This window comes from Streptomyces sp. NPDC093111 (assembly GCF_040683955.1).
Classification (GTDB): Bacteria; Actinomycetota; Actinomycetes; order Streptomycetales; family Streptomycetaceae; genus Streptomyces.
Genome location: NZ_JBFBNW010000021.1, coordinates 1 through 56,803 on the forward strand (window position 1 = coordinate 1; position 56,803 = coordinate 56,803).

At 73.8% G+C, this 56,803-nt stretch carries 49 protein-coding genes (1 of these 49 cut by a window edge); 28 read left to right on the plus strand and 21 right to left on the minus strand.

The annotated features are described in order from the left end of the window. From AB0Q96_RS30885 to AB0Q96_RS30895, 3 genes are all read left to right on the plus strand, one after another. Positions 1-279: acyl-CoA dehydrogenase family protein (locus AB0Q96_RS30885; protein ID WP_365331193.1), on the plus strand; the 279-nt coding region annotated here is incomplete at its 5' end. Between the two features lie 28 nt (positions 280-307). Beyond that, a complete protein-coding gene (locus AB0Q96_RS30890; protein ID WP_365331195.1) occupies positions 308-1,093 on the plus strand; it encodes an electron transfer flavoprotein subunit beta/FixA family protein in 786 nt (261 codons plus the stop codon). A gap of 33 nt (positions 1,094-1,126) precedes the next feature. Next, on the plus strand, positions 1,127-2,083 hold the full coding sequence (locus AB0Q96_RS30895; protein ID WP_365331197.1) for an electron transfer flavoprotein subunit alpha/FixB family protein: 957 nt from the start codon (positions 1,127-1,129) through the stop codon (positions 2,081-2,083). 87 nt (positions 2,084-2,170) lie between these two features. Here AB0Q96_RS30895 and AB0Q96_RS30900 read toward each other — a convergent pair whose 3' ends face one another. The 6 genes from AB0Q96_RS30900 to AB0Q96_RS30925 form a co-directional block, all read right to left on the minus strand. Next, complete coding sequence (locus tag AB0Q96_RS30900; protein ID WP_365331199.1) at positions 2,171-2,566, minus strand: zinc ribbon domain-containing protein; 396 nt, start codon at positions 2,564-2,566, stop codon at positions 2,171-2,173. Between the two features lie 117 nt (positions 2,567-2,683). Next, positions 2,684-3,376, minus strand: a complete 693-nt coding sequence (locus tag AB0Q96_RS30905; RefSeq protein WP_365331201.1) for a TetR family transcriptional regulator — start codon at positions 3,374-3,376, stop codon at positions 2,684-2,686. A 58-nt stretch (positions 3,377-3,434) separates the two neighbouring features. Then, complete coding sequence (locus tag AB0Q96_RS30910; RefSeq protein WP_365331203.1) at positions 3,435-4,196, minus strand: SDR family NAD(P)-dependent oxidoreductase; 762 nt, start codon at positions 4,194-4,196, stop codon at positions 3,435-3,437. Positions 4,197-4,235: 39 nt separating this feature from the next. Further along, positions 4,236-4,667 (minus strand): GNAT family N-acetyltransferase, encoded by a 432-nt coding sequence (locus AB0Q96_RS30915; protein ID WP_365331205.1) that lies wholly within the window; start codon positions 4,665-4,667, stop codon positions 4,236-4,238. A gap of 109 nt (positions 4,668-4,776) precedes the next feature. Beyond that, a complete protein-coding gene (locus AB0Q96_RS30920) occupies positions 4,777-5,181 on the minus strand; it encodes a hypothetical protein (protein ID WP_365331207.1) in 405 nt (134 codons plus the stop codon). Positions 5,182-5,263: 82 nt separating this feature from the next. After that, positions 5,264-6,409 carry an acyl-CoA dehydrogenase family protein gene (locus AB0Q96_RS30925; RefSeq protein ID WP_365331209.1) on the minus strand — a complete coding sequence of 382 codons (1,146 nt, stop codon included), beginning with the start codon at positions 6,407-6,409 and terminating at the stop codon, positions 5,264-5,266. 130 nt (positions 6,410-6,539) lie between these two features. On the opposite strand from AB0Q96_RS30925, the gene AB0Q96_RS30930 reads away from it, so the two are divergent. Then, on the plus strand, positions 6,540-7,145 hold the full coding sequence (locus tag AB0Q96_RS30930) for a TetR/AcrR family transcriptional regulator (RefSeq protein WP_365331211.1): 606 nt from the start codon (positions 6,540-6,542) through the stop codon (positions 7,143-7,145). A gap of 19 nt (positions 7,146-7,164) precedes the next feature. On the opposite strand, the gene AB0Q96_RS30935 is transcribed toward AB0Q96_RS30930, so the two are convergent. The 5 genes from AB0Q96_RS30935 to AB0Q96_RS30955 all read right to left on the minus strand — a co-directional run bounded on the left by AB0Q96_RS30935 (position 7,165) and on the right by AB0Q96_RS30955 (position 13,916). After that, on the minus strand, positions 7,165-8,301 hold the full coding sequence (locus AB0Q96_RS30935; protein WP_365331213.1) for an XdhC/CoxI family protein: 1,137 nt from the start codon (positions 8,299-8,301) through the stop codon (positions 7,165-7,167). Between the two features lie 47 nt (positions 8,302-8,348). Next, entirely contained in the window at positions 8,349-9,815 is a 1,467-nt protein-coding gene (locus AB0Q96_RS30940; RefSeq protein ID WP_365331215.1) for an NCS2 family permease, read from the minus strand. Between the two features lie 212 nt (positions 9,816-10,027). Next, a complete protein-coding gene (gene pucD, locus AB0Q96_RS30945) occupies positions 10,028-12,433 on the minus strand; it encodes a xanthine dehydrogenase subunit D (RefSeq protein WP_365331217.1) in 2,406 nt (801 codons plus the stop codon). A 2-nt stretch (positions 12,434-12,435) separates the two neighbouring features. Beyond that, positions 12,436-13,023, minus strand: coding sequence for a (2Fe-2S)-binding protein (locus tag AB0Q96_RS30950; protein ID WP_365331219.1), 588 nt, complete (start codon positions 13,021-13,023; stop codon positions 12,436-12,438). Between the two features lie 2 nt (positions 13,024-13,025). Continuing rightward, positions 13,026-13,916: a xanthine dehydrogenase family protein subunit M gene (locus AB0Q96_RS30955; protein ID WP_365331221.1), complete on the minus strand. Its 891-nt coding sequence runs from the start codon at positions 13,914-13,916 to the stop codon at positions 13,026-13,028. Positions 13,917-14,214: 298 nt separating this feature from the next. Here AB0Q96_RS30955 and AB0Q96_RS30960 point away from each other — a divergent pair, with 298 nt between their 5' ends. Beyond that, positions 14,215-15,909: a PucR family transcriptional regulator ligand-binding domain-containing protein gene (locus AB0Q96_RS30960; RefSeq protein ID WP_365331223.1), complete on the plus strand. Its 1,695-nt coding sequence runs from the start codon at positions 14,215-14,217 to the stop codon at positions 15,907-15,909. A gap of 146 nt (positions 15,910-16,055) precedes the next feature. Then, complete coding sequence (locus AB0Q96_RS30965) at positions 16,056-16,850, plus strand: hypothetical protein (protein ID WP_365331225.1); 795 nt, start codon at positions 16,056-16,058, stop codon at positions 16,848-16,850. Between the two features lie 354 nt (positions 16,851-17,204). Here the strand turns inward: AB0Q96_RS30965 and AB0Q96_RS30970 are convergent, their stop codons facing one another. Continuing rightward, entirely contained in the window at positions 17,205-18,773 is a 1,569-nt protein-coding gene (locus AB0Q96_RS30970; protein WP_365331227.1) for a hypothetical protein, read from the minus strand. A 79-nt stretch (positions 18,774-18,852) separates the two neighbouring features. Next, positions 18,853-19,629 carry a GntR family transcriptional regulator gene (locus AB0Q96_RS30975; protein WP_365331229.1) on the minus strand — a complete coding sequence of 259 codons (777 nt, stop codon included), beginning with the start codon at positions 19,627-19,629 and terminating at the stop codon, positions 18,853-18,855. A gap of 148 nt (positions 19,630-19,777) precedes the next feature. Between AB0Q96_RS30975 and AB0Q96_RS30980 the strand changes: the two genes are divergently transcribed. Both AB0Q96_RS30980 and AB0Q96_RS30985 read left to right on the plus strand, forming a co-directional pair. Next, positions 19,778-20,635 carry a (2Fe-2S)-binding protein gene (locus AB0Q96_RS30980; protein ID WP_365331231.1) on the plus strand — a complete coding sequence of 286 codons (858 nt, stop codon included), beginning with the start codon at positions 19,778-19,780 and terminating at the stop codon, positions 20,633-20,635. A gap of 220 nt (positions 20,636-20,855) precedes the next feature. Continuing rightward, positions 20,856-21,929: a DUF2637 domain-containing protein gene (locus tag AB0Q96_RS30985; protein WP_365331233.1), complete on the plus strand. Its 1,074-nt coding sequence runs from the start codon at positions 20,856-20,858 to the stop codon at positions 21,927-21,929. A 51-nt stretch (positions 21,930-21,980) separates the two neighbouring features. Here the strand turns inward: AB0Q96_RS30985 and AB0Q96_RS30990 are convergent, their stop codons facing one another. The 4 genes from AB0Q96_RS30990 to AB0Q96_RS31005 all read right to left on the minus strand — a co-directional run bounded on the left by AB0Q96_RS30990 (position 21,981) and on the right by AB0Q96_RS31005 (position 29,548). Continuing rightward, positions 21,981-22,319 (minus strand): ATP-binding protein, encoded by a 339-nt coding sequence (locus AB0Q96_RS30990; RefSeq protein ID WP_365331235.1) that lies wholly within the window; start codon positions 22,317-22,319, stop codon positions 21,981-21,983. A 149-nt stretch (positions 22,320-22,468) separates the two neighbouring features. Further along, positions 22,469-24,211 (minus strand): pyruvate dehydrogenase, encoded by a 1,743-nt coding sequence (locus tag AB0Q96_RS30995; RefSeq protein WP_365331237.1) that lies wholly within the window; start codon positions 24,209-24,211, stop codon positions 22,469-22,471. A gap of 27 nt (positions 24,212-24,238) precedes the next feature. After that, complete coding sequence (locus tag AB0Q96_RS31000) at positions 24,239-25,627, minus strand: protein phosphatase 2C domain-containing protein (protein ID WP_365331239.1); 1,389 nt, start codon at positions 25,625-25,627, stop codon at positions 24,239-24,241. Between the two features lie 147 nt (positions 25,628-25,774). Next, entirely contained in the window at positions 25,775-29,548 is a 3,774-nt protein-coding gene (locus AB0Q96_RS31005; RefSeq protein ID WP_365331241.1) for a S8 family serine peptidase, read from the minus strand. Positions 29,549-29,790: 242 nt separating this feature from the next. Here AB0Q96_RS31005 and AB0Q96_RS31010 point away from each other — a divergent pair, with 242 nt between their 5' ends. The 3 genes from AB0Q96_RS31010 (at position 29,791) to AB0Q96_RS31020 (ending at position 31,924) form a co-directional block, all read left to right on the plus strand. Further along, on the plus strand, positions 29,791-30,774 hold the full coding sequence (locus AB0Q96_RS31010) for a helix-turn-helix domain-containing protein (protein ID WP_365331243.1): 984 nt from the start codon (positions 29,791-29,793) through the stop codon (positions 30,772-30,774). 178 nt (positions 30,775-30,952) lie between these two features. Beyond that, entirely contained in the window at positions 30,953-31,387 is a 435-nt protein-coding gene (locus AB0Q96_RS31015; protein ID WP_365331245.1) for a hypothetical protein, read from the plus strand. 54 nt (positions 31,388-31,441) lie between these two features. After that, complete coding sequence (locus AB0Q96_RS31020; RefSeq protein WP_365331247.1) at positions 31,442-31,924, plus strand: DUF456 domain-containing protein; 483 nt, start codon at positions 31,442-31,444, stop codon at positions 31,922-31,924. Between the two features lie 19 nt (positions 31,925-31,943). Here AB0Q96_RS31020 and AB0Q96_RS31025 read toward each other — a convergent pair whose 3' ends face one another. Beyond that, a complete protein-coding gene (locus tag AB0Q96_RS31025; protein ID WP_365331249.1) occupies positions 31,944-33,323 on the minus strand; it encodes an AlkA N-terminal domain-containing protein in 1,380 nt (459 codons plus the stop codon). 112 nt (positions 33,324-33,435) lie between these two features. Further along, positions 33,436-34,506, minus strand: coding sequence for a ribosome small subunit-dependent GTPase A (gene rsgA / locus AB0Q96_RS31030; protein ID WP_365331431.1), 1,071 nt, complete (start codon positions 34,504-34,506; stop codon positions 33,436-33,438). Between the two features lie 443 nt (positions 34,507-34,949). Here rsgA and AB0Q96_RS31035 point away from each other — a divergent pair, with 443 nt between their 5' ends. Continuing rightward, a complete protein-coding gene (locus AB0Q96_RS31035) occupies positions 34,950-37,271 on the plus strand; it encodes a peptidoglycan recognition protein (RefSeq protein ID WP_365331251.1) in 2,322 nt (773 codons plus the stop codon). An 87-nt stretch (positions 37,272-37,358) separates the two neighbouring features. Beyond that, the gene (locus AB0Q96_RS31040; protein ID WP_365331253.1) at positions 37,359-37,796 is read left to right on the plus strand and encodes a VOC family protein; all 438 of its coding nucleotides are present in this window, start codon (positions 37,359-37,361) and stop codon (positions 37,794-37,796) included. Here AB0Q96_RS31040 and AB0Q96_RS31045 read toward each other — a convergent pair. Then, complete coding sequence (locus AB0Q96_RS31045) at positions 37,748-38,470, minus strand: helix-turn-helix domain-containing protein (RefSeq protein ID WP_365331255.1); 723 nt, start codon at positions 38,468-38,470, stop codon at positions 37,748-37,750. The genes AB0Q96_RS31040 and AB0Q96_RS31045 overlap by 49 nt on opposite strands. A gap of 106 nt (positions 38,471-38,576) precedes the next feature. On the opposite strand from AB0Q96_RS31045, the gene AB0Q96_RS31050 reads away from it, so the two are divergent. From AB0Q96_RS31050 to AB0Q96_RS31065, 4 genes are read left to right on the plus strand one after another with little or no spacing between them, the layout of a single operon-like run. After that, on the plus strand, positions 38,577-39,029 hold the full coding sequence (locus tag AB0Q96_RS31050) for a CU044_2847 family protein (protein WP_365331257.1): 453 nt from the start codon (positions 38,577-38,579) through the stop codon (positions 39,027-39,029). After that, complete coding sequence (locus AB0Q96_RS31055) at positions 39,029-40,858, plus strand: trypsin-like peptidase domain-containing protein (RefSeq protein ID WP_365331259.1); 1,830 nt, start codon at positions 39,029-39,031, stop codon at positions 40,856-40,858. Before AB0Q96_RS31050 ends, AB0Q96_RS31055 begins: the two co-directional genes overlap by 1 nt. 36 nt (positions 40,859-40,894) lie before the next feature. Beyond that, complete coding sequence (locus tag AB0Q96_RS31060) at positions 40,895-41,917, plus strand: MoxR family ATPase (RefSeq protein ID WP_365331261.1); 1,023 nt, start codon at positions 40,895-40,897, stop codon at positions 41,915-41,917. After that, positions 41,907-45,347 (plus strand): SAV_2336 N-terminal domain-related protein, encoded by a 3,441-nt coding sequence (locus tag AB0Q96_RS31065; RefSeq protein WP_365331263.1) that lies wholly within the window; start codon positions 41,907-41,909, stop codon positions 45,345-45,347. Before AB0Q96_RS31060 ends, AB0Q96_RS31065 begins: the two co-directional genes overlap by 11 nt. Positions 45,348-45,387: 40 nt before the next feature. Here AB0Q96_RS31065 and AB0Q96_RS31070 read toward each other — a convergent pair whose 3' ends face one another. Then, positions 45,388-46,518, minus strand: a complete 1,131-nt coding sequence (locus AB0Q96_RS31070; protein ID WP_365331265.1) for a YihY/virulence factor BrkB family protein — start codon at positions 46,516-46,518, stop codon at positions 45,388-45,390. 17 nt (positions 46,519-46,535) lie between these two features. On the opposite strand from AB0Q96_RS31070, the gene AB0Q96_RS31075 reads away from it, so the two are divergent. From AB0Q96_RS31075 to AB0Q96_RS31125, 11 genes are all read left to right on the plus strand, one after another. Beyond that, positions 46,536-48,173 (plus strand): acyl-CoA dehydrogenase family protein, encoded by a 1,638-nt coding sequence (locus AB0Q96_RS31075; protein ID WP_365331267.1) that lies wholly within the window; start codon positions 46,536-46,538, stop codon positions 48,171-48,173. Between the two features lie 331 nt (positions 48,174-48,504). Beyond that, on the plus strand, positions 48,505-49,812 hold the full coding sequence (locus AB0Q96_RS31080) for a GAF domain-containing protein (protein WP_365331269.1): 1,308 nt from the start codon (positions 48,505-48,507) through the stop codon (positions 49,810-49,812). 226 nt (positions 49,813-50,038) lie between these two features. Further along, the gene (locus tag AB0Q96_RS31085) at positions 50,039-50,608 is read left to right on the plus strand and encodes a GNAT family N-acetyltransferase (protein ID WP_365331271.1); all 570 of its coding nucleotides are present in this window, start codon (positions 50,039-50,041) and stop codon (positions 50,606-50,608) included. 156 nt (positions 50,609-50,764) lie between these two features. Then, the gene (locus tag AB0Q96_RS31090) at positions 50,765-50,848 is read left to right on the plus strand and encodes a putative leader peptide (RefSeq protein ID WP_351188065.1); all 84 of its coding nucleotides are present in this window, start codon (positions 50,765-50,767) and stop codon (positions 50,846-50,848) included. A gap of 126 nt (positions 50,849-50,974) precedes the next feature. Further along, entirely contained in the window at positions 50,975-52,672 is a 1,698-nt protein-coding gene (locus AB0Q96_RS31095; RefSeq protein WP_365331273.1) for a nitrite/sulfite reductase, read from the plus strand. Further along, positions 52,669-52,848, plus strand: a complete 180-nt coding sequence (locus tag AB0Q96_RS31100) for a hypothetical protein (RefSeq protein WP_365331275.1) — start codon at positions 52,669-52,671, stop codon at positions 52,846-52,848. Before AB0Q96_RS31095 ends, AB0Q96_RS31100 begins: the two co-directional genes overlap by 4 nt. After that, on the plus strand, positions 52,845-53,561 hold the full coding sequence (locus AB0Q96_RS31105; protein ID WP_365331277.1) for a phosphoadenylyl-sulfate reductase: 717 nt from the start codon (positions 52,845-52,847) through the stop codon (positions 53,559-53,561). The genes AB0Q96_RS31100 and AB0Q96_RS31105 overlap by 4 nt, the downstream gene beginning before the upstream one ends. Beyond that, a complete protein-coding gene (cysC, locus tag AB0Q96_RS31110) occupies positions 53,561-54,139 on the plus strand; it encodes an adenylyl-sulfate kinase (RefSeq protein ID WP_365331279.1) in 579 nt (192 codons plus the stop codon). Before AB0Q96_RS31105 ends, cysC begins: the two co-directional genes overlap by 1 nt. Further along, positions 54,136-55,071, plus strand: coding sequence for a sulfate adenylyltransferase subunit CysD (gene cysD / locus AB0Q96_RS31115; protein WP_365331281.1), 936 nt, complete (start codon positions 54,136-54,138; stop codon positions 55,069-55,071). The genes cysC and cysD overlap by 4 nt, the downstream gene beginning before the upstream one ends. Beyond that, positions 55,071-56,423, plus strand: coding sequence for a GTP-binding protein (locus tag AB0Q96_RS31120; RefSeq protein WP_365331283.1), 1,353 nt, complete (start codon positions 55,071-55,073; stop codon positions 56,421-56,423). Before cysD ends, AB0Q96_RS31120 begins: the two co-directional genes overlap by 1 nt. 212 nt (positions 56,424-56,635) lie before the next feature. Beyond that, positions 56,636-56,803, plus strand: partial view of an aliphatic sulfonate ABC transporter substrate-binding protein gene (locus AB0Q96_RS31125; RefSeq protein ID WP_365331285.1) — the 5' end (the start) only. 945 nt of this gene lie beyond the right edge of the window; the window shows 168 of its 1,113 coding nt (coding positions 1-168); its start codon is at positions 56,636-56,638; its stop codon lies off the right edge, out of view.

Below are 56,803 nucleotides of genomic sequence, written 5' to 3' on the forward strand. Positions count from 1 at the left end.
ATGGCCATGAAGCTCGAAGCCGCCCGCCAGCTCACCTACGCCGCCGCCGCCAAGTCCGAACGCCTCGACGGCGACCTCACCTTCTTCGGCGCCGCAGCCAAGTGCTTCGCCTCCGACGTCGCCATGGAGGTCACCACCGACGCCGTCCAGCTCCTCGGCGGCTACGGCTACACCCGCGACTACCCCGTCGAACGCATGATGCGCGACGCCAAGATCACCCAGATCTACGAAGGCACCAACCAGGTCCAGCGCATCGTCATGGCCCGCAACCTCCCGTAACCACCCGCCCGTTGAAAGGAGACAGGCCGTGACACTGAAGATCGCTGTCTGTGTGAAGTACGTTCCCGACGCCACCGGCGACCGCGGTTTCGCCGACGACCTGACCGTCGACCGTGACGAGGTGGACGGGCTGCTCTCGGAGCTCGACGAGTACGCGGTCGAGCAGGCCCTGCGGATCGCCGAGGAGGCCGACGACGCCGAGGTCACCGTGGTCACGGTCGGCCCGAACGACGCCAAGGACGCGCTGCGCAAGGCACTGTCGATGGGCGCCGACAAGGGCGTGCACGTCGACGACGAGGACATCCACGGCTCGGACGTCATCGGCACCTCCGCGATCCTCGCCAAGGCCCTGGAGCGGACCGGCTTCGACCTGATCGTCTGCGGCATGGCCTCGACCGACGGCACCATGGGCGTGCTGCCCGCGCTGCTCGCCGAGCGGCTGAACGTGCCCCAGGCGACCCTGCTGTCCGAGGTGACCGTCGAGGACGGGACCGTGAAGGGCCGCCGCGACGGCGACGCCGCGAGCGAGGTCCTGGAGGCCCCGCTGCCGGCCGTCGTCTCGGTCACCGACCAGTCGGGCGAGGCGCGTTACCCCTCCTTCAAGGGGATCATGGCCGCCAAGAAGAAGCCGATCGAGAAGCTGGACCTGGACGCCCTCGGCATCGACGCCGACGAGGTCGGCCTCGCGGGCTCCTGGACGCTGGTCGACTCGGCCGAGGCCCGCCCGGCCCGTACCCAGGGCACGATCGTCACGGACGAGGGCGACGGCGGCAAGCAGCTCGCCGCCTTCCTCGCCACCCAGAAGTTCATCTGACCCACCGTCACCATCCCTCAGGAGCAAGGAATCATGGCTGAGATCCTGGTTCTCGTGGACCACGCCGACGGTGCGGTCCGCAAGCCGGCCCTCGAACTGCTGACCCTGGCCCGCCGCATCGGCGAGCCCTCGGCCGTCGTGCTCGGCGCCGGCGAGGCCGCGGCCTCCGTCGCCGCCAAGGCCGGCGAGTACGGCGCGGCGACCGTGTACGTCGTCGACGGCCCCGAGTTCGACGAGCGGCTCGTCGTCCCGAAGGTCGACGCGCTCACCCAGATCGCCCGGGACAAGGGCGTCGCCGCCGTCCTGGTGACCTCTTCCGGCGAGGGCAAGGAGGTCGCGGCGCGCGTGGCGCTGCGGCTGGGCTCGGGCCTGATCACCGACGCGGTGGAGCTGGAGGCCGGCGCGAACGGCCCGGTCGCCACCCAGTCGGTCTTCGCCGCCTCGTACCAGGTGAAGTCGGCCGTCTCGCACGGCGTTCCGGTCATCACCGTCAAGCCGAACTCCGCCGCCCCGGAGGCCGCCCCGGCCGCCGGCGCGGTCGAGAACGTCTCCGTCGCCTTCTCCGGCAACGCGGCCAGGATCGTCTCGCGCACCCCGCGGGTCTCCACCGGCCGTCCGGAGCTGACCGAGTCGGCGATCGTGGTCTCCGGCGGCCGCGGTGTCGGCGCGGCCGAGGGCTTCGGGGTCGTGGAGAAGCTGGCCGACTCGCTCGGCGCGGCCGTCGGCGCCTCGCGCGCCGCGGTGGACGCGGGCTGGTACCCGCACTCCAACCAGGTGGGCCAGACCGGCAAGCAGGTCTCCCCGCAGCTGTACATCGCGGCGGGCATCTCCGGCGCGATCCAGCACCGGGCCGGCATGCAGACCTCGAAGACGATCGTCGCGGTCAACAAGGACGCCGAGGCGCCGATCTTCGACCTGGTCGACTACGGCGTGGTGGGCGACCTGTTCGAGGTGCTGCCGCAGCTCACGGACGAGATCGGCGCGCGCTGACGCCGAGGCCGTACGGAAAGGGGGGCGGGTGGCACTCTGTGCCACCCGCCCCCCTTTCGTGATGCCCGGGGACGTGCGCCGTCCGCTTCAGAACCAGCCGTCCAGCACGGCCTCCTCGCAGAGCCGGACGACCGGCCTGCGCCCGGCGCAGAGGGTTCCGGGGGCGAGCCTGACCCGGACGCCGGGGCGCACGGCGTGCAGCGGTCCGTCGACCCGGCAGCGCACCACGAAGCCCTCGGCCATGTGCACCGGCCAGAGGTCGGCCTCGGCGGCGGTGAAGCCCCGCCGTACCGATATCACGCCCTCCCCCGCGCTGAGTTCGGGGGCGAGGTCGGTCGACCCGCAGGTGGGGCAGAGCAGGCGCTGGAAGGTGGTGGTGTGGCACCAGCGGCAGCGCTGGAAGTGGAGTTCGGGCTCGGCGGCCGATTCCTCGACGAGGACGGCGGTCCCGCTGCGCAGACCCGTGGATCCGGTGTGGAACACGATGCTTCTCCTAGCACTCGGCGGCTCGACCGTGCATGGAGTAAAGATATGGCACTCAGTGCCAGCAATAAAGACCTGAGTTCCCTCATTTGACGATACTGAGATCCCCGCGTGCCTCTAGCTCTCCCCGAGGCTCGACTCCACCTCGCGCACCACGCGCCACATCGGGGTGGAGCGCTTGGTGATCACCACGACCACGTCGTCGTCGCCCTCGACGGGGGCCGCCGCCTCCGGGCTCCAGGTCTCCCGGACGAACTCCAGGGCCCGGTCCACCTCGGCCAGCGGGTCGCCCTCGCCGCCCGAGCGCAGCCAGTGGCGCAGCGCGTGGTTGTGCGCGGCGACGACGGCCGCCGCGACGACGTTGGCCCGCAGGGTGCCGTCGCGGCGGTCGGCGAAGCGGGTGCGGAGGTAGTCGCCGAGGGTCTTCTCGTACCGCCAGACCACCGACAGCTCGTACGTCCGCAGGCCGGTCACCTCGCGGGTGAGGCGGTAGCGCTGGACGGAGAAGGTGGGGTTCTCGGCGTACATCCGCATGACGAGCCGGGTGGCCTCGCAGACCCGGACCAGCGGGTCGTCGGTGTCCTCGCTCGCGGCGAGGAACTCGGTCATGTCGGCCAGGCTCTGCTCGTGGTCGGGGAAGACCACGTCCTCCTTGGACGGGAAGTACCGGAAGAAGGACCGCCGGCCCACCCCGGCCGTCTTCACGATGTCGTCGACCGTGGTCTGCTCGTAGCCGCGCTCCAGGAAGAGCTGGAAGGCCGCCGCGACGAGGGAGTCACGCATCGAGGGCTTGGCGGGGTGGGTGCTCATACCCCGAAATTTAGCACTCGGATCCCTCGTGCGGCGGCACTTGGTGCCACGGTGGTGATCAGCGGGCGGCCATGCGCAGGGCGCCGTCCATCCGGATGGTCTCGCCGTTGAGGTAGTCGTGCTCGGCGATCATGGTGACCAGGCGGGCGTACTCCTCGGGGCGGGCGAGCCGCTGGGGGAAGGTGACGCTCGCGGCGAGCCCGGCCCGGACCTCCTCGCTGAAGCCGGCCATCATCGGGGTGTCGACGATGCCGGGGGCGACCGTGACGACGCGGATGCCGTACTGGGCGAGGTCCCGGGCGGCGGTGACCGTCATCCCGGCGACGCCGGCCTTGGAGGCCGCGTACGCGATCTGGCCGATCTGCCCCTCGAAGGCGGCGATGGAGGCGGTGTTGACGACGAGTCCGCGCTGCCCGTGCTCGTCGGGCTCCCGGCGGGCGATCGACTCGGCGGCGAGGCGCAGCACGTTGAAGGTGCCGACCAGGTTGACGTCCAGGACGGTCCGGAAGAGCGCCAGGTCGTGCGGGCCCTTGCGGCCGAGGAGCCGTGCCGAGGGGGCGATGCCCGCGCAGTTGACCGCGAGCCGCAGTTCGGCGCCGTCCTCGTCGATCCGCGCGAGCGCCGCCCGGACCTGGTCCTCGTCGGTGACGTCGGCGGCGATCAGGGTGACCCCGTCCACCGCGCCCGCGGCGCCGGCGACGGCCTTGTCGAGGTCGAGGCCGTAGACGGTGGCCCCCTTCGCGGCGAGCGCGGCGGCGGTGGCGGCCCCGAGCCCCGAGGCGGCACCGGTGACGAGTGCGGCGGAACCGGCGATGTCCATGGATCTCCTTGTGTTCGCGTGCTTCTGCTGACAGCGGCCCTACAGCGGCCTGCTCATGAAGAGGGCGGTCTCGCCCTCGCTCGCCGTCCCCCGGTAGAGGGTGGTGTCGAGCCCGCAGAGCTCGAACCCCATCCGGCGGTAGGCGCGGACGGCGGGCGCGTTCACGTTCGTCACCTCCAGCCACGCGGTGCGCGCGCCGAGGCTCCGCCCGTACGCGCAGGCCCGTTCCATCAGGGCCCGCCCGACGCCGGCGCCGCGGTGCGCGGGCGCCACGGCCAGGGTGTCGACGACCAGGCGCCGGTTCCACTCCTCCACGCCGGCGGCGACGAAACCGCGCACGAGGCCGCCGTCGACGGCGACCTCGACGTGCAGGCCGTCGAACCCGCCGTCGCCGTCGTCGGGGAAGACCTTGACGAGCGGCGGGTCGACCGGCGTCTCCCGCAGCGTGAAGCCGTCCGCGCCGGCCAGCACCTCGTAGACCCGGTCCGTGCTGAAGGAGTCGTCGATCGCCTCGATCGCCGCCCGGTCGGCCGGCTCCGCCGGGCGGCAGACGACCGGCGGAGCGGACTTCGGGGCGGGGCTACTTCCATTCCCAGAGCTTCGCAGTGGCCTTACCGCTTTCTTCCGTCTCGAACTCGAACACGGCGGCCGTCCCGTTGAGCCGGCCGAACGCCGCGGCGGCCGTCTCGAAGAAGAGCGCGCCGCGCCAGTGCACGGTGCCCGCCTCGTCGAAGTGGCCGACGCCGGAGCCGTGCCAGGTCACGGTGGCGCCGCCCTGGGCCATGATGACGCCCTGGCCTTCCCCGTAGAGCGTGCCGTCGGCGCCCACGGCCGATTCGTACGTACCCATGTCCTTGATCCCGACGCCCAGCAGTGTGCCGGTCGCCGCGAACGAGGCTTCGAGGACGGGATGGCCGCCGTCGGTGGACAGCACCCGGATTCCCGTGGTCTCGCCCTGTTCCTCGCCGATCAGGTCGCCCAGCATGATGGGACTCCTCTCCGGTCACGACGGATCGGTTCCCCTCTTCCGGCCTACGCCCGTACGGGTGGCCGGGCAACCGGAGGGGTCAGACCTTCAGCTGCCTGCTGATGACCAGCCGCTGGATCTGGTTGGTGCCCTCGAAGATCTGCATGATCTTGGCCTCGCGCATGTACCGCTCGACCGGGAAGTCCCGGGTGTAGCCGTAGCCCCCGAGCACCTGGACGGCGTCCGTGGTGACCTTCATCGCGGTGTCCGTGGCGATCAGCTTGGCCGCGCTGGCCTGCCGGCTGAAGGGGCGGCCGAGGTCGCGGCGGCGGGCCGCGTCGAGGTAGGTGGCGCGGGCCGCGTCGACGCCGGCGGCCATGTCGGCGAGGAGGAAGCCCAGGCCCTGGTGGTCGACGATCTTGCGGCCGAAGGTGCTGCGCTCGTTGGCGTACGCGACGGCGGCGGACAGCGCGGCCTGGGCGAGGCCGGTGGCGCAGGCGGCGATGCCGAGGCGGCCCGAGTCGAGGGCGCTGAACGCGATCTGGAGGCCCTGCCCCTCGTCGCCGATGCGCCGGTCGGCGTCGACGAGGGCGCCGTCCCAGTGGGCGGAGGTGGTGGGGACGGCCTGGAGGCCCATCTTGCGCTCGGGCTTGCCGAAGGTGAGGCCCTCGGTCTCGCCGGGGGCGAGGAAGCAGGAGATGCCGTGGCTGCCCGGCGCGGTGCGGGCGAAGAGGGTGTAGAAGCCGGCCTTGCCGCCGTGGGTGATCCACGCCTTGTTGCCGGTGACGCGGTACGCGGCCCCGTCCTCGGTGAGCTCCGCCTTGCAGGAGAGCGCGGCGGCGTCGGAGCCGGCCTGCGGCTCGGAGAGGCTGTAGCCGCCGATGCGGCGCCCTTCGAGCATCTCGGGCAGCCAGCGCTCCTTCTGCCCGGGCGTGCCGAAGGTGTGCAGCGGGTGGCAGGCGAGGGTGTGGACGCTGGTGGCGACGGCGACGGCGGCCCAGCGGGCGGCGAGCTCCTCCAGGACCTGGAGGTACACCTCGTAGGGCTGGCCTCCGCCGCCGAACTCCTCGGGGTACGCCAGACCGAGCAGCCCGGCCTTGCCGAGGGTCGCGAACAGGCCCTCCGGGTACGTCTCGGCGGCCTCGTGCTCGTCGACTCGGGGCGCGAGCTCCCGGTCGGCGATCTCCCGCGTGAGGGCGATGAGGTCCGCGGCTTCGGGGGTGGGAAGCAGGCGGTCGACATCCATGGCGACTCCAGTCAGGACACGAGCTGGTACCGCGAAACGGTACTGCAAGGGGTACGGCAGTACCGGTGAGAGTAGCGCAGATGGGTGCGGGAGTAACCCCCCGAACGAGTCGACCCGGCATACTGTTCGGGTGATCGAGACCTCAGCCGCCGACGCACCCAAGCTCACGGGCCGGGGCGCCGCCCGCCGCTCCGAGCTCTTCGAGAAGCTGGTGACGCTGCTCGTCGGCGAGGGGTTCGCCCAGCTGACCCTGGACGATCTCGCGGCCCGGCTGCACTGCTCCAAGCGCACCCTGTACGGCCTGGCCGGCAGCAAGGAGCAGCTGGTCAGGGCCGCCGTCGTGCACTTCTTCCGGCGCGCGACCTTCCGCGTCGAGGCGGTCCTGGCCGCGGCGACCGGCCCGGCCGAGCGCCTGGCCGCCTATCTGCGGGCGGTCTCCGCGGAGCTGGCCCCGGTCTCCCCGCGCTTCTTCGACGACGTGGCCGCCTTCGAGCCCGCCGCCGAGGTGTACGAGCGCAACACGCGCGCGGCGGCCGGCCGGGTCCAGGAACTCATCGAGGAGGGCGTGACGGCCGGCGTCTTCCGCGAGGTGCACGTGACCTTCGCCGCCGACGTCATCTCCTCGGTCATGGTCCGCATCCAGCGCCGCCAGGTCGCCACCGCCACCGGCCTCGCCGACGCCGAGGCGTACGACCAGCTGGCGGAACTCCTGCTCAACGGCCTGCGCCGGGGCTGACCGACCGCACCGGCGGCGGTCAGGCCACCGAGCCGAGCCGGCCGACCGGTTCGCGGGGGCCGTCGTGGTGGATGGGGGTGTGCGCGCCGGTGAGCGCGGCGCCGCTGCCGCCGCGCCGGTTGGCGACGATCTCGGCGCCGATGGACAGCGCGGTCTCCTCCGGCGTACGGGCGCCGAGGTCGAGGCCGATCGGGGAGCGCAGCCTGGCGAGTTCGAGTTCGGTGACGCCGACCTCGCGCAGGCGCTTGTTGCGGTCCTCGTGGGTGCGGCGGGAGCCCATGGCGCCGACGTAGGCGACGGGCAGCTTGAGCGCGGCCTGGAGGAGCGGGACGTCGAACTTGGCGTCGTGGGTGAGGACGCAGAGCACGGTGCGGGCGTCGACGTCGGTGGTGGCGAGGTAGCGGTGGGGCCAGGCGACGACGATCTCGTCGGCGTCGGGGAAGCGCAGTGGGGTGGCGAAGACCGGGCGGGCGTCGCAGACGGTGACGTGGTAGCCGAGGAACTTGCCGATCCGGACCAGCGCGGAGGCGAAGTCGATGGCGCCGAAGACGATCATGCGCGGGGCGGGGACGGAGGATTCCACGAGAAGGGTCAGCGGCTGTCCGCAGCGGCTGCCGTCCTCGCCTATCTCCACGGTCCCGGTGCGGCCGGCGTCCAGCATCGCGCGGGCCTCGGCGGCGGCGGTGCGGTCGAGCTCGGGGTGGCCGCCGAGCACACCCTCGTACGAGCCGTCGGGGTGGACCAGGAGCGCCCGGCCCCTCAGGTCCTCGGGGCCCTCGACGATCCGGGCCAGGGCGGCCGCCTCACCGGAGACGGCGGCCGCGAGGGCGGCGGGGTAGACCCCGCCGCGTACCGGGGTGACGAGGATGTCGATGATCCCGCCGCAGGTCAGGCCCACGGCGAAGGCGTCCTCGTCGCTGTAGCCGAAGCGCTCGACGACCGTGCGGCCGTCCTCCAGCGCCTGTTGGCACAGCTCGTAGACGGCGCCCTCCACACAACCGCCGGAGACCGATCCGATCGCCGTGCCCTCGCTGTCGACGGCGAGGGCGGCGCCCGGCTGCCGGGGCGCGCTCCCGCCGACCGCCACCACGGTGGCGACGGCGAACTCGCGTCCCTGCTCGACCCACCGGTGCAGCTCTTCGGCGATGTCCAGCATCTCGAACTCCTCGGAATGTTGTGTGGAGGGCGACGTTACGGGTGTCGTCAGCCGACGCCCAGCCAGCTCTCGATCGGATGGATCGCGAAGTAGATGACGAAGACGCCGGTCAGCGCCCACATGAAGCCGCCGACCTCCCTCGCCTTGCCCTGCGCGCTCTTGATGACCACGTAGGAGATGACGCCGGCCGCGACACCGGTGGTGATGGTGTACGTGAAGGGCATCAGGACCACGGTGAGGAACACCGGGATCGCGACGGAGCGGTCGCTCCAGTCGACGTGCTTGGCGTTCTGCATCATCATCGAGCCGATGACGACCAGGGCCGCGGCGGCGACCTCCTGCGGGACGATCGCGGTGAGCGGCGTGAAGAACAGGCACAGGGCGAAGAACGCGCCGGTGACCACGGAGGCCAGGCCGGTACGGGCGCCCTCGCCGACGCCGGTGGCGGACTCGACGAAGACCGTCTGGCCCGAGGCGCCGCCCGCACCGCCCAGGATGCCGCCGGCGCCGTCGATGAACAGCGCCTTGGACAGGCCCGGCATGCGGCCCTTGTCGTCGGCCAGCTTGGCCTCGGTGCCGACGCCCAGGATGGTCGCCATGGCGTCGAAGAAGCCGGCCAGCACCAGGGTGAAGACGATCATGGTGATGGTGATGTAGCCGACGTCGCCCCAGCCGCTGAAGGACACGTCCCCGATGAGGGAGAAGTCCGGGGCGGAGACGGCGCTGCCGTGCAGCTCCGGGGCGCCGGAGAACCAGGCCTTGGCCGGGATGTCGACGACCGCGTTGAGCAGGGCGGCGACGCCCGTGCCCGCGACGATGCCGATGAGGATGGCGCCGGGGATGTTGCGGGACTGCAGGGCGAAGATCAGCAGCAGGGTGAAGGCGAAGATCAGGACGGGCCAGCCCTGGAGCTCACCGGCCGGGCCGAGGGTCACGGGACCGCCGCCGGGGGCGGGGTTCTCGTGGACGAAGCCGGCCTTCACGAAGCCGATGATCGCGATGAAGAGACCGATGCCGATGGTGATCGCATGCTTGAGCGCGAGGGGTATCGCGTTCATGATCATCTCGCGGAGGCCGGTGACCACCAGGAGACAGATCACCGCACCGTACGCGACCGACATGCCCATGGCCTGCGGCCAGGTCATGACCGGCACGACCTGCGAGGCCATCACGCCGGAGACGCTGAGACCCGCGGCGAGGGCGAGCGGGACCTTGCCCCAGAAGCCCATCAGGAGCGTGGTCGCGGCGGCGCAGAGCGCCGTGGCGGTGATCAGAGCGGGCTGGCTCAGGATGTTTCCGTCGACATCCTTGCCGCTGAGGATCAGGGGGTTGAGCAGGAGAATGTACGCCATCGCCATGAAGGTGGTGACGCCGCCGCGGATCTCCGTCGCGACGGTGGATCCTCTCTCCGAGATGTGAAAGTACCGGTCGAGCCAAGACCTGCCGGCGGGGTTGCGCGAGCCGTTGCCCGCGTCCTCTGCCGTGGTCTTGGGCTCCACTGACGACTGGGTCATGGGGCCTACTCCCAAGGTTCAAAGGGGCACCCGCATCAGACTTCGAAGGTGTTCTGATCTGTGAAGCTGCGGGATTTGGGAAATCAAGTCGGCTGCACGACCCGGGGGACGGCCCGAGACGAACGGCGAAATGCCGAGTACTGCGAGTCCCCGGACGGTACGGGCGGGGGAAGTGTGACGTTCCCGGGAGGCACGCACCGTCCGGAGAGGTCCTACAGGGTGCCGGTGAGCGCCTCGGGGCGGACCGGCGTCTTGTTGAGCTCCAGGCCCGTCGCGTTCCGGATCGCCGCGAGGACGGCCGGGGTGGACGACAGGGTCGGGGCCTCGCCGAGTCCCCGCAGGCCGTACGGCGCGTTGGGGTCGGCCAGTTCGAGGACGTCGACCGGGATGGTCGGCGTGTCGAGGATCGTCGGGATCAGGTAGTCCGTGAAGGAGGGGTTGCGCACCTTCGCGGTCTTCGGGTCCACGATGATCTCTTCCATCACCGCGACGCCCAGGCCCTGGGTGGTGCCACCCTGGATCTGGCCGACGACGGAGAGCATGTTGAGCGCCTTGCCGACGTCCTGGGCGGTGGCGAGCTCGATGACCTTGACCAGGCCGAGCTCGGTGTCCACCTCCACCACCGCGCGGTGCGCGGCGAAGGTGTACTGGACGTGACCGTCGCCCTGGCCGGTGACCAGGTCGAACGGCACGGTCGGACGGTGCCGGAACTCGAGTTCGAGGTCGATCGGCTCCTCGCCCTCCAGGATGTCCGCGAGGGTCGCGAGCACCTCGCCGCCGTCGGTGACGACCTTGCCGCCCTCCAGGAGCAGCTCGGCGGTCGCCCACGCGGGGTGGTAGGAGCCGTTCTTGCGGCGGCCGATCTCCAGGACCTTCTCGCGGACGGCCTCGCAGGTGTTCTTCACCGCGCCACCGGTCATGTACGTCTGCCGGGAGGCGGACGTCGAACCGGCGGAGCCGACCTGGGTGTCGGCGGGGTGGATCGTCACCTGCGTGACGCCGAGCTCCGTGCGGGCGATCTGGGCGTGCACGGTGACACCGCCCTGGCCGACCTCGGCCATGGCCGTGTGGACCATCGCGACGGGCTCGCCGTTGATGACCTGGAGCACCACGCGGGCGGTCGAGTAGTCGTCGAAGCCCTCGGAGAAGCCGACGTTCTTGATGCCGACGGCGTAGCCGACACCGCGGACGACACCCTCGCCGTGCGTGGTGTTGGACAGGCCGCCGGGCAGCGCGCGGACGTCCGCGCCCTCGCCGGCGGTCTCCCACTGGCGCTCCATCGGCAGCGGGCGGGCCTTGACCCGGCGCAGCAGCTCGGCGACCGGGGCCGGCGAGTCCACGACCTGGCCCGTCGGCATGAGCGTGCCCTGCTCCATGGCGTTCAGCTGACGGAACTCGACCGGGTCCATGCCCAGCTTCGCCGCCAGCTTGTCCATCTGCGCCTCGTACGCGAAGCACGCCTGGACCGCGCCGAAGCCGCGCATCGCGCCACAGGGCGGGTTGTTGGTGTAGAGCGCGACCGCCTCGATCTCCACGTCGTCGACCACGTACGGGCCGGCGCCGAGCGAGGAGGCGTTGCCGACGACCGCCGGGGAGGCCGAGGCGTAGGCGCCGCCGTCGAGGACGATCCGGGCCTTCAGGTGGGTGAGCTTGCCGTCCTTGGTGGCGCCGTGCTCGTAGTGCAGCTTCGCCGGGTGGCGGTGCACGTGCCCGAAGAAGGACTCGAAGCGGTTGTAGACGATCTTGACCGGCTTGCCGGTGCGCAGCGCCAGCAGGCAGGCGTGGATCTGCATCGAGATGTCCTCGCGGCCGCCGAAGGCACCGCCGACGCCGGAGAGCGTCATGCGGACCTTGTCCTCGGGCAGGCCGAGGACGGGGGCGATCTGCTTGAGGTCCGAGTGCAGCCACTGGGTGGCGACGTAGAGGTCGACGCCGCCGTCCTCGGCGGGCACGGCCAGGCCGGACTCCGGGCCGAGGAAGGCCTGGTCCTGCATGCCGAAGACGTACTCGCCCTCGACGATCACGTCGGCCCGCTCGCGGGCCGCCGCCACGTCGCCGCGGACGATCGGCTGGCGGTGCACGATGTTCGGGTGCGGGACGTGACCGGAGTGGTGGTCGTCGCGGCCCTCGTGGATCAGCGGCGCGTCGGGAGCGAGCGCGGAGGCCTCGTCGGTGACGACCGGCAGCTCCTTGTACTCGATCCTGATCTTGGCGGCGGCGCGGCGGGCGGTCTCCGGGTGGTCGGCGGCGACCAGCGCCACCGGCTCGCCGTGGTGCCGTACCTTGCCGTGGGCCAGGACGGGGGTGTCCTGGATCTCCAGGCCGTAGTGCTTCATCTCGGCCGGCAGGTCGTCGTAGGTCAGCACGGCGTAGACGCCGGACATCGCGACGGCCTCGGAGATGTCGATGGAGACGATCTCGGCGTGGGCGACGGTCGAGCGCAGGGTCTGGCCCCACAGCATGTCCTCGTGCCACATGTCCGAGGAGTACGCGAACTCGCCGGTCACCTTGAGGGTGCCGTCGGGGCGGAGCGTGGACTCGCCGATGCCGCCCTTGGTGTGGTTCTGCGTGACGTTCGTCGGCGTGCCCGCCGGAACGGTGCGCGTGTTCTGCGCCATGGTCAGACCGCCTCTCCCTGACGGGCGGCCGCCAGGCGGACCGCGTCGAGGATCTTCTCGTAGCCCGTGCAGCGGCAGAGGTTGCCGGACAGGGCCTCGCGGATGTCCTGGTCGGACGGGTCGCCCTGGCGCTCCAGGAGCTCGTCGGCCGCGATCAGCAGACCCGGGGTGCAGAAACCGCACTGGACGGCGCCGGCGTCGATGAACGCCTGCTGGATGGGGCTCAGTTCGACGCCCTCGCCGGTCTGCGAGTCCTGGCCCGGGCGGGCCTGCCAGCGCTTGGCCTCGTCGAGCGAGGTGCCGCAGGCGCCGGAGGAGCAACCCGCGTGCTCGGAACGCTCCTTGGCGAACTCGGCGAGACCCTCGACGGTGACGACCTCGCGGCCCTCGACCTGGCCGGCGGCGACGAGGCAGGAACAGACCGGCACGCCGTCGAGGCGGACCGTGCACGAACCGCACTCGCCCTGCTCGCAGGCGTTCTTGGAGCCGGGCAGGCCCATCCGCTCACGCAGGACGTAGAGGAGGGACTCGCCCTCCCAGACGTCGTCGGCTTCCTGCGGACGTCCGTTGACCGTGAAATTGACGCGCATGGTTATGCAGCTCCCTCAAGCGTGCGGCCGTTGCCGCGGTACTGCTCCCAGGTCCAGCCGAGCTGGCGGCGAGCCATGATGCCGACGGCGTGGCGGCGGTACTTGGCGGTGCCTCGGACGTCGTCGATCGGGTTGGCGGCACCCGAGCACAGGTCGGCGAACTGCTTCGCGATCGACGGGGTGATGATCTTGCCGCTGTCCCAGAAGCCGCCCTCCTCCAGAGCCGCGTTCAGGAAGGACTCGGCCTCCTTGGCGCGGATCGGGGTGGGCGCGGCGGAGCCGATGCCGGTCCGTACGGTCCGGGTCTCCGGGTGCAGCGCGAGGCCGAAGGCGCACACGGCGATGACCATCGCGTTGCGGGTGCCGACCTTGGAGTACTGCTGGGGACCGTCCGCCTTCTTCACGTGGACGGTCTTGATGAGCTCGTCGGGCTCCAGCGCGTTGCGCTTCACGCCCGTGTAGAACGAGTCGATCGGGATGAAGCGGGTGCCGCGCACCGACTCGACCTCGACCTCGGCACCGGCCGCGAGGAGCGCCGGGTGGGCGTCACCGGCGGGCGACGCGGTGCCCAGGTTGCCGCCGACGCCGCCACGGTTGCGGATCTGCGGGGAGGCCACCGTGTGCGAGGCGAGCGCCAGACCGGGCAGCTCGGCCCGGAGGTTCTCCATGATCTGCGTGTACGGGACGGAGGCGCCGAGACGCACGTTCTCCTCGCCGACCTCCCACTCGCGCAGCAGCTCGATACGGTTCAGGTCCAGGAGGTACTCGGGACGCCGGTGATCGAAGTTGATCTCGACCATGATGTCGGTACCACCCGCGATGGGCACGGCCGTGGGGTGCTCGGCCTTGGCGGCGAGCGCCTCCTCCCAGCTGGCGGGGCGAAGGAAGTCCATGGTGGCTCTCTTCTTGTGCTTCTAGTGAACGGGGGGGTCGTCCGTACGGGCCCGGGGGGACGGCCGGCCCTCGACGATCTCTTCATGTGCTGTTAACGCGGTGTGTGGCCTAGTACACAAGCCCGTGTCGCCCGGGTGCAGTCACCGAAAACATGAAGGAGTTGGCTGGCTGCCATCCTCGTCTTGTAGATTCGAACGAAAGGCGGGAAACAGCAACCTCTCCGTTTTCCCCCGGAAACGGTGGCACCACGCCACCGGCGACAACGCGACACCCACGAGAAGGAACGGCGGCGACACCATGCGGCTGCGCGCACTGCTGGAGAACGACGCGCTCGGGCTGCGCCTGCTGGGCGGCGAGGAAGAGCTCGACCGCACCGTCCGTGGCGTGATGACGACGGACCTCAAGGACCCGAGCCGCTATCTGTCGGGGGGCGAGCTGGTCCTCACCGGCCTCGCCTGGCTGCGGGAACCGGCCGACGCCGAGCCCTTCGCACGGATCCTGGCCTCGGCCGGGGTGGCCGCGCTGGCCGCCGGCGAGGCCGAGCTCGGGGACATCCCCGCCGACCTCGTACAGGCGTGTTCACGCCACCGGCTTCCCCTGTTCGCAGTAAACGAGTCCGTTGCTTTCGCGACGATCACCGAACATGTTGTTCGACAGGTCTCCGGCGAGCGGGCGGGCGACCTGGCGGCCGTCGTCGACCGCCACAGACGCCTGATGACCTCCGGCCCGGCCGGCGGCGGACCCGAGGTCGTCCTCGACCTCCTCGGCTCCGACCTGGACCTCCGGGCCTGGGTACTCTCCCCCACCGGCCGCCAGATCGCCGGCGCCGGAGAGCCCCTGGAACCCTCCCTCGCCGCCACCCTCGCGGGCGAACACCTGGCCGCCACCCGCACCGGGCGACGCGGCCCGCACCGCCTGAACCTCGGCGGAAACACCTACTCGCTCTTCCCGATCCGCAACACCGGCCGCGGCGCGGCCCCCGCCGCGCGGGACGTCCGCGAGACCGTCCTCTCCGACTGGCTGCTCGCCGTCGAGGCCGACGCGAGCGACTGGCCGGCCGCCCGGCTCGACCTGCTCCAGGGCGTGACCCAGCTGATCGCCGTCGAACGCGACCGCCGCGACGCGTCCCGCACCGTACGGCGCCGGCTCGCCCAGGAGGTCCTGGAGCTGGTCCAGACGGGCGCCGCCCCCGCCGAGATCGCCGCCCGCCTGCGGGTGGCCGCCCCGGTGCTGCTCCCCGGCCTCGGCAGCGCCCCGCACTGGCAGGTCGTGGTCGCCCGGGTCGAATGGGACGAGACCGCGCAGACCCCGGCCGTCGACAGCGGCCCGGTCGCCCAGGCCCTCCTGGAGGAGATCCTGGTCGACCCGGCGAGCGCCGGCGCCGAGTCCTCCGACCGGATCGCCGTCGCCCACAGCGGCGACGAGGCCATCGCCCTGGTCCCGCTGGCCGCCGCGCCGCTGCCCGACAGCGAGGACGAGCCGCCCGCCGTCGCCCTCGGCCTGCACGCCGACACGCTGCTCGCCGCCGTACGGGCCCCGCTCTCCTCCGGGCTCGCCGACGACGGCCGGCTCACCCTCGGCGTCAGCGCCGCCGTGCACTCCGCCGAGGGCCTGCGCGGCGCCCTGGAGGAGGCCCGGCACGCCCGCCGGGTCGCCGCCGCCCGCCCCGGCCGGGTCTGCGCCGCCGGACACCACGAGCTCGCCTCCCACGTCCTGCTGCTGCCCTTCGTCCCGGACGACGTGCGGCGCGCCTTCACCGCCCGCCTGCTCGACCCGCTGCGCGACTACGACCGCCGGCACCGCGCGGAGCTCATCCCGACCCTGGAGGCGTTCCTCGACTGCGACGGCTCCTGGACGCGCTGCGCGACCCGCCTGCACCTGCACGTGAACACGCTGCGGTACCGGGTCGGCCGGATCGAGCAGCTCACCGGCCGGGACCTGTCCCGCCTGGAGGACAAGCTGGACTTCTTCCTCGCCCTGCGGATGAGCTGACGGTTCATCTCTTCGAGTGATCAAGTGAACTGACGGGGCGGCAGGTAACTGCCGCCCCTTTCCTTGCTCCGCGCGCCCTCCGCGCCCCCACTCCTTGTGAATTCTTTCACCCGACCCCTATGCCCCGCCCCCGCGTCCGTGCTGAGATGCCGTCCTACTCACAGCTCGATGGCGCGCTCGGGGAGGGCAATGTGGCGTACGGCCGGGGAACCCCACTGGAGACCGCGGTCTGGAGACTTCGCTCCCGCGGCTGCTGGACGGACGCGGCCGAACTGCTCGCCCCCCGCGCGACGGAGCCCGCCGCGGCCCTGGAGCGGGCGGCGCTGCTGATCGAGCGCTGTCTCTACACCGAACAGGGCTGGGGCGACGCCGAGGAGGCCCTGCGGGCCGCCGAGGCGGTGGCCAGGACCGACGAGGAGCGCGGGGCGGCGGCGTGCGAGCGCGGCTACCTGGCGTACGCCTCGACGCTGCTCGGGGTGCGGGACCGGGCCGACGAGGCCCGCGCGGCGCTCGGCCGCGCGGCGGCCCTCATCCACCCCGAGACCTCCGGGCGGGCCCTGCTCGACTTCCGGCGCGGCCTGATCGCCCAGAACCTCGGGGAGTCACCGCAGGCGGCCCGCGCCGCGTACCGCCGGGCCCACGCGGGGGCCACGGCGCACGGCGACACCCTGCTGCTCTCCTTCACCTGGCGGCACCTCGCCGGACTCGCCCTGCGCGAGGGCGAGTTGGCGGAGGCCCGGCGCGGCTTCACCGAATCGCTGCGGATCCGGGAGGAGTTGGGCTACCTGGTGGGCACCGCCCCGGCCCTGGCCTCGCTCGCCGAGGCGGAGACGGAGCCCGAGGCGGGGCGACTGCGGGCGGAGGCGGAACGGCTGTTCCGGCTGCTGGGGGGTGTGCCCACCTGGCTGGCGGCGCAGTTGACGCCTCGGCCGGCGATCTGAGGGACGGGCGGGGCGTCGGGGGTGGGTGGCGCGGGGGCCGTTCCGGGGTCCGCATTCGGGACTGCATGATTTACGGCGCGGAGCCGTATCGGGAGGGCGTGACGCGGTTGTTCCGCGCCACAAATCACGCTTTACGTCCCGAACGCGGACCCCTCCACGTCCCCCGCTCCCGTCCGTGCGCCTCAGCAGGCCGGACGTACCCGAGGTCGGGGTCGCCGGTGGTGGGACCGGAGCGGGGGTGGGGGTGTCCGGACGTGGCGGCGCCCGGAACGAGCGAAGCGAAGTGGAGGTCGCAGTCCGGACACCCCCACCCCCGTGGAGGTCCCGCCACCGGCGACCCCGACCGCCCCCGCCTCAGGCGCGTTCCAGGCACATCACGGCCTCGTCCAGGCCGACGACCAGGGCGCCGTCCGGGGTCACCGCCACCGCGCGTACGGGCGGGCCCGGGCGGAAGGTGTGGTGGGTGTGCGACTCGATGTCGTGGAGCTCCACCGAGCCGTCGGCCCAGGCCACGGCGGCGAAGGGGCCGTGCGGTGTCTCCGTCGCGTGGAGCGCGACGACCGGCGAGGGGTGCTCGGCCAGGGGCGTGGGCTCCGGGTCCCGGCCGGGGGTCCACAGGCGAACCGTTCCGTCACTGCCGCCGCTGCACACGAACGGCGTCTCCGACTCCACCGCGCCGACCGCCGTGACCCGTCCGCTGTGCAGGGACGCCTGGTGCAGCCCGGTCAGGCCGAAGGCGTGGACGGAGCCGAGCCGGTCGCCGACGACCACGGAGCCGGAGATGGCGCCGAGCGCCGTGCCGGGATGCCGGGTCAGGGTGGCGGTGACGGCCTCGGTGAGGCGCTGGAGGTAGGGAGGGCGGGGCTCCCGGCCCCGTACGGTGTGCAGCCGGCCCCGCTCGTCGAGGAGCAGGACCGTTCCGTCGGGCGCGGGCGCCAGGGCCATGACGCGCCCGGTGACGGGGTGGTCCAGCCGCCCCAGCGGACGCGCGTCGGCCGCGGCGAGCAGCCGTACGGTGCCGCCCAGGTCGGCGGCGAGCAGGGTGCCGCCCTGGACGGCCAGCGCGGCGACCGGGCCGGGCCAGGGCGGGGCGACGTCCCCCACCACCCGGCTCCAGCGCAGCCGCCGGCGCGCCGGCGCGGCCGCCTCCTCCAGCGCGGGCCTCAGTCGCGGGTCGGCGCCGTCGCCGAGGACGGCGAGCAGGGCGAGGGCCCGTTCGGCGGGGGTACGGGCCGTGCAGAGCGCCTGCCCCGCGCGCAGCCAGGCCGGGCGGAGGCCGCCGTGCTGGTCGTCGGTGTCCCGGACGTATCCGGCGGTGACGGCGAAGGGGTCGGCGGCGCAGACGGCCAGGGGGTCGGAGAGGTCCGGGAGGGGGGCCGGCGCGGCTGCGGCGGGCGTTTGCCCCGTGGCGCCGGAGGGGGCCCCGCCATCGGCCCGCTCCCCGCCGTCCTCGTCCTCCGCCGCCACCACCGCGACCCGGCCCTCGGCGAGGACCGCGTGTTCGGGGGTGCCCTCCCGGGTCTCGACGACCACCCGGACGCGCCCGAGGGCGGCGAGGTCCCGGAGCAGTTCGGCGATCGGGACGGGTTCGGCGGCGGCGTGCAGGGCGGGCAGGAGCAGGACGGTGCGGGGCACGCGGCCGGTCTCGGTGGTGGCGAGGACCCGGACGAGGTCGGCGGGCGAGGTGGCGACGACGCCGAGCCGGCCGGCGACGGCCCAGGCGGTGCCGAGGGCGGTCTGGCCGGTCAGCGGGACGAGCGCGCGGGCGGTCCGGCGGCGCCCGGCGCCCCGGGTCCCGTGGCCCGCGAACCAGTCGAGCAGGCCGGGCGCTTCGGTGACGAGGCAGAGGCGGGGAGCCTCGGGGTCGGTGAGCCAGCCGAGCAGGGCCGGGGCCCCGGGGAGCTCCGCGCGGACGGACGGCATGGGCACCTCTCGGTCGGCGCGTTCGCGACGGGTGTCGTGCTGACGCTGTCGACTTTAGTCGCCCGTGGCGCCGCGGTCGTCAGTCCTGCGCTCCGGTGAAGTGCTCCCGTACGAGTGAGGAGACGACCGGCAGGTCCTGGGCGACGAGGGCGTCGAGCAGGGCGCTGTGTTCGGCGGCGTCGGCGACGAGGTCGCCGTGCCGGGTGGCGGGGGCGCTCACCAGCGGCCACTGGGAGCGGCGGTGCAGGGCGTCGGCGATGACGAGGAGCTGTTCGTTGCCGGCGAGGGCGAGGACGGCACGGTGGAAGGCGCGGTCGGCGTCGGCGTAGTGGGCGCGGTCGCCGCGGGCGGCGGCGGCTCCGGTGGCCTCGGCGAGCGGGCGGAGCTCGGCCCAGCGGGCGGCGGGGACGGTGCGGGCGAGGCGGAGCATGACGGGGACCTCGATGAGCGCGCGGACCTCGGCGAGCTCGGCGAGCTCGCGGGGGGTGCGTTCGGTGACCCGGAAGCCCCGGTTGGGGACGACCTCGACGGCGCCTTCGGTGGCGAGCTGCTGCATGGCCTCGCGCACGGGGGTGGCGGAGACGCCGAAGCGTTCGCCGAGGGCGGGGGCGGAGTAGACCTCGCCGGGCACGAGTTCGCCGCCGACCAGGGCGGTGCGGAGCGCTTCGAGGATCTGGCCGCGGACGGAGTGGCGGCGGACGGCGCGCGGCGCGAGGCCGGGGGCCGGGGGTTCGCCGTGGGTGTGCTCGCCGCGGGCTTCGTCGGCGCGGGCCTGCTCGGGGACCCGTGCCGCGTCACCGTACGGCGAAGCGGCCGAGCGGTCCGTGGTCCGCTCGCGCGTGCTGCCCTGCTCCACCCGGGTCCTCCTGCGCTTTGGTGCCGGGCCCGGCTCGCGGTGCCGGGGTCCCCCGTGCACGATAGGCGGACGGCGTCGCAGTTCAAACACCATGCGTATCGGGTAAGGTAAGGCTAACCTGCTAACGATCGCGATTCGGTGGTCCCGTATGGCCGTCCCCGTTCTGCTGCCGTCTCCCCCCGCCTCGCCCGTCGCGGCCTCCTACGCCCGGCTCGGCGAGGTCTTCTCCGGTCTGCGCGTCGACGAACTCGCCCGGGACGAACAGCTGCCGCGCGGCACCGGCTGGGTCGGCGCGGACGAGCTCGGTGCCGGCGGCGACGCCCTGGACGCCTTCCTCGCCTGGGACGAGACGCAGGTGCGGCGCGACTACGGGCGCTCGGCCCGGCCCGACGTGGTGGCGAGCTTCGGGCTGCACCGGTACGCCTGGCCCGCCTGCCTGCTCGTGACGATCCCCTGGTTCCTGCACCGCAGGGTCCCCCGGCTGCCCGCGCGGAACGTGGCCTTCCAGCGCGCCCTCGGGCGGCTCGCGGTCCGGGTCGAGGAGTTCGCCTGCCTGCCCGGCGACCCCGCCGCCGCGCTGCCCGGCGCCCGGGTGGTCCCGGACGAGGAGGCGCTGCGGGCCGAGGTGCGGGCCTCGCTGGGCGAGCACTTCGAGGAGCTGCTGGCCGGCTTCGGTCCCCGGATGCGCCGCGGCCGGCGGGCGCTGTGGGGCATGGTGACGGACGAGATCGTCGAGGGGCTCTGGTACGTCGGGGAGCTGCTCGACGAGGAGGACCGGGCCATGGCGGAGCTGGAGCTGCTGATGCCCGGCACGGACAAGCCCTTCGTGGGCGCCGCGGGCTTCCGCGCGCTGGAGGGCTCGGCGGAGGTCTGCGGAGCGGCCCGTTCCACCCGCGACCGGGCGACCTGCTGCTTCTTCTACACGCTGCGCCCCGAGGACACCTGCCTGACCTGCCCGCGCACGGCCGACCCGGAGCGGGTCCGCAGGCTCGCCGTCACCGCCTGACCCACTCCTGCCGTTACGCCACCCCCAGGAGTGGCGCGATTCGAACACAACTCCCCTTCCTCGTGTGTGAGTTCGACCAGATGGCACCTATTCGTATGCCGTCCGGCCCCGATGGCGTGCTCTTGTCCCGAAACCGCGTGGCCGCCCCGTCGGGTCGGCCAGTATGGGCGGCCGTATCGCCCTAACTGCGAGGCACCACTGCGAGGCAAGGGACACCGCCATGAGACTGACCGACATATCGCTGGACTGGCTGCTCCCGGGCGGCGTGATGGTCGCGGGAGTCCTGACGGCGGTGGCGGTGCTCGCGCGCGGGAAGCGCGCCGGTGACCAGGCCGCGGCCGACGACTCCTGGGAACGCAGCGAGGAACGCCGCAGACGCAAGGAGGCGGTCTACGGCACCGCCTCCTACGTCCTGCTCTTCTGCTGCGCCGCGGTCGCGGCGGCGCTCTCGTTCCACGGCCTCGTCGGCTTCGGCCGGCAGAACCTCAACCTCACCGGGGGCTGGGAGTACCTGGTCCCGTTCGGCCTCGACGGTGCGGCGATGTTCTGCTCGGTGCTCGCGGTCCGCGAGGCCAGCCACGGCGACGCGGCCCTCGGCTCGCGCCTCCTGGTGTGGACCTTCGCGGGGGCGGCGGCCTGGTTCAACTGGGTGCACGCCCCGCGCGGTCTGGGCCACGCGGGGGCCCCGCAGTTCTTCGCGGGCATGTCCCTGTCGGCGGCGGTCCTCTTCGACCGGGCGCTGAAGCAGACCAGGCGGGCGGCGCTGCGCGAGCAGGGCCTGATCCCGAGGCCGCTGCCGCAGATCCGGATGGTCCGCTGGCTGCGGGCGCCCCGGGAGACCTTCGGCGCCTGGTCGCTGATGCTCCTGGAAGGCGTACGGACCCTGGACGAGGCCGTCGACGAGGTGCGCGAGGACCGCAAGGAGAAGGAGGCCAACCGGATCCGCAGGCGGGAGCAGGCGAAGCTGGACCGGGCGCGGCTGAAGGCGCTCAACCGGCAGCACCGCGCCTTCGGGCGCGGCGGCGGCCGTCAGGTGGAGGTGTCGGCCCTGGGGACCGGCACGGGTGCGGGCTCCGCGACGCCGGTGCAGGCCGCCGTCGCGGAGCCCGCCATAGCGGACCCCGGACAGTTGCCGCTTCGACACCGGCCCTCCCTCCAAGCCGTGAAGGGCGCTGAGCCGCACCCGGGCGAGTCCCGGACGGTGGACCTCACCGCCGAGGACGACACCCAGACGCTGCCCCGGCTCGACTCCCTGGAGCGCAAGCTGGCGGACCTGGAGCAGCAGTTCGGCTGAGCTCCGGGACGCGGGTACGCGCACGCCCCACACTGAACGGCGGGGCCGCCCTCAGGCGGCCCCGCCGTTCAGTTCGAACCAGACCACCTTGCCCACCCCGTGGTTCTCGACCCCCCAGGAGTCGGCGAGCGCCTGCACCAGGACCAGTCCCCTGCCGTGCGTGCCCTCCTCGGCGCGCGGCGCCCGCGACCGGTGCAGTCCGGAGACGAAGTCCCTGACCTCGACCCGCAGCTGCTCGGGGGCGACGGTGGCGGTGACGACCGCCCCGTTGTCCGTGTGGATCAGGGCGTTGGTCACCAGCTCGCTGGTGAGCAGTTCCGCGACGTCGCCGGCGCCGGGCGCGCCCCACGTCGCGAGCATCGCCCGCAAGGCGTGGCGCACCTCGGGCACCGCGGTGAGATCCGCGCACCCCACCTTTCTGAGCAGTTGAGTCGGCTGTCGCGCCTCCCCGGCCATATCCCCCACCCTGCGTCGGATCGAACAGGTTCACGGGGATGCATGCCCCCTGGGGAGGCCCGCATTCACGGCGCGCCGGACCGTCAGGGGCGGGGCACGTTGCGCAGGTTGGATCGGGCCATCTGGAGCATCCGGCCCACTCCGCCGTCGAGGACGATCTTGCTGGCGGAGAGGGCGAAGCCGGTGACCATGTCGGCGCTGATCTTCGGGGGGATGGAGAGGGCGTTGGGGTCGGTGACGACGTCGACGAGGGCCGGGCCCTTGTGCTTGAAGGCTTCCCTGAGGGCGCCCGTGAGCTGTTTCGGCTTCTCCACGCGGACGCCGTAGGCTCCGGCGGCGCGGGCGATGGCGGCGAAGTCGGGGTTCTTGTTGGTGGTTCCGTACGAGGGCAGTCCGGAGACGAGCATCTCCAGCTCGACCATGCCGAGCGAGGAGTTGTTGAAGACGATCACCTTCACCGGCAGGTCGTACTGGACCAGGGTGAGGAAGTCGCCCATCAGCATGGAGAAGCCGCCGTCGCCGGACATCGAGATCACCTGGCGGTTCCGGTCGGTGAACTGGGCGCCGATCGCCTGCGGCAGGGCGTTGGCCATGGAGCCGTGGCTGAAGGAGCCGATGATGCGGCGGCGCCCGTTGGGCGAGACGTAGCGGGCCGCCCAGACGTTGCACATGCCGGTGTCGACGGTGAACACGGCGTCCTCGTCGGCGAGTTCGTCGATGACGGAGGCGACGTACTCGGGGTGGACGGGGACGTGCTTCTCCACCTTGCGGGTGTACGCCTTGACCACGCCCTCCAGCGCGGCGGCGTGCTTCTTCAGCATCTTGTCCAGGAACCGGCGGTCCGTCTTGGTCCGGACGCGCGGGATGACGCAGCGCAGGGTCTCGCGGACGTCGCCCCAGACCGCGAGGTCGAGCCGGGAGCGCCGGCCGAGCCGCTCGGGCCGCACGTCCACCTGGACGATCTTGACGTCGTCGGGCAGGAAGGCGTTGTACGGGAAGTCGGTGCCGAGCAGGATCAGCAGGTCGCACTCGTGGGTGGCCTCGTAGGCGGCGCCGTAGCCGAGCAGTCCGCTCATGCCGACGTCGTACGGGTTGTCGTACTGGATCCATTCCTTGCCGCGCAGCGCGTGTCCGACGGGCGCCTTCACGCGCTCGGCGAACCGCATGACCTCGGCGTGCGCGCCCGCGGTGCCGCTGCCGCAGAACAGCGTCACCCGTTCGGCTGCGTCGATCATCCGGACGAGTGCGTCGATCTCGGTGTCGCCGGGGCGGACGGTGGGCCGGGAGGTGACGAGGGCGATCTCGGGGGCCTTCTCCGGCGCGGGCTCGGAGGCGACGTCGCCGGGCAGCGACACGACGCTGACGCCGCTCTGGCCGACCGCGTGCTGGATCGCGGTGTGGAGCAGCCGGGGCATCTGCTTCGGGGTGGAGATCAGCTCGCTGTAGTGGCTGCATTCGCGGAACAGCTGGTCCGGGTGGGTCTCCTGGAAGTAGCTCAGGCCGATCTCGGCGGACGGGATGTGGGAGGCCAGCGCGAGGACCGGGGCCATGGAGCGGTGGGCGTCGTAGAGGCCGTTGATGAGGTGCAGGTTGCCCGGGCCGCAGGAGCCGGCGCAGGCGGCCAGTCTGCCGGTGATCTGGGCCTCGGCGCCGGCCGCGAAGGCGGCGACCTCCTCGTGCCGCACCTGGATCCAGTCCATGGCCGCGTTCCGGCGGATCGCGTCGACGACGGGGTTCAGGCTGTCGCCGACCACGCCGTAGAGGCGCCGGACGCCCGCGCGGACGAGGATGTCGACGAACTGTTCTGCGACATTCTGTTTGGCCATGGGTCCATCAACCCATGGCCGGGCAGGTTACGCCTCCCAGACGGCCACCCCCGTGCGGTCGTCGGCGTAGCCGGTCACGCGCAGCTGGGTGTCGGCGAGGAAGGCGGCGAGGCCGGGTGGTTCGGCGCCCGCCCAGCGGGTGGCGAGCTCGCGGGCGAGGGCGGGTTCGCCGCGCAGCGGCTCGGCGAGGCCGTGGGAGGCGAGCAGCAGGGTGTCGCCCGGGCGGGCGACGGAGGCGCGGAAGCGGAAGGGTTCGGCGGGCGGCGGCACGGGCCGTTCGATGAGCGCGGGGGCGGTGGTGACGCCGAGGTCCATGGTGAGGCGGTCGCCCTCCTCGGTGGCCTCCGGCGCGTCGGGGGTGGGGGCGGGCGGCGAGCCGTAGCCGACGACGGGCGCGCCGACGGCGGGTTCGGGGAGGAGCGGTTCGATGTCCTGCCAGGAGCCGTCGCGCAGTCGGAAGAGGCCGCCGGTGCCGATGCCGAAGAAGACCCGGGTGCGGCAGCCGGGGTCGGCGGAGAGCAGCAGGCAGCGCAGGCCCGCCGTGTACTCCTCGGGGTCGAGGCCGCGTTCGGCGGCGCGGGTGCGGAGGCGGCCGTAGGTGCGGTCGGTGAGCCGGTGGAGGCCGGACTTGAGGTCGCCGCGGCGGCCGGAGCGGATGTCGTCGGAGAGCCGGGCGTGGCTGCGGCCGACGGCTTCGGCGATCCAGCGGCAGACGTCTGCGGCGGCGAGGTGGGCGTGCTCGGCGGCGCGCCGTCCGGCGGCGACGGCGACGAGTACGAGGGCGGTCTCGTCCTGGCCGAAGCGGCAGGTGAGGAGCGCGTCGCGGCGGGGTTCGCCGCGGAAGCGGGCGGAGTCGCCGCGGACGGAGGCGGCGCGCAGGGTGTAGGCGCCGTAGCGGGCTCCGTCGAGGACGGTGTCGGCGACGAGCTCGTCGAGCTCCCCGGGCCGGGCGGCGGGCAGGGCGGTGGGCTCTGCCTCGTAGGTGGGCGGCCGGCTGCCGACGTGTCCGGTACGGGGGCGGGGCGCGGGGAGGTGGAGGGTGGGGGCCGCCACCGGGGCCTCCGCCGGGGCCGGGGCCGTCACCCTGTTCGGCACCGGGGCCGTCACCCTGTTCGGCACCGGGGCCGTCACCCGATCCGGCACCCGATCCGGCACCGGGGCCGGTGGCGGCTCCGGCGCGGGTTCCGCCGTGGCTGCCCCGGGGGGTGACCCGGTGGGGTCCCCGGTGGCTGACCGGGTGGGGTACTCGGCGGGCGGGCGGTCCGGGGGCGCCTCTTCAGGAGGTGTCTCCAGGGCCGTGGTCCTGGACGCGGAGTCGAAGCGGTCGTCGAGGCTGTCGGGCGTCGGGACGGGCCCGGTGTCCGGGGCCGAGGCGTCGTAGAGCTCGTCCCACCAGTTGTCCCCCTGCTGCGTCATGCCCTTATTGTCCACCGCACAGGCCGTCAGAAAACGGGACATCCGGAAAAGTGTCGCGGAAAGCCCGTGCGAACGGGCGGGGGGAGAGAAGTGGTCCGCCGGGCGACCCCACCCCCCACGGGAAGGACGCCCGGCGGACCGGCGTGATCAGCGCACGTCGTAAGCGCGGACCACGGTCTGGGTGACGGAGTTGCCGTTGGCGTCCGTCAGTTCGGTCTTCAGGGTGACCTGCTTGCCGGTCGCGCCCGCGTGGTTCACGGTCGCGATCCAGCCGTCACCCTGCTGGGAGACCCGGGCCGAGGTCCAGGTCTCGCCCCCGTCGTAGGAGTACGAGAGCCTGGCCGAGGTGAGTGCCGCGGAGGTGTAGCCCGCGTGACCCGTCGCGCCGAGGCCGATCCGCTGCCCGTCCGTCGCGGCGAGGGTCTTGAGTCCGTCCTCCGGAAGGTCGTACCGGGGGAAGAGAATCGGGATGCCCTGAGAATAGACGCTCGGGTCGGACTTGGAGGTGAATTCCCACACCGACTTGACGGACGTGGAGCGGGCCCACACCTTGCTGCCGATCTTCATGGTGTTCTGCTCGAGCGCGTACCGGCCGGGCTCGGCCGGGACCTCGAAGACGCCGGACGGCCAGCCGGTCTCGCCGATGATCTCGCCGTCCCTGCTCAGGCGCAGGTTGCCGATGTCTCCGAAGGAGCCGGGCTCGGCGTGGTGGGTGGTGTCGCCCCACATGGCGTCGGCGAAGCCGATGAGGTCGCCCTGGCGCTCGGCGGCGAGGACCGGCTTTCCGGCCGCGTCGCGCGGGGCGGTGGGGGCTATGACTCCGTCGTACCAGCGCTCGGTGCGCCGCTCGCCGGGGCGGTAGGTGTGCGTGGCGCCGACCATGAGCTCGCCGAACGGGAAGCTGCTGCCGATCAGTTGGCGCCAGGCCGTGTCGCCCGCGGTGTAGTAGTCGGTGCGGGTGCCGGGCGCCGGGACGGTCTCCAGCGAGCCGAAGGAGACGGCGGTGCCGTCGGGCCGGTAGGCGGCCGGGAACTCGACGAAGTCGGTGGCGGTGCCGGAGGAGCCGTAGCGGGCCTCCGTGCGGCCGAGGTCGCGGTCCTCGACGCGGTAGTTCCGGGCGTCGCGGATCGGGCGGGTCTCGGGGAAGGCGAGGTTGTAGAGGTAGGGGCTCTTCGCGGTGGCCTTCCAGGAGAGGGTGACCTCGCCGGCGGTGAGCTTCCCGAGCAGCGCGGCGGCCTCGTCGGCGGGGACGGAGAGGACCGGCAGCCCGAGGCCGGTGAACCCGCCGCCGGGGTACCAGCGGCCGGCGGCCTGGTGGTACGTGACGACGGCGACGGCTCCGGCCGCCTTGGCGTTGCGGGCCAGGGTGCCCGCGTTCGTGCTGTCGTCGGGCAGCCGGACCAGGGCGATCCGGCCCTGCACGCCGGCGGCCTTGAGCTCGTCGGGGGTGCCGGTGCCCGCGTCGACGAGGCGGGCGGAGCCGGTGCCGTCGAGGTTGTCGGAGGCGATGGACGCGGTCAGCGGGTGCAGTCGCGTGCCGTCGCCGGTCGCGAGGCGCTCGATCTGGGGGGCGGCGGCGCGCCAGTAGCTGCCGAACTCGAAGTCGCCGTCGTCGGCGCGGCCTTCGACGGAGGCGTAGTAGCCGCGGACGGTGCGCGGTCCGGTGGCGGTGCCGGCGTGCAGCCAGGTGCCGTCCCAGGAGCGGGCGAACGCGAGGGTGGCGCCGCGGAGTTCGGACGGCTTGTCGGTGCGGACCGAGAGGCGGTGGGCCTGCCGGGCGTCGAGGACGACGGTGGTGTCCTTCTTCAACTCCAGCTGCGGGCGGCCCAGGTAGCTGATCGAGTCGGTCAGCGTGGCGCCCTCGCCGGGGTCGGCGGTGGTGACGAAGGAGGAGAGGAAGTAGCGGCCGGCGCGCAGCCGGTAGACCTGGTCGGCGGAGCCCTCGTTGAAGCGGCGGGAGCCGGTGGCGTCGTCGGTGCCGATGACGTCGACGGAGGAGGCGCCGTCGGCCGCCTTGCCCTGCCGGTCGATCAGCTTGACGCGCAGGGTGAGGGTCTCGGGCTCGACGTACAGCGCGAAGGGGGTGGAGACGTGCACGCCGCGGGCGCCGGTGGCGACCACGCGGCCGGTGACGTCGCCGTACTGGGCGCGCTCCAGGTGGGCGGCGGGGTCGAGGCGGAGCGGGACCTCGACGGTGGCGCCGGCCGGGACGGTGACGGTGCGCGCGCCGAGCCGGGCGACCGGGGAGCGGACGGCGGAGCCGTCGTTGCCGGTGAGCTTCTCGACGGCGAGGGAGAGGGTGACGGGGCGGTCGCCGGTGTTGGTGTAGGGGACGGTGACGGTGGTGCGGTCGCTGCCGTCCTGCGGCCAGTTGAAGGTGCCGCCCTGGACGGCGGGGGCGCTGAGGACGGTCTGGTCGACGGCGGCCTTGACGTCGAGCCGGCCGCCGCCGACCTGGCGGGCGTCGCCGGGGACGCCGCTGTCGGCGGAGGAGACGAGGGCGGCCTTGATCTGCTGGGCGGTCCAGTCGGGGTGGCGCTGCTTGACGATGGCGGCGGCGCCCGCGACGTGCGGGGTGGCCATCGAGGTGCCGGACATCGACTGGTAGGCGTAGACGCCGCGGCCGCCGGCCGCCGCCGCGGAGATGCCGACGCCGGGTGCGGCGATCTCCGGCTTGAGGGTGTGGGCCGCGTCGGAGGCCGGGCCGCGGCTGGAGAAGTACGCGGTGGAGTCGTCGCGGTCGGTGGCGCCGACGGTCAGGACGCCGGCCGCGCAGCCGGGCGAGGAGACGGTGTTGTTGCCGGGGCCGGAGTTGCCGGCGGCGATGACGAACAACGTGCCCTTGTTCTGGGCGAGTTGTTCGGCGGCGACGCTCATCGGGTCGGTGCAGTCGGTCTCGGAGGGGTTGCCGAGGCTCATGGAGACGACGTCGGCGCCCTGGGCGACGGCCCACTCCATGCCGGCGATGATCCACGAAGTGGCGCCGGAGCCGGAGTCGTTGAGGACCTTGCCGTTGAGGAGGGCGGCGCCGGGTGCGACGCCCTTCTTCTTGCCGCCGCTGGCGGCGCCGGAGCCGCCGACGGTGGAGATGGTGTGGGTGCCGTGGCCCTGGCGGTCGTCGGTGCTGTCGGAGTCGGTGAAGTTCTCCGAGGCGACGATCCGGCCCTTGAGGTCGGGGTGTTCGGCGTCGGCGCCGGTGTCGAGGACGGCGACCTTGGTGCCGGTGCCGTCGTAGCCGGCGGCCCAGGCCTCGGGGGCGTGGACCTGGGCGGTGGAACGCTCCAGGGTGGCCTGGACCTTGCGGTCGAGCCACAGCTTGCGCAGGCCGCCGGCCGAGCGGGCGGCGGGCCTGGTCACATCGGCCCAGAAGGTGGCGGCCTGCTTCTTGTCGGCCTTGAGGGCGACGGCGTCGACGGTCTTCAGGACCTGGCCGCGGGTGGCGCCGCGCGGGGCGGGCGGGACCGCGCGGGCGGTGGCCAGGTCGGTGCCGTAGACGGCGATCAGCGGCAGGGTGGCGGAGCCGGCGTCGTCGTAGCCCTGGCGGACCAGACCGGTGACGTTGAACAGTTCCTCGTCGACCCGGCCCGCGGCCAGCGCGGCGGTGGCGCCCTCGGGGTAGACGTACAGATCCTGGCCGGAGCGACGGGTCTGGACGAACGGCACGGTGCCGTCCTCGCGGGGCAGCGCCGCGGCGGCCGGGTTGCCCTCGGCGTCGCGGGTGAGCAGGACCCGGTCGCCGGTCACCAGGGTGACGGTGGCGGGCCGCTGCCCGCTCCTGGCGGCGGCGTCACTGCCGGCCAGTGGTCGCTTGCCGGTCGCCTGGGCGTCCTGCGGCGCTGCGGCCGCGGACGCCGCGACCGCGGTGACGGCCAGGACGGCGGCGGTCGCCGCCCCCAGGGCCGTACGCGAAATCGGGCGCATCGCTCTCCCCATCTGATTCCGGCCATGCGGGCATAAAGGCCCTATGTCCGGAGGCTGTTGGTGCTGCGGTGGCGCCACATTGGCAGAGGTGAGGGTGGTGCAGGCAGGATGGGCGAGGCGGGAATGCGCCGTGGCCGTTTCCCGCCAATGCGCCAACGGAACGAACGCGTCCGGTGCGTCCGGTGGACGTCCGGTGAATGTCCGGGTCGTCCGCGGACGTCCGGCGAGGGGTGGGGTCAGGGATGCTGGGTGCGATAGGACTCGACGAACGACAGGAGTCCGCCTACCGCGCGCTCGTCGCACTGGGCGCGGCGGAGGTCGCCGACCTGGCCCACCGGCTCGCGCTGCCGGAGAACGACACCGAGCGGGCGCTGCGCCGGCTGGAGTCGCAGGGGCTCGCCGCGCAGTCCTCCGCGCGCACCGGCCGCTGGGTCGCCGCGCCGCCCGGGGTCGCGCTCGGCGCGCTGCTCACCCAGCAGCGGCACGAGCTGGAGCAGGCGGAGCTGGCGGCGGCGCTGCTGGCGCAGGAGTACCGCGCCGAGGCGACCGAGCCCGCCGTGCACGACCTGGTGGAGGTGGTGACCGGCGCGGGCGCCGTCACCCATCGTTTCCTCCAGCTCCAGCTCGGCGCGACGGAGGAGGTCTGCGCGCTGGTGACGGGCAAGCCGATCGCCGTGTCCGGGATGGAGAACGACGCCGAGGAGCAGGCCGCCGGGCGGGGCGTGCGCTACCGGGTGGTCATCGAGCGCGAGGTGCTGACGCTGCCCACGGGGCTGCTGGAGCTGTCGGCGGCGCTCGGCCGCGAGGAGCGGATCCGGATCGTGGACCGGGTGCCGACCAAGCTGGTGGTCGCGGACCGGTCGCTGGCCATGGTGCCGCTCACCGGGCGCGGCGCGGAGCCGGCCGCGCTCGTCGTGCACGCCAGCGGTCTGCTCGAATCGCTGATGGGCCTCTTCGAGTCGGTGTGGCGGGAGGCGCTGCCGCTGCGGCTCGGCGCGGGCGCGCAGCTGACCCAGGACGAGACCCCCGGCCCGGACCCGACGGACCTGGAGATCCTCTCGCTGCTGCTGGCCGGGATGACCGACGCGAGCGTGGCGAAGCAGCTGGAGCTGGGCCTGCGCACGGTCCAGCGGCGGGTGAAGGGCCTGATGGAGCTGACCGGGGTGACCACCCGGCTCCAGCTGGGCTGGCACGCGTACGAGAAGGGGTGGGTGGCTCGGCGGTAGGGGGGCGACGGTAGGGGCGGCGCCAGGCGCGGGGCGGGGGCCGGGGTGCCGGGGGCGGTGGCCTGGGCGCCGAGGAGTGGCCGTAAGGTGGCGGCCGATTTCCGCCTCCGTGCGTCTCGTCTCGTCTCGTCTCGTCTCGTCTCGTCTCGTATTCCTCTTCCTGCCCAGGAGCACCCCCATGAACGGAAGGCGCCGCCGCGCCCTGCTGGCCGCCGTCACCCCGATGCTGGAGCCCGGGGAGCGGGTGGAGGTGACGACCGTCGTGGGGCTGAGCACCGTGTCGGTGCGCAGGACGGCGGCGTTCGGGGTGGCGTCGGCCCTCGCGAGCGGCGGGGCGCTGACGGTGGTTCCGGTGCCGACGCCCATGTACCTGGCGATGACCGACCGCCGGCTGGTGATCTTCGAGGCCGACCGGACCTTCGCGAAGCCGGTGGGGCACCGGATGACGATCCAGCGGGCCCACCTCTACCGCTCGGAGATCAAGGAGCGGGTCCTCAACTCCTCCTTCGTGCTCTCCTCGCCGTACAGCGAGAGCGCGCTGAAGATCGTCTTCCCGCTGATCAGCCGCCGGGAGCGGCAGCTGGTCGCTGCCGCGATACCGCTCGCCGGCTGACCCGTACGTACGCCGCGACCTGCGAGAACGGGCGGGTTCCGGCACCCTTGGCAGATGGGTGTGTGGCAGCTCCTGCTGATCGCGATGGTGATGCTGCTCGGACTGTTCGGGGTGCTGACGCCCGGCGTGCCGGGGACGTGGCTGGTGTGGGCCGCCATGCTGTGGTGGGCGCTCCACGAACAGACCGGGCTCGCCTGGATCCTGCTGGTCTCCTCGACGGGCCTGTTGCTCCTCACCCAGGTGGTCGTATGGCAGCTGCCGGCCCGCCGCTTCCGGGGGGTCGGCATCACCCGGCGGATGGTCGGGTACGCGGGGGTGGGCGCCGTCCTGGGGTTCCTGCTGATCCCGGTGGTCGGCGCGATCCCCGGTTTCGTCGGCGGGGTCTACCTCTCCGAGCGGCTGCGGCTCGGCGGCCACGGGCAGGCGCGGGCCGCCACCCGCACGGTGATGCGGGCGGCCGGGACGAGCGTCCTGGTGGAGCTCTTCGCCTGTCTGCTGATCGTGGGGGCGTGGGCGGGCGCGATGATCTGGGGCTGAGGCCGGCCCCGCGGCGCCGTCAGCCGCCGACGCGCAGGTAGCGGGCCGCGTACGAGCGCCACGGCCGCCACTCCGGGCGGTCCGGGAGACCCTCCGGGGCCACGTCGGGGTCGCCGAGCGCGCGGGTGCGGATGACGGCGGCGGCGCGGGCGGTCAGGCCCGGCACGGCGGCCAGGGCGTTGGCGGTGGCCTCGCGGTCGGCGCCGGGGTCGAGCCGGAGGGTGCCGTCGGCGAGCGCGGCGGCGAGCGGGCCCGCGAGCGGGTCGCCGGTCAGGGCTGCGGGGGCGGGGAAGACGTGGGTGAGGCTGCCGCAGGCGGTCTCCAGCGGGGTGCCGTGCGCCCCGACGAGCCGGGCGGCGCGCTCCGGGCCGAGGAGGGTCCGTACCGCGAACTCCTCCGGTTCCGCCGTGCCCGGCGAGCGGACGCCCGGCCGGGCCGCGACCTCGGCGGCGAGGGCCGGGTCGGCGCCGAGCCGTTCGGCGACGGCGTACGGGTCGGCGTCCAGGTCGAGGAGCCTGCGCAGCCGCTGGACGGCGGTGGTGAGGTCGCGCAGCTCGGTGAGGTGGATGCGTGCCTCCAGCCAGCGGCCCGGGGAACGTTCGTCGACGGAGACGATGCCGGTGCCGTACGGGAGGCGCAGGGTGCGCCGGTAGGTGCGGGCGCCGGGGGTCCCGACGACCTCCTCGACGCCCGGCAGGGCCTCGGCGGCGAGCAGGTCGAAGACCTCGCCCGCGGCGTACGGGCCCCGGTGGGCGAGCCGCAGCGGCACCCCGGCGGCGAGCGCGGTGCGCGGCCCGGCGCCGGTGCCGGACTCCTCGCGCAGCTGGGTGGGGGTGCGGGCGTAGATCGCGCGGATCGTGTCGTTGAACTGGCGGACGCTGGCGAACCCGGCCGCGAAGGCGATCTCGGTGACGGGCAGGCCGGTGGTCTGGAGGAGCAGTCGCGCGGTGTGGGCGCGCTGGGCGCGGGCCAGGGCGACCGGCCCGGCGCCGAGCTCGGCGGTGAGCTGGCGCTGCACCTGCCGGGCGCTGTAGCCGAGCCGGTCGGCGAGACCGGGCACGCCCTCCCGGTCGACGACGCCGTCGCCGATCATCCGCACGGCGCGCCCGACGACGTCGGCCCGGACGTTCCACTCGGCGGAGCCGGGCACGGCGTCGGGGCGGCAGCGGCGGCAGGCCCGGAAGCCGTGGCCCTGGGCGGCCGCGGCGGAGGGGAAGAAGCTGACGTTGCGCCGCTTGGGCGTGACGGCGGGGCAGCTGGGGCGGCAGTAGATGCCGGTGGTGGCGACGGCGAAGAAGAACACGCCGTCGAAGCGGGCGTCCCGGCTGCTGACCGCCTCGTACCGGGTGTCCTCGTCGGTGCCGGTGTCCCCGCGCGGGGGCGTGAGCGTCTCCGTCATGCCTTCCAGTGTGCGGCAGCGCCCGGGACGGGTCTGGCGGTTTTCGGACGCCGAGGAGCGGGGGTGGGAGTGGGGCCCCGCCCCCACTCCCACCCACCCCCACCCCGGTCGCTCAGCGGACGCGACCCCGCTTGATCTCCATGGCCGCGCGGCCCTCGGCGCCCTTGCGCTTCCAGTCCTTCAGGCGTTCCGTGCGGAGCCGCGCGTCGGTCTTGGCGGCGAGGCGCTGGTTCTCGCGGATCAGCTTGCGGTAGCTGTCGAGGCGGCGCTCGGGCAGCGAGCCGTCCTCGATGGCGGCGGTGACGGCGCAGCCCGGCTCCGTCTCGTGGGCGCAGTCCGGGAAGCGGCAGTCGCCGGCCAGTTCCTCGATCTCGCTGAAGACCTGGCCGACGCCCGCCTCGGCGTCCCAGAGGCCGACGCCGCGCAGTCCGGGCGTGTCGATGAGCACCCCGCCGCCGGGCAGCGCGAGGAGGTTGCGGGTGGTGGTGGTGTGCCGGCCCTTGCCGTCCACGTCGCGGGCGGCCTGGACCACCATCACGTCCTGGCCGAGCAGGGTGTTGGCGAGGGTCGACTTCCCGGCGCCGGAGATGCCGAGCAGCACGCTCGTGCCGCCCGCGGCGACCGCGTGGAGCACGTCGAGCCCCTCGCCGGTGTGTGAGCTGACGGGCAGCACCTGGACACCGGGGGCGACCGTCTCGACGTCCTCGACGAGGTAGGAGAGTCCGACCGGGTCGGGCACCAGGTCGGCCTTGGTGAGCACGACGAGCGGCTGGGCGCCGGACTCCCAGGCCAGGGCGAGGAAGCGTTCGATGCGCCCGAGGTCGAGCTCGACGGCGAGCGAGACCGCGATGATCGCGTGGTCGACGTTGGCGGCGAGGATCTGCCCCTCGGACCGCTTGGACGAGGTGGACCGGGCGAACGCGGTGCGGCGGGCCAGGCAGGCCCGTACGTAACGGGGGTCGTGGGCGCCCTCGGGGTCGACGGCGGCCCAGTCGCCGGTGCAGATCACCCGCAGCGGGTCGTGCGGGGTGACGAAGGCGGTGTCGGCGCGTACGAGTCCGGCCTCGGTCACGAGGTCGCACTGGCCGCGGTCGACGCGGACGACCCGGCCGGGCAGCAGGCCCTGCGCCGCGTACGGCGCGAAGTCGGCGGCCCAGGCGTCGTCCCAGCCGTAGGCGCGCAGGGGAGACGAGTCGTCGGTGGAACGGGAAGCGGAAGCGGAGAGGGAAGCGGAACGGGAAAGCGAGGAAGACAAGGGGGACCCTTCACAGGGGTGGCCCCGGCGTCGCGCGTCGGTGCGCGCGGAAAGGTGGGAGACGTCAGCCGGTGAGGGACGTCAGCCGGAGGCCACGGAGGTGGTGTGGACGGACTTCTGGATGTGGGCGGCGCCCGTCGTGACGACAGCCATCGGTCACACCTCCTGCTCGTGATGGTCTCCTGACCGCGATCTCCGCGGCGCGCTCACCGTAACGGAGGCCGGGCCGGGGGCGCCAAGCATTTTCCGGGCGGTCATCTGCGCGTCGTGGTGGGGCGTCGGCGCTCGGGTAGGTTTCGAGCCGCTGCCCGCCGTGACCGCTGGTGCAGCCGATCCGCACGGGACAGAACAAGAGCGATGGGGTGGGCCGCATGCGGCGGCGTCGAATATGGGGGACGGCCGCGGCCGTCGCGGCCGGCCTGACCGGAGTGCTGGTCCTGCAGGGGGTGACCGGGGCCGACGGCACCGACGGCACCGCCGACGCCGAGGGCGGCGCCCCGGTCCGGGCCGAGGCCCGGTCGCTGGGCCTGACGGCCTCCGACGGCGGGCACGCGGCGGCCCTCGGGCAGCGCGACACCGAGCGGTTCAGCATGCTCGGCGTGACCTGGACCGACCCGTCCGCCCGGATCACCGGCACCGTCGAGGCCCGTACCCGCGCGGCCGGCACCGACCGGTGGGGACGCTGGGTGCGCCTGGACGGGGACAGCGGCCAGGGCGAGCGGAACGCGGGCCGCGGCGGCACCGAGCCGGCCTGGGTCGGCGACTCCGACGGCGTGGAGGTGCGGGTCGTCGCGGGCGGCCGGGCCTCGGCCCTGCTGCCGTCGGGGCTGCGCCTGGACATGATCGACCCGGGCCGTTCGAAGGCGACCTCGCTGGACCCGGCAGCCTTCGCCGTCGAGCGCGCCGGGGGCGCCGCGGTCGCCGAGGGCACCGGGACGCCGGACCCGGGCTCCTCCCCCGCCGAGACCACCGCCCCGGCCGGTGAGCCGGACCCGGATCCCACGACGGAGTCGCCGACCGGCTCGGCGAGCCCGACGGACCAGGCCCCGCCGACCGCCACCACGGCCACCCCGTCCGCGCCGGAGACCGCCACCACCTCGCCGGCCCCGGCCACCTCCTCGGCCACCGCGACGCCCACGCCGACGCCCACGGTGACCGGCCCGCCGTCCACGGCGCCCCGGCCGCCGATCCGGACCCGCGCCCAGTGGGGCGCGGACGAGTCGATCAGCCCCGAGGCCCCCGGCTATCTGCCGGGCGGGAAGGTGAAGGCGGTGGTGGTCCACCACACCGCCGAGTCGAACGACTACTCCTGCGCCGACGCCCCCCGAGTGGTGCGTGGCATCTACACGTACCACGTGCGGACGCTGGGCTGGAAGGACGTCGGCTACAACTTCCTCGTCGACAGGTGCGGCACCGTCTACGAGGGCCGCAAGGGCGGCGTCGACCGCCCGGTCCAGGGCGCGCACGCCTACGGCTTCAACGCCGAGACCACCGGCGTCTCCGTGCTCGGCACCTACACCCGGAGCGCGCCGCCGACCGCCGCCATGGTCTCGGTGGCCCGGATCGCCGCCTGGAAGCTGGGCCAGTACGGGGTCGACCCGAACGGCACCACCACGCTGACCGCGGGGTCCGCGGGCACCGACTACTTCAAGAAGTCCTGGGCGGCCGGCGCCAGGATCGCGTTCCCGACGATCCACGGGCACCGCGACGGCTACAACACCCAGTGCCCCGGCGACGCCTTCTACGCCACGCTGGGCACCCTCCGGTCCTGGGCGGCCGGGCCGGTCACCGGACTGACCGTGAAGAGCGTGACCGGCGCGAGCTTCGTCAATGGCACGTACGTCACGCGCGGCCCGGTCACCGTCGGCTGGGGCTCCACCACCCCGGCGGCCCTGATCACCCGTCACGAGCTGCTGCTCGACGGCAAGGTCGTCGCCACCGCCCCGGGCTCGGCGGTCTCCGCCGCCGCCACCGTCCCGGCCGGCGCCCACACCCTCCAGCTGCGGGCCGTGCACCAGTCGGGGCGGACGGCGACCGCCCCCGTCCTCGCGATGACCGGCGACACCACCGCGCCCCGCTTCACCACCGCGCCCACCGCCGAGCTGGGCACCGGCACGGTCAGCGCGACCTCCGCCCCGGTGAGGCTGCGCTGGAAGGCGGCCGACGCCGTGGCCCTGCGCGACGTGCGCCTGACCGCTCCCGCCGTCACCTACGGCCCGGCCGCCACGCTCTCCGGCCTCCTCGGCGCCCGGCCGGGCGCCGCCACCGGCTGGACGCTCACCGCGTACGACCGGGCCGGCAACAAGGCCGCGGCCGGCGTCTCCGCCACGCCGGTCGTCCTCCAGGAGACCGCGGCAGCCCGGTCCGGAACCTGGGCCGTCAAGTCCTCCACCGCCTACCTCGGCGGCGCGTCGTACTCCAGCGGCACCAAGAACGCCTCCCTGAGCTGGACCTTCACGGGCCGCTCGGCCGCCTGGGTGGTCTCCCGGAGCGGCACGTCCGGCCAGGCGTACGTGTACGTCGACGGGGTCAAGGCGGCCACGGTCGACCTGAAGTCGGCCACGACCCGCTACCGCGACGTCGTCTGGACGAGGACCTGGGCCGGCAGCGGCAGGCACACGGTGAAGATCGTGGTGGTGGGCACCGCGGGCCGCCCGACCGTCACCACGGACGGCCTGGTCCACCTCCGGTAGCACCCTGGGGGCCCGTCCGCGCGCCCACGGCCCCGGTGTCCGATCCGTACAAGACGGGCGGCGCCGGGGCCGTCTACGTTCGGGGGCATGGACACCACGCGACCCACCCCGCGCCTCGACGTCATCGGCCTGGTCACCTCCGACATGGGCGCCTCCCTCGCCTTCTACCGGCTGCTCGGCCTGGACCTCCCGCCCGGCGCCGAGCACGCCCCGCACGTGGAGCTGACCCTGCCCGGCGGCCTGCGCGTGCTGTGGGACACCGAGGAGACGGTCCGCTCCTACGACCCGTCCTGGACCCGGCCCTCCGGCGGCGACCGGGCCGCTCTAGCCTTCCGCTGCGCCGCCCCGGACGAGGTCGACGCGGTCTACGCGAGCCTGACGGACGCCGGCCACCGCGGGCACCTCAAGCCCTGGGACGCCGTGTGGGGCCAGCGGTACGCGGTGGTGCTCGACCCGGACGGGGCGGCGGTGTCGCTCTACGCGGACGGGGACGCGGACACCGGCACGGACGCCGACGCCCGGTAGTCCGTCAGGGTCGTTCCCGTCAGGGCCCGCATCTCGCGGGCCAGATGGGCCTGGTCGACGCAGCCCGCGCGGTACGCCGCCTCCGCGTACGGCACGCCCGCCCGCACCAGCGCGAGGGCCCGCTGCAAGCGCAGGATCCGGGCCAGCGTCTTCGGCCCGTAGCCGAAGGCCGCGAGCGAGCGCCGGTGCAGCTGCCGGGCGCCGAGCCCGACCGCGTCGGCGGCGGTGCCGACCCCGTCGCCCGCCCGCAGCCGGGCGACCACGGCCCGCACCAGCGGATCGGGGGCGGGCGCCCCGGCGGCCCGGCGCAGCACCAGGGCCTCCAGGGCGGTCGCGCGGTCGGCGGCGCCGGTCACGCCGTCGGCGAGCCGGCGGGCCTCGCGGGCGCCCCACAGGTCGGCGAGGTCGACCCTCCGGTCGCGCAGGGCGCTCGCCTCGACGCCGAGCACGCCGGGCGCCTCACCGGGCGCGAACCGCAGCCCCGCGTAGTGCGCGGCGAAGCCCTCCGGGCGGTACGCGCGGGTGTCCGGGCCCGCGACCATCAGGCGGCCGTCGGCCCAGATCAGGTCCATGCACCCGTCCGGCAGGACCGGGCGGGTGCCGGGGTCGGCGGGGCCGGTGGCGCGGGTCCAGACGACCGCGCCGGCGAGTCGGGCGGGGCGCTCCTCGTACACGCCTCCAGGGTAGGCCGGGGCCGGCCCTGCCGCCGATCCGCTGACACGGGCGGGGCCGTCGGACAGAATGGTGTGCGAACCAACTGTTCGGGCCACGGGGGTAGTTGTGGGCACACTCATGGAGTTCGGCACGGCGGACGGCACGGTCCTGGTCGAGGCGGACGGTGATCAGCCGGGCGCCCGGCCCGTCTCCCGCGGTGGGAACTCCCTGGTCCGGGCGGGCCAGACGCTCGACGAGGCGCTCGTGGGGATCCGCGCGGCGGCCGAGTCGGCGCTCGCCGTGTTCCGGGGCGGTGCGCTCCGGCCGGACGCGGTGGAGCTGGAGTTCGGGGTGAAGCTGACGGCCGAGGCGGGCGCGGTGATCGCGAAGACGGCCGTGGAGGGGCATCTGACGGTGAAGCTGTCCTGGACGCCGGACGGCGACGGCCCGCGGGCCGAAGCCACGGCGGTGGCCCCGGCGGCCACCTCTACCGGTACGACGGGCACGGCACCGACGGGCTCAGCGGGCGCGCCGGGCGCCGCCGAGGCGGGTGCCGGAGCCGCCGCCGGCCCGCGTTGATGGGCTCCCCCGCCTGGCACGTGCGGGTCGACGGCGCGGGCCTGGTGCTGGGCTCCGGGTTCCTCGTCGCCGCCGACACCGTCCTGACCTGCGCCCATGTGGTCGACGGCCGCGCGGACGCCACCGTGTGGTTCCCCGGCGCCCACGGCCTCGGCGAGGTGCCGGCCCGGGTCGTCCGGCGCGGTCCCTGGGGCGGCGGCGGCACCGACCCCGGCGATGTCGCGGTGCTCACCCTGGACCGGCCGGTGCCGGTCCCGCCGATCGTGTTCGCGGGCCCCGAGGCCGTCGGCGAGGACGGGGAACCCCCGCGGCTCGTGGCGTACGGCTTCCCCGAGGGGTACGCGCGGGAGGGCGCCCAGACGGAGCTGCGGACGACCTCGGCCGAGCAGCTGATCTACGACGAGTGGCAGCAGGCGGAGTACTGGAAGGACCACGGGCAGGAGCCCTCGCACGGGTTCAGCGGGGCCGCGGCCATGCGGGCGGCCGACGGGGCCGTGGTCGGGATGGTCGCCTCGTACGACCCGGTGGTGCGCAACGCCCGGATCATCCCGGCCCGGATCCTGGCCCGGTACGTCCCCGCCCTCGCCGCGCTGGTGCCCACCCCGGGCTGCTCCGCCGAGGAGAAGCGCGGGCTCCTCGACCTGGTGGAGCGGGCCGGGCCGCTGCCGGTGCCGGTGGAGCGGCTGCTCGCCGCGGCGACCGGCCCGCTGGGGCCCGCGCTGCCGCCCGCGCCGCCCCGCGACCTGTGGCAGGGCGTGTGGCACCTGCTCACCGAGACCACGCCGGGGCGCGGCCGGGTGCCGCTAGCCGAACTCGCCCTGCGGGTGGCCGATCTGATGGACGACGGGGAGTTGCGGCGCGGCTTCCGGGGGTGGGCGCGGGAGCACCGGGAGCGGCACCAGGGGCCCCGTCCGGTGTTCTCGCACGACGACGAGCCGCGGCACGGGGCCGCGGCGTACGCCCCGCACGGCGACGACCGTGCGCGCGCCCGGCCGGCCGGGCCGGTGGCCGCGCCGGGCGGTCCGCTGCCGTGGGCGCCGATCCTCGTCGAGGTGCGGCGCAGCGGCGCGGACGGCGGCTCCGTGATCGCCGAGGTGTCGGTGTACCGGGGCGGGGACCGGATCCTGGTCAGCGAACGGCGGCTCCTCGCCGCGAAGTTGCGCGGCTGGGTCCTGGACCGGATCGACGAGGCGTACGAGGAGATCGTGGACGGGCGTCCGCTGATCGCGTTCGCGCTGCCCCGGTCGTGGCTGAACAAGGACGTCGACCAGTGGACCCGCAGGCGGGGCAAGGAGCCGCCGCTCGGATGCAGTTCGCCGGTGGTGGTGCTCGATCACGACCGGCGGTCCAAGGGGCGGCAGCAGTTCGCGCTGAAGCGGGTGTGGGAGGAGCTGGACCGGCAGGACGGCTCGCCGCTGCACCGGGTCGCCTGTGCCACCCCGCAGGGCGCGGCGCAGCTGTCGGTGCTCCTCCAGGACGTGCGCGGCGCGGTGGGTTTCTCCCGGCCGCCGACGGCGTCCCGGGAGCGCAGTCTGTACGGGGCGGCGCTGGACGCGCCCGCGCCGATCGTGCTGTGGCCGCGCAACGGCTGTCCGCCGGGCGGGCCGTGCACGGGGAGCTGCTCGGGCTCCGGATTCCTGGACCGGATCGCGGAGCGGATCTCCCGGCTCCCGCCGGGTGAACTCCCGGACCTCGTCTTCCGGTTGCGCAAGGAGGCATTTCTGCACGAGGGGCCCGAGCCGCACTGGGCGGCGCACGTGTCCCTGGTGTGGGAGGACCCGCGCCGGTTCCCCGAGGTCCGCCCCCTGCGCCACTCCCCCGTCGGCTGAACGGCCGCCCCGTACCCACTCCTTGGAGCAACAGGCATGTCCCTCTGGCCCGTCTACACCGGATCGAGCGCGCCGCACGACGGCGTCGACGCGCTGCCCGCGCCGCCGCCGTGGCGCGCGTTCGACGGCGGGCCCGCGCTGCCGCCGGCGCGGGAGGAGGACGCGGCGGGCGGCGCGCCGGGCCGGGTGCACCGGGCCCGGACGTACCAGCCGACGCCGGAGACGGTGCAGTTGGTCAACGCGGCGCTGCACCTGCGGCGTCCGCTGCTGGTGACGGGCCCGCCGGGGAGCGGCAAGTCCAGCCTGCCGTACGCGGTGGCGCGCGAGCTGCGGCTGGGCCGGGTGCTGCGCTGGAACGTGACGAGCCGCACGGCGCTGACCGACGGGCTCTACCGTTACGACCCGCTGTCGCGGCTGTACGCGGCGGGGCGGGCGGGCTCCGGTGAGCCGGCGCCCGGGGAGGCGGCGATCGAGGACCATCTGCGGCTCGGCCCGCTGGGTACCGCGCTGCTGCCGTACGAGCGGCCCCGGGTGCTGCTCGTCGACGAGATCGACAAGAGCGACCTCGACCTCCCCAACGACCTGCTGCACGTCCTGGAGGAGGGGCAGTACGAGATCCCCGAGCTGGTGCGGGCGGCCCGTTCGCATCCGGTGGCGGAGGTGATGGTGGCGGACGCGGAGGAGCGGGTGCCGGTGCGGCACGGGGAGGTGCGCTGCCGGGCGTTCCCGTTCGTCGTCCTCACCAGCAACGGCGAGCGGGAGTTCCCGCCGGCGTTCCTGCGCCGCTGTGTGCGGCTCGAACTGCACCAGCCGCCGCGCCGGCAGCTGGAGGACATCGTGCGGGCGCACCTGGGCGAGCTCGACGAGCGGGACCACGCGCTCGTCGACACGTTCCTGCGCCGGGGCAGCGCGGGCGAGCTCGCCACGGACCAGTTGCTCAACGCGATCTACCTGACCCGGACGGCCGGCCTGGACGCGGGGTCGCGCGAGGAGCTGGCGAAGGCGCTGATGCCGTATCTGGGGCGGGCGGCGGAGTCCTGGGACGTCGATGACGTCTGACCGGGCGGCCGGGGAGGCGCTGACCGCGCTGGCGGACCTGCTGGCGGCGGCGGGACAGGAGCCGCCCACCGGGCGGGAGCTGGCGGAACTGCTGTGGCTGGCGCGGCAGACGGGGACGCCGGAGCGTCCCGTGGAGCGGCCGGAGCCGCGGACGCCGGAGCCCGCGCCGCGGGTCCTGCGGCGCTCGGACCCGCTCCGGCCGGCGCTCCCCGCGGCTCCGCCCGGTCCGGAGCCGGCCCCGGGCCCGGCGCCCCGGGTGCCGCTGCACGCCCCGGCCGCCGCGCCCGGGCCGAGGTCCGCGCCGCGGCCCGAGTCCCGGCCGGAACCCGCCGCGCGCCCGCACAGCCCCCTGCTGGCGCCCGCGCCGCCGATGCTGGCCCGCCCGCTCGCCCTCCAGCGTTCGCTGCGCCCGCTGCGCCGGACCGTGCCGAGCGCGGCGGGACGGGAGCTGGACGAGACCGCGACCGCGGACCGGATCGCCGCGCTCGGCGCCGGACGGCGGGCGTGGCTGCCGGTGCTGCGGCCCCGTCAGGAACGCTGGCTGCATCTGCGGATCGTCCTCGACACGGGCCCGACGATGACGATGTGGCGCCCGTTGGCGCGCGAACTGCACACGGCCCTCGCGCAGACCGGGGCGTTCCGCACCCTCGACGTGCTGCGGCTCGGCGAGGACGGGCGGCTGCCCCGTCGGCACCGGGAGCGGGGCCGTACGGCGGTGCTCGTGGTCAGCGACGCGATGGGGCCGCAGTGGCACGAGGGGCCGGCCGGGGTGCGGTGGCGCGGCACGCTCGCCGCGCTCGCCGGGGAGGCGCCGGTCGCGCTGCTCCAGCCGCTGCCGGAGCGCCTGTGGCGGCACACGGCGGCGCCCGCCGTGCCGGGCCGGTTCGTGTCGCCCGCCGCGGGCGTCCCCAACGCGGCCCTGGAGTTCGCCCCGTACGACGGCGTACCCGGCCGGGCGGGCGTCCCGCTGCCCGTCCTGGAGCCGACCGACGTATGGCTCGGCCACTGGGCGGAGCTGGTCGCCTCCCCGTCCGGTGCGGAGGTGCCGGGCGCGGCGGCCTTCGTGACGCCCCGCGGGCCGGTCGCCCCGGACGACGCGCTCGTCCCGGAGGACACCGACCCCGAGGAACTGGTGCTGCGCTTCCGCGCCCTGGCCTCGCCGCAGGCGTTCCGGCTGGCCGCGCACCTGGCGGTCGGCTCGGCGCGGCTGCCGGTGATGCGGCTGGTCCAGGCGGCGGTGGAGCGGCGGCCCGAGCCGCAGCACCTGGCGGAGGTGGTCCTCAGCGGGATGCTCCGCGCCCACCCGGGCGCGGACCCCGGCGCGTACGCGTTCCGTCCCGGCGTCCGCGAGGTCCTCCTCGGCGCCCTCCCCCGCACCTCCCTGATCCGCACGGCCGAACTCCTGGCCCGCGTCAGCGCCGAGATCGACGCCCGCGCGGGCGCCCTGCCGGGCGAGTTCCGCGCGCTGGTGGAGAGTCTGGAGGGGCGGGGCGCGGACCGGGCGGTGGGGCGGCCGTTCGCGCTGGTGAGCGAGGAGAGCGTGCGGCTGCTGCGGGGGCCCGAGCGGGTGCCGCCGGGCTCGGCCGGCTCGTTGGCCGCCTCGGCGGCGGGCTCGGTGGAGCCGGACGCGAGGGCGGAGCGGCGCTCGACGCCGGAGCCGGACGACGCCGCGCCGGAGCCGGACGCCGCCCGGTCGCGGCTGCTCGCCGGGCGGTACGAGCTCCTGGAGCTGCGGCCGGGCCCGGCGGGCGAGGAGCTGTGGACGGCGCACGACCACGGGCACGACCGCCGGGTCCTCGTCCGGGTCCATCCCTTCGCGCCGCCGCCGGGCTTCGCGGCCCGCGTGGAAGCCTTGCGCGCCGCCGGGCACCCTCATCTCGTGCGCGTCCTGGCCGGCTTCGAGACCGGCGGCCGGTGCGCCGTCGTCCTCCAGGGACTCTCCGGCCGGACGCTGCGGGACGTCCTGGCCGGGGCTCCCGGGGGTCTGACGTCGTTCCGTGCCCTGTTCGGGGCCGGGGAGCTCGCCGCCGCGCTCCTGGCGCTGCACGATGCCGGGTTCGTGCACGGCGCCGTGCGGCCGGACCGGGTCCTGATGGACGAGCAGGAGAAACCCGTCCTGGGCGAGCCCTCCCTGGTGCCGGAGCAGCGGCCCGAGGACGACCTGTACGACTTGGGCCGGCTGTTGTACGAGATGGCCACGGGTCAGGCGCCGCCGGACGACGGCGACGACCTGCCGTCCCCCCGGCAGGTGCAGCCGGACGTGCCGCTCAGTCTCGACCAGAGCGTCCTCGGCCTGCTGTCCGACCACACCGCCCACCGCCGCGACGCGGTGCTGCGGCTGGCGGGGCTGGTCCGGGGCCTCGGGTCACGCCCGTGGGGCGCCGTCCCCCGCCCGAACTACCGGGTGCTCGGACCGGTCAAGGCCTGGTTCGACCCGCTGCCCGAGCGGGACGCGCTCGTCCTGGCGCCGCTGCTGCTGGCCGGGGGGCGGTTCGTCGAGGTGGAGACCCTGCCCTTCGAGACCGCAGGCGAGCCCGCCCACATCGCCGATGTGATGGCCCGTCTGGAGCTGCTGAAGGCCAACGGCCACCCCGTCGAGACGCGCTCGTCGTCGGCCCGGATCGACCTGACCGAGGTGCGCTTCGACCTGGCCACCGCCGAGCGGCTGGCGGAGCGTGCCGCCGAGGCCGCGCGGAGCGGCGACCACGTGACGGGCGCCCTGCTGTACCGGGCGGCCCTCGCGCTGTGGCGGTCGGAGCCCTTGGCGGGCCTGCCGGGACGGTGGGCGAGCCGGGAACGGCGCCGGCTGACGAGCCTGCGGGCCCGCTGGCAGGAACAGCTGGCGGCGCTCTCCGAGGGGGCTCAGGCGCGGGGAGCGCGGCTGCTGGCCGTCGCCTCGGGTGCGGACGCCGGGGGCTCCGCCATCAGGGAGTTCGCGTCCGTGCTGCGGGTCCTCGGGCTGGAGGGCGTCGGCTCCACGCCGATGACCCATGTCACGGACCTCCCGCCCGAGGTGGCGGTCCGGCTGGCGGCGGACGCCGCCCTCTCCGACTGGCGGAAGCCCGGACCGCGACGGCCCGTCGTCCTGCGGGTGGCCGTGTCCGGCGAGACGGCCGACGTGCGGGACCTCGCGGACGTCATCCTGGCCCAGGCGGAGCAGGCCGGGGCGGCGGCCGAGCGGGGGCCGCTGCTGCTGCTCGGGTATCCGCGGTGGATCCACGACGCCCTGCCCGAGCGGCTCCGCACGGGGGCGCGCTGGGGACCCGGACCGCAGGGCTGGCTGTGGCTGAAGGTCGTTCCGCCGCGGGAGGAGGAAGCGGTGACGTCGGTGCCGCAGCCCTCGGTTCCCGTGCCCTGGCCGCAGGAGCCGGCCCCGGAGCGGCCCCGCGGCTTCCTGGCCCGCCTGTTCCGGCGGCGGCCCCCGCCGTAGGGGACGGGCCCTAGGGCGCGTCGGGACTTCCGGACACGGCCTAGGGCGCGTCCTTGTCCCATCCCGAGTGCAGTCGTGACTTCACGTCGTCCGGCGGCAGGAACCGGGACCAGCGTTCGGGGAACTCCGACGGCATGTCCGGGTCGTCCTCGTCCACGTCGTCGGCCTCCGCCCGGAGCCGGGCGACCAGGTCGGCGGCCTGGACGGCGCGGGCGCGTTCGTTGGCCTCGCGGGCGGCGGCGGTGGCGACGGAGGGCCAGACGCGGTCGATGGCCGCGTTGACGGCGGCGCCCACGAGGACGGCGAAGGCGGAGATGCCGATCCACAGGAGGACGGCGATGGGGGCGGCGAGGGAGCCGTAGATGGTGGGGCCCTCGACCTGGCTGGTCAGGTAGATGCGGAGGACGAAGCTGCCGAGGACCCAGATGCCGAGGGCGACGAGCGCGCCGGGGATGTCCTCGATCCACGGGGAGCGGACCGGGACGGACACGTGGTACAGGGTCGTCAGGAAGGCGATGGAGAGCAGGATGACGGTCGGCCAGTAGAGGACGGAGACGACTTCCGTGCCCCAGGGGACGAACTCGACGATCCGGTCCGGTCCGACGACGGCCAGCGGCAGCACGACGGCGCCGATGAGCAGGGCCACGATGTAGAGCAGGAAGGAGAGGAGTCGCGTCTTCACGATGCCGCGGTGTCCGTCGAGGCCGTACATGACGGTGATGGTGTCGATGAAGACGTTGACGGCGCGGGAGCCGGACCAGAGGGCGATGGCGAAGCCGAGGGAGATCAGCTCGGGCCGTTTGCCCTGGGTGACCCCTTCCAGCAGGGGGCGGGCGAACTCGTTGACGCCCCGGTCGGAGAGGACCGTTCCGGCGGCGTGGAGGATGTTCTCCTCGATGCTGGAGACGGTGTTGGTGTTGGTCCATTCGTCGGCGTAGCCGAGGAGCGCGATCAGGCCGAGCAGCAGGGGTGGCAGGGACAACAGGGTGAAGAACGCGGCTTCGGCGGCGAGCCCGAGGATGCGGTACTCGATGCACGAGTTCACGGTGTCCTTCAGGAGCAGCCAGACCATCTTCCGCTTCGAGACGTTGCGGTAGAGGACACGAGCGCGGTGGAGCCGGCTCCAGGGCCGCCGCTCGGGCCGTTCGGGTGTTTCGTTTGCTGCCTGCACGTCCTTACCGTATCGGCATGACTGACGGCACCCACACCGTGACCAACCAGGCTCCGCCCCTGGTCGGCCACGACGTCTTCTCGACCGACCGGGCCCTCGCGGAGGCCGTCGAACGGCATCTGCCGCCGGAGCTGTACGCCGAGGCGCGCGAGGAGCTCGTGGCCTTCGGCGTCGCCGCGGGCTCGGCCCAGGCACTGGAGTGGGGGACGCTCGCGAACGCGTGTGCGCCCCGGTTGCGGACCCACGACCGGTACGGCCACCGGATCGACGAGGTGGAGTTCCATCCGGCCTGGCACCGGCTGCTCGGGCGCGGGGTGGCGGCGGGGCTGACCGACGCGTGGGACCGGCCGGGCGGGCATGTGCGGCGGGCGGCGGGCTTCCTGCTGGCCTCGCAGGTGGAGGCGGGCCACGGCTGTCCGCTGTCGATGACGCACGCGGCGGTGCCGGCGCTGCGGGCCGAGCCGGAACTGGCGGCGGTCTGGGAGCCGCTGATCGCCTCCCGGGTGTACGAGCAGGGGCTGCGGCCGCCGCTGGAGAAGACGGGCGTGCTGCTCGGGATGGGGATGACGGAGAAGCAGGGTGGCAGCGACGTCCGGGCGAACACCACCCGGGCGGAGCCGCTGGCGGAGGACGGGGCGTACGTCCTGACGGGGCACAAGTGGTTCTGTTCGGCGCCGATGTCGGACGGGTTCCTGGTGCTGGCTCAGGCGCCCGGCGGGCTGACCTGTTTCCTGGTGCCGCGGGTGCTGCCGGACGGCACGCGGAACGCGTTCGCGATCCAGCGGCTCAAGGACAAGCTGGGCAACCGGTCGAACGCCTCCGCCGAGGTGGAGTTCGACGGGTCCACCTGGGCGCGCCGGGTCGGCGAGGAGGGGCGCGGGGTGCGCACGATCATCGGGATGGTGGCGGCGACCCGGCTCGACTGCGTGCTGGGCTCGGCGGCGCTGATGCGGCAGGCGGTGGCGCAGGCGGTGCACCACGCCTCGTACCGCAGCGCGTTCGGCGGGCTGCTCGTGGACAAGCCGCTGATGCGCAACGTGCTCGCCGATCTGGCGCTGGAGTCGGAGGCGGCGACGGTGCTGGGGCTGCGGCTCGCGGCGGCGTACGACGGCGGGAGCGAGGCGGACCGGGCGCTGCTGCGGATCGCGGTGCCGGTGGCGAAGTTCTGGGTGACGAAGCGGTGCGTGCCGGTGGTGGCGGAGGCGCTGGAGTGCCTGGGCGGGAACGGGTACGTGGAGGAGTCGGGGCTGCCGCGGCTGCTGCGGGAGTCGCCGCTGAACTCGGTCTGGGAGGGCGCGGGCAATGTGCAGGCGCTCGACGTGCTGCGGGTGCTGCAACGGGAACCGGCGGCCCTGAACGCCTTCCTGGGCGAGGTGGGGCGGGCACGCGGCGCGGACCACCGGCTGGACCGGGCGATCCGGGACATGCTGGCGGAGCTCGCGGACCTGGAGGGCATCGAGGCACGGGCCCGGCGGCTCGTGGAGCGGATGGCGCGGGTGCTCCAGGGGGCGCTGCTGGTGCGGTGGGCGCCGCCCGAGGTGGCGGACGCGTTCTGCGCCTCGCGTCTCGGCGGGGACTGGGGGGCGTCGTTCGGGACGCTGCCGCACACGCTGGACCTGGCGGCGGTGGTCGAGCGGGCCCGACCGGCCGCGTGAACGCGCGTGCGGTCGGCCCGTCTTCGGGGTGATGTCCGCGCGTGCCCAGGGGTGGACCCGTGGAGGCGGCCGCCGGGCGGCGGGCGCTCCGGGGAGGCCGGCACGCGCGGAAAAGCCGAGGGTGGTGCTGCGCCGACACGGCACCACCCTCCGCTTCGGCTCCAGACTCCTCGACGGGGGCGGGGGTCGCCAGAGTTGCAAGGGGTTGCAGGATTACCCGAAGCACCCCGCGCGTCGCTCTCCGGAGCGGCACCATGGGCGGCAGGACCCGGGACCGGGTACGGGCCGAGGGCAGAACCGATACAGCACCGCGCGGGAGCGGGGAGGACCGATGAACAACAAGAAGCTGGACCTGAACCGGCTCGCCGCGATGGACGCCGGCAAGGCGAGCCGGCTGCTGCACCGGGTGCGCGAGGAGACGCTGGCCGGCCGGACGCCGCCGGTGGCGCCCCGCCCCGTCATCGACGCGTCCTGGCAGCGCATGTTCCGGATCGGCCTCGACCCGGACCAGACCACGAGCACGGTGCTCCTGGAGCGCGAGGAGCTGGAGCAGCGGCGCCGGGCGACGGTGCTCGGCGAGGTGATGCGGACGCTGAGCGCGGGTCTGGCCGGGATCGCCGACGCCTCGCTGCAGATCATGGTCGTGACGGACGAGCAGGGCCGGGTGCTGTGGCGCGAGGGCAACCTGGGGGTGCTGCGCCAGGCGAACGGGATCTGTCTGGAGGAGGGCGCGGCCTGGAGCGAGCAGTCGACCGGGACGAACGCGGTGGGCACGGCACTGGCGATGGACCGGGCCGTGCAGGTCCACTCGGCCGAGCACTACGTGCACACCCTGCACAACTGGACCTGCGCCGCCGCGCCCGTGCACGATCCGCGCGACCGGCGGCTGCTCGGCATCGTCGACGTGAGCGGTCCGGCGTCCAGCTTCCATCCGGCGACGCTGGCGCTGGTCGCCTCGGTGGCACAGCTCGCCGAGGCGGAGATGCGGCAGCGGCATCTGCGGTCGATCGAGCGGCTGCGTTCGGTGGCGGCGCCGATCCTGTGCCGGGTGGGCGGCCGGGCCGTCGCCGTCGACACGCACGGCTGGACGGCGGCGGTGACCGGGATGGCGCCGGTGGACCGGCTGGTGCTGCCCAAGTCGTTCCGGGCCGGCCGGGTGTGGCTGCCCTCGCTGGGCATGTGCGCGGTGGAGCCGCTGCCGGGCGGCTGGCTGCTGCGGGTCGAGGAGGAGCCGCGGGCGGCCGACGCCGCCTCGGGCGCGGTGAGCCGGGTGGTGCTGGACCTGACCGGGCCTCGCCGCTGCACGGTGTCGGTGTCGGGCGCGGTCGGCAGCTGGTCCCAGGAGCTGAGCCCGCGGCACGCCGAGCTGCTGTACGTGCTGGCCTCGCATCCGGAGGGCCGGACGGCGGCGGAGCTGGCCCAGGACGTGTTCGGGGACCGGACGCGGACGGTGACGGTACGGGCCGAGATGTCGCGGGTGCGGCGCCATCTGGCGGGTGTCCTCGCCCACCGTCCGTACCGCTTCGGCGAAAAGGTCGAGGTGGAGCTGCGCCGCCCCGCCCACCCGGCGGACCTGCTGCCCCAGTCCACGGCCCCGGCCGTCCTGGCGGCGCGCACGGCGACGGGGCCGCGGGGCTGACGGGGCCGCGAGACCGGGGACCCGGAGCCCGGCGGCCCCGGCTCCCGCACCCGACCCCTACCTTCCGCGTACGCACGGCCTTCCCGAGGGAGCCGTCCGCGAGCCCTCCAGGACCCGTCCGCGCCCCGTCCGCGACCCGTCCGCATGGCGGACAATGTGTCCGAGGACACCCGGCCCGCCCCCGTCACCTGTAGGAATCCGCCGCTCCGCGTGATGCGATAAGCCCATGAGCATCACTCTCACCACCTGGTCGCTGGAACAGACCTCGCCGTCCGATCTGAACCCGGTCGCCCCGCCGGAGGGCGTCGAGCTGCGGATCGAGCGGGCCGGGGTGCCCTCGGCGGAGTTCAGCCGCTTCCTCTATACCGCGGTCGGCGGCGACATCCGCTGGACCGACCGGCTGTCGCTGACGTACCCGCAGTGGCAGGCGATCGTGGAGAAGCCGGGCGCCGAGATCTGGGTGGCGTACGAGAACGGGACGCCGGCCGGCTACGTCGAGCTGGACCCGCAGGACGACGGGGTCGTGGAGATCGTCTACTTCGGCCTGATCCCCGCCTTCCGGGGGCGGCGGATCGGCGGCCGTCTGCTGTCGTACGGGGTGGAGCGCGCCTGGGACCTGGCCGAGCGCTGGCCGGACCGCGAGCCGACCAAGCGGGTCTGGCTGCACACCTGCTCCCTGGACGGCCCGCACGCGATGGGCAACTACGAGCGCCGGGGCTTCCGCCTGTTCGACACGAAGGTCGAGGAGATCGAGGAGCCGGCCAACCCGGGGCCCTGGCCGGGCGCGCACGCCTGAGCCATCGCGTTCCACTCTCCGACCACTCTCCGAAGGGGCCCTGAACTGGGCCCCTTTCGCGTGACCCAGACCACACCATCTCGCCTGTCGAGACATTGATGTCCACATTATGGATAATGCTGGACTGGGTCCAAAGTCCCGTGACACGCTTCCGTCATGTCTGGAACTGGAATTGCCTTGGTGAGTCGGCGGCACGTCGACCTCGGCCGCATGTCCAGCGCCATCTGTTCGGCGCGCTGATCGAACCAGCACCGCCGCGCATCTTCCTGCAGTCCCTTTCTCTGCGCACTGTCGCGCCGCCCTCCATCCTGAGCGCGAGTGTGCAGGTCAGAGCCGCCCTCCCGCAGTCCCGAAGGACATATCGCCATGGCCGCCACCCCGGAAAACCCCACTCCCGCAGCCGCTCGCCGCAAGACCGGGCGCCACCGCGGCGAGGGTCAGTGGGCCGCGGGGCACTTCACCCCGCTGAACGGCAATGAGCAGTTCAAGAAGGACGACGACGGTCTCAATGTACGGACACGTATTGAGACGATCTACTCCAAGCGTGGATTCGACTCCATCGACCCCAACGACCTGCGCGGCCGGATGCGCTGGTGGGGCCTGTACACCCAGCGCCGCGAGGGCCTGGACGGCACCAAGACCGGTGTCCTGGAGCCGGAGGAGCTGGACGCCGAGTACTTCATGCTCCGCGTCCGCATCGACGGCGGCCGGCTGACCACCGAGCAGCTGCGGGTCATCGGCGAGATCTCGCAGGAGTTCGCGCGCGGCACCGCCGACCTCACCGACCGGCAGAACGTCCAGTACCACTGGATCCGGATCGAGGACGTCCCGGAGATCTGGAACCGCCTGGAGGCGGTCGGCCTCTCCACCACGGAAGCCTGCGGCGACACCCCGCGCGTCATCCTCGGCTCCCCCGTCGCCGGCATCGCCGAGAACGAGATCATCGACGGCACCCCCGCCGTCGAGGAGATCTACCGGCGCATCGTCGGCAACCCCGACTTCTCCAACCTGCCCCGGAAGTTCAAGTCCGCGGTCTCCGGCTCGCCCCTGCTCGACGTGGCGCACGAGATCAACGACATCGCCTTCGTCGGCGTGAACCACCCGGAGCACGGCCCCGGCTTCGACGTCTGGGTCGGCGGCGGCCTCTCCACCAACCCCAAGCTGGGCGTCCGGCTCGGCACCTGGGTCTCCCTGGACGAGGTGCCCGACGTCTACGAGGGCGTCATCTCGATCTTCCGCGACTACGGCTACCGCCGGCTGCGCACCCGCGCCCGCCTGAAGTTCCTGGTCGCCGACTGGGGCCCGGAGAAGTTCCGCCAGGTCCTGGAGGACGAGTACCTCAAGCGCAAGCTGGCCGACGGGCCCGCCCCCGAGCAGCCGGCCGGCCGCTGGCGCGACCACGTGGGCGTCCACAAGCAGCTCGACGGACGCTTCTACGTGGGCTTCGCCCCGCGCGTCGGCCGGGTCGACGGCACCACCCTCACCAAGATCGCCGAGATCGCCGAGGCGCACGGCTCGGGCCGGGTCCGCACCACCGCCGAGCAGAAGATGATCGTCCTGGACATCGAGGAGGCGCAGGTCGACTCGATCGTCTCCGCCCTGGAGTCCCTGGACCTGCGGGTGACCCCCTCGCCGTTCCGGCGCGGCACGATGGCCTGCACCGGCATCGAGTTCTGCAAGCTGGCCATCGTCGAGACCAAGGCCCGCGGCGCCTCACTCATCGAGGAACTGGAGCGCCGCATCCCGGAGTTCGACGAGCCGATCACCATCAACATCAACGGCTGCCCGAACGCCTGCGCCCGCATCCAGGTCGCCGACATCGGCCTCAAGGGCCAGCTGGTCCTGGACGACGACGGCAACCGGGTCGAGGGCTACCAGGTCCACCTCGGCGGCGCGCTCGGCCTGGAGGCCGGCTTCGGCCGCAAGGTCCGCGGCCTCAAGGTCACCTCGGCCGAGCTGCCCGACTACGTCGAGCGGGTCCTCTCGCGCTTCCAGGCGGAGCGCGAGGACGGCGAGCGCTTCGCCACCTGGGCGGCGCGCGCGTCCGAGGAGGCGCTGTCGTGAGCGAGCGAGCCGCCCCCTTCCACTGCCCCTACTGCGGGGACGAGGACCTGCGTCCGCACGAGCAGGGCCACGGAGCGTGGGAATGCAGGGCCTGCAGTCGAGCCTTCCAGCTGAAGTTCCTGGGGCTCCTCGCCCCGGAGACTTCGGGCAACACCTCTGGGAGGAAACAGATATGACGGGCACTCGGATTCCGCAGGACGCCACCGCGGCCGACCTCCAGGCACTCGCCGAGCAGGCCGGCCGCGAGCTGGAGGACGCCTCCGCGCTGGAGATCCTCCAGTGGGCGGCCGGCACCTTCGGCGAGCGCTTCTGCGTCACCTCCTCCATGGAGGACGCGGTCGTCGCCCACCTCGCCTCCCGCGCCCTGCCCGGAGTCGACGTCGTCTTCCTCGACACCGGCTACCACTTCCCCGAGACGATCGGCACCCGTGACGCGGTCGACGCCGTCATGGACGTCAACGTCATCACCCTGACCCCGCGTCAGACGGTCGAGGAGCAGGACGCCGAGTACGGCGCCAAGCTGTTCGAGCGCGACCCCGACCTGTGCTGCGCGCTGCGCAAGGTCAAGCCGCTGGAGGAGGGCCTGACCGCGTACACCGCGTGGGCCACCGGCCTGCGCCGCGACGAGTCCCCGACCCGGGCGAACACCCCGGTCGTCGGCTGGGACGAGAAGCGGCGGAAGGTCAAGATCTCCCCCATCGCCCGCTGGACCCAGGACGACGTGGACGCGTACGTCCTGGAGCACGGGGTGCTCACCAACCCGCTCCTCATGGACGGTTACGCCTCCGTCGGCTGCGCCCCCTGCACCCGCCGGGTCGAGGACGGCGAGGACGCACGGGCCGGCCGCTGGGCCGGCCGGGCCAAGACCGAGTGCGGACTGCACGCCTGATGACCATCGACACCCCCCACACCGAGACCTCCCAGGAGAACCACGTGACCGGTGCCACCGTCTGGCTCACCGGCCTGCCGAGCGCCGGCAAGACGACCATCGCGTACGAGCTGGCCGGCCGGCTGCGCGCCGAAGGGCAGCGCGTCGAGATCCTCGACGGCGACGAGATCCGGGAGTTCCTCTCCGCGGGCCTCGGCTTCAGCCGCGAGGACCGGCACACCAACGTGCAGCGCATCGGCTTCGTCGCGGAACTGCTCGCCTCGAACGGCGTGACGGTCCTGGTCCCGGTCATCGCGCCGTACGAGGACAGCCGCGAGGCGGTCCGCAAGCGCCACGCGGCCCAGGACACCCCGTACGTCGAGGTGCACGTCGCCACTCCGGTGGACGTGTGCTCGGTGCGGGACGTGAAGGGCCTGTACGCCAAGCAGGCCGCGGGTGAGATCAGCGGTCTCACCGGCGTCGACGACCCGTACGACGAGCCGCGGAACCCGGATCTGCGGATCGAGTCCCACACCCAGACCGTGCAGGAGTCCGCGGCGCAGCTCCACGCGCTGCTCACCGAGAGGGGTCTGCTGTGACCACTGTCGCTCATGTCCACGAGGCGACCGACAGCCCGTTCGCGCTGTCGCACCTCGACTCCCTGGAGTCGGAGGCCGTCCACATCTTCCGCGAGGTGGCGGGCGAGTTCGAGCGGCCGGTGATCCTCTTCTCCGGCGGCAAGGACTCGATCGTCATGCTGCACCTGGCGCTGAAGGCCTTCGCCCCGGCGCCGGTCCCCTTCACGCTGCTGCACGTCGACACCGGGCACAACTTCCCCGAGGTCCTCGAGTACCGCGACCGGGCCGTGGCCCGGCACGGGCTGCGGCTGCACGTGGCCTCCGTGCAGGAGTACATCGACGCGGGCAAGCTGCGCGAGCGTCCCGACGGCACCCGCAACCCGCTGCAGACCGTCCCGCTGACGGAGGCGATCCAGCAGCACCGCTTCGACGCCGTGTTCGGCGGCGGGCGGCGCGACGAGGAGAAGGCCCGCGCCAAGGAGCGGGTGTTCAGCCTCCGCGACGAGTTCTCCCAGTGGGACCCGCGCCGGCAGCGGCCCGAGCTGTGGCAGCTGTACAACGGCCGGCACGCCGCCGGCGAGCACGTCCGGGTCTTCCCGCTCTCCAACTGGACCGAGCTGGACGTGTGGCAGTACATCCAGCGCGAGCGGATCGAGCTGCCGGAGATCTACTTCGCGCACGAGCGCGAGGTGTTCCAGCGCAACGGCATGTGGCTGACGGCGGGCGAGTGGGGCGGCCCGAAGGAGTCCGAGACCGTCGTGACCCGGCAGATCCGCTACCGCACGGTCGGCGACATGTCCTGCACGGGCGCGGTGGACTCCGACGCCACCACGCTGGACGCCGTCATCACGGAGATCGCCGCCTCCCGGCTCACCGAGCGCGGGGCCACCCGCGCGGACGACAAGATGTCCGAGGCCGCGATGGAAGACCGCAAGCGCGAGGGGTACTTCTAATGAGCACGTCCACCGAGCAGCCGGCCGCCGAGCTCGCGGCCACCACCCTGCTGCGCTTCGCCACCGCCGGGTCCGTCGACGACGGCAAGTCCACCCTGGTGGGCCGGCTCCTGCACGACTCCAAGTCGGTCCTGGCGGACCAGCTGGAGGCCGTGGAGCACGCCTCGCGTTCGCGCGGCCAGGAGGCTCCGGACCTGGCGCTGCTCACCGACGGCCTGCGGGCCGAGCGGGAGCAGGGCATCACCATCGACGTCGCGTACCGCTACTTCGCGACGCCGCGGCGCCGGTTCATCCTCGCCGACACCCCCGGGCACGTGCAGTACACCCGGAACATGGTGACGGGCGCCTCGACGGCCGAGCTGGCCGTGGTCCTCGTCGACGCCCGCAACGGCGTCGTGGAGCAGACCCGCCGGCACGCGGCGGTGGCCGCCCTGCTGCGGGTGCCGCACGTGGTGCTGGCGGTGAACAAGATGGACCTGGTCGAGTACCGGGAGACCGTCTTCGCCTCCATCGCCGAGGAGTTCACCACCTACGCCTCCGAGCTGGGCGTCCCGGAGATCACCGCGATCCCGATCTCGGCGCTCGCCGGTGACAACGTGGTGGAGCCGTCGGCCAACATGGACTGGTACGGCGGTCCGACGGTCCTGGAGCACCTGGAGACCGTCCCGGTCAGCCACGACCTGACGGCCTGCCACGCGCGTTTCCCGGTGCAGTACGTGATCCGCCCGCAGACGGCGGAGCACCCGGACTACCGGGGCTACGCGGGCCAGATCGCGGCCGGTGCCTTCCGCGTCGGCGAGGAGATCACCGTGCTGCCCTCGGGCCGGACGACGACGATCGCCGGGATCGACGCCCTGGGCGAGTCCGTGGACATCGCGTGGGCGCCGCAGTCGGTGACGATCCGGCTGGCCGACGACATCGACATCTCCCGCGGTGACCTGCTCGCCCCGGTCGGCGACGCCCCGTCCACCAGCCAGGACGTCGAGGCGACCGTCTGCCACGTGGCGGACCGGCCGCTGGCCGTCGGGCAGCGGGTGCTCCTGAAGCACACCACCCGCACGGTCAAGGCGATCGTGAAGGAGATCCCGTCCCGGCTCACCCTGGACGACCTCTCCCAGCACCCGGAGCCCGGGCAGCTGGTCGCCAACGACATCGGCCGGGTCCGGGTCCGTACCGCCGAGCCGCTCGCGCTCGACGCGTACGCCGACTCGCGCCGGACGGGTTCGTTCCTGCTGATCGACCCCTCGGACGGCACCACGCTCGCGGCCGGCATGGCGGGCGAGTCGTTCGCCTCGACCGGGGCCGTCGTGGCGGCGGACGCCACGGACACCGAAGAAGGATGGGACTTCTGACGATGATTCAGGACTTCTGGGCCACCTTCGCGAAGGAGGGCGGCCGGGTGGGTTCCGGTGCGCTCGGCGCGGGCCGGGGAGGTGTCGCGCGATGTGCGTGCTGACCTCCATGCGCCGCCCCGGCGGCGTCACGCTGCTCGACCCGTTCCACCCCGTACGACATAGACACAGACGAAGACTTCGCAGAAGCTGAATCGAGGGGAACACCTCCCGTGCCTGCCACCACCCGTATCACCCTGCGCCGCGGCCTGGCCGCCGCTGCCGCCCTGCCCCTGCTCGTCGGGGCGCTCGCGTCCTGCGGCTACGGCTCCGACGCAAAGAAGAACGACGAGAAGAAGGTGGCCGCCGAGGGCGCGAAGCTCTCCGCCGACACCGTACGG

Coding starts and splice junctions, on each gene's coding strand:
- AB0Q96_RS30895 (WP_365331197.1), top strand. CDS start 1,127: ATGGCTGAGATCCTGGTTCTCGTGGACCACGCCGACGGTGCGGTCCGC.
- AB0Q96_RS30905 (WP_365331201.1), bottom strand. CDS start 3,376: ATGAGCACCCACCCCGCCAAGCCCTCGATGCGTGACTCCCTCGTCGCG.
- AB0Q96_RS30910 (WP_365331203.1), bottom strand. CDS start 4,196: ATGGACATCGCCGGTTCCGCCGCACTCGTCACCGGTGCCGCCTCGGGG.
- AB0Q96_RS30920 (WP_365331207.1), bottom strand. CDS start 5,181: ATGCTGGGCGACCTGATCGGCGAGGAACAGGGCGAGACCACGGGAATC.
- AB0Q96_RS30925 (WP_365331209.1), bottom strand. CDS start 6,409: ATGGATGTCGACCGCCTGCTTCCCACCCCCGAAGCCGCGGACCTCATC.
- AB0Q96_RS30935 (WP_365331213.1), bottom strand. CDS start 8,301: ATGCTGGACATCGCCGAAGAGCTGCACCGGTGGGTCGAGCAGGGACGC.
- AB0Q96_RS30940 (WP_365331215.1), bottom strand. CDS start 9,815: ATGACCCAGTCGTCAGTGGAGCCCAAGACCACGGCAGAGGACGCGGGC.
- pucD (WP_365331217.1), bottom strand. CDS start 12,433: ATGGCGCAGAACACGCGCACCGTTCCGGCGGGCACGCCGACGAACGTC.
- AB0Q96_RS30950 (WP_365331219.1), bottom strand. CDS start 13,023: ATGCGCGTCAATTTCACGGTCAACGGACGTCCGCAGGAAGCCGACGAC.
- AB0Q96_RS30955 (WP_365331221.1), bottom strand. CDS start 13,916: ATGGACTTCCTTCGCCCCGCCAGCTGGGAGGAGGCGCTCGCCGCCAAG.
- AB0Q96_RS30960 (WP_365331223.1), top strand. CDS start 14,215: ATGCGGCTGCGCGCACTGCTGGAGAACGACGCGCTCGGGCTGCGCCTG.
- AB0Q96_RS30965 (WP_365331225.1), top strand. CDS start 16,056: ATGCCGTCCTACTCACAGCTCGATGGCGCGCTCGGGGAGGGCAATGTG.
- AB0Q96_RS30970 (WP_365331227.1), bottom strand. CDS start 18,773: ATGCCGTCCGTCCGCGCGGAGCTCCCCGGGGCCCCGGCCCTGCTCGGC.
- AB0Q96_RS30980 (WP_365331231.1), top strand. CDS start 19,778: ATGGCCGTCCCCGTTCTGCTGCCGTCTCCCCCCGCCTCGCCCGTCGCG.
- AB0Q96_RS30985 (WP_365331233.1), top strand. CDS start 20,856: ATGAGACTGACCGACATATCGCTGGACTGGCTGCTCCCGGGCGGCGTG.
- AB0Q96_RS30995 (WP_365331237.1), bottom strand. CDS start 24,211: ATGGCCAAACAGAATGTCGCAGAACAGTTCGTCGACATCCTCGTCCGC.
- AB0Q96_RS31000 (WP_365331239.1), bottom strand. CDS start 25,627: ATGACGCAGCAGGGGGACAACTGGTGGGACGAGCTCTACGACGCCTCG.
- AB0Q96_RS31005 (WP_365331241.1), bottom strand. CDS start 29,548: ATGCGCCCGATTTCGCGTACGGCCCTGGGGGCGGCGACCGCCGCCGTC.
- AB0Q96_RS31010 (WP_365331243.1), top strand. CDS start 29,791: ATGCTGGGTGCGATAGGACTCGACGAACGACAGGAGTCCGCCTACCGC.
- AB0Q96_RS31015 (WP_365331245.1), top strand. CDS start 30,953: ATGAACGGAAGGCGCCGCCGCGCCCTGCTGGCCGCCGTCACCCCGATG.
- AB0Q96_RS31020 (WP_365331247.1), top strand. CDS start 31,442: ATGGGTGTGTGGCAGCTCCTGCTGATCGCGATGGTGATGCTGCTCGGA.
- AB0Q96_RS31025 (WP_365331249.1), bottom strand. CDS start 33,323: ATGACGGAGACGCTCACGCCCCCGCGCGGGGACACCGGCACCGACGAG.
- AB0Q96_RS31035 (WP_365331251.1), top strand. CDS start 34,950: ATGCGGCGGCGTCGAATATGGGGGACGGCCGCGGCCGTCGCGGCCGGC.
- AB0Q96_RS31040 (WP_365331253.1), top strand. CDS start 37,359: ATGGACACCACGCGACCCACCCCGCGCCTCGACGTCATCGGCCTGGTC.
- AB0Q96_RS31055 (WP_365331259.1), top strand. CDS start 39,029: ATGGGCTCCCCCGCCTGGCACGTGCGGGTCGACGGCGCGGGCCTGGTG.
- AB0Q96_RS31060 (WP_365331261.1), top strand. CDS start 40,895: ATGTCCCTCTGGCCCGTCTACACCGGATCGAGCGCGCCGCACGACGGC.
- AB0Q96_RS31065 (WP_365331263.1), top strand. CDS start 41,907: ATGACGTCTGACCGGGCGGCCGGGGAGGCGCTGACCGCGCTGGCGGAC.
- AB0Q96_RS31075 (WP_365331267.1), top strand. CDS start 46,536: ATGACTGACGGCACCCACACCGTGACCAACCAGGCTCCGCCCCTGGTC.
- AB0Q96_RS31080 (WP_365331269.1), top strand. CDS start 48,505: ATGAACAACAAGAAGCTGGACCTGAACCGGCTCGCCGCGATGGACGCC.
- AB0Q96_RS31085 (WP_365331271.1), top strand. CDS start 50,039: ATGAGCATCACTCTCACCACCTGGTCGCTGGAACAGACCTCGCCGTCC.
- AB0Q96_RS31090 (WP_351188065.1), top strand. CDS start 50,765: ATGTCTGGAACTGGAATTGCCTTGGTGAGTCGGCGGCACGTCGACCTC.
- AB0Q96_RS31095 (WP_365331273.1), top strand. CDS start 50,975: ATGGCCGCCACCCCGGAAAACCCCACTCCCGCAGCCGCTCGCCGCAAG.
- AB0Q96_RS31105 (WP_365331277.1), top strand. CDS start 52,845: ATGACGGGCACTCGGATTCCGCAGGACGCCACCGCGGCCGACCTCCAG.
- cysC (WP_365331279.1), top strand. CDS start 53,561: ATGACCATCGACACCCCCCACACCGAGACCTCCCAGGAGAACCACGTG.
- AB0Q96_RS31120 (WP_365331283.1), top strand. CDS start 55,071: ATGAGCACGTCCACCGAGCAGCCGGCCGCCGAGCTCGCGGCCACCACC.